A 57671-nucleotide genomic window follows, 5' to 3' on the forward strand; every position below is an offset into this window, starting at 1 on the left:
CTGGTCACCGCCGACGAGCCGATGCGCCCGGGTACGACCCTGGAGAACCTCTCCGGTCTGAAGACGCCGTTCCGCGTGCACGGCCGGGTCACCGCCGGTAACGCGGCCGGTCTGAACGACGGTGCGACCGCCTCGATCATCGCCTCCGAGGACTTCGCCCGCGAGAACAACCTGCCGGTCAAGATGCGTCTCGTCTCGTACGCCTTCGTGGGCGTCGAGCCGGAGGTCATGGGCTACGGCCCGATCCCGGCCACCGAGAAGGCCCTCGCCAAGGCCGGTCTGTCGATCGAGGACATCAACCTCTTCGAGATCAACGAGGCCTTCGCCGTCCAGGTCCTGGCCTTCCTCGACCACTACGGCATCGCCGACGACGACGAGCGCGTCAACCAGTACGGTGGCGCGATCGCCTTCGGTCACCCGCTGGCCTCCTCCGGCGTCCGTCTGATGACGCAGCTGGCCCGCCAGTTCGAGGAGCAGCCGAACGTCCGCTACGGCCTGACCACCATGTGTGTCGGCTTCGGCATGGGCGCGACGGTCATCTGGGAGAACCCGCACTTCGACGGAGGCAACAAGTGAGCACCACCGAACTCCTGAAGGGCGCGGCCGAGCTGTTCCCCGACGAGGTCGTGACGTCCGCGCACGTACGCCACCTCGACCTGCCGTTCGGCGCCGGGCGCTTCGCGCTGATCACGCTGGACAACGGCTTCGACCACACCAAGCCGACCACCTTCGGCCCGGCCTCGCTGGCGAACCTGAACACCGCCATCGACCAGGTCGAGAAGGAGGCCACGGCCGGCGAGATCGTCGGTGTCGGCATCACCGGCAAGCCGTTCATCTTCGCCGTCGGCGCCGACCTCAAGGGCGTCGAGCTGCTGAAGGAGCACAAGGACGCGCTCGCCATCGGCAAGGGCGGCCACGAGGTCTTCAAGCGGCTGTCCGGCATCGCGGTGCCGACCTTCGCGTACTACAACGGTGCCGCGATGGGCGGTGGCGTCGAGGTCGGTCTGCACTGCAAGTACCGGACCGTGTCGAAGGCGCTGCCCGCCTTCTCGCTGCCCGAGGTCTTCCTCGGTCTCGTCCCCGGCTGGGGCGGCTGCACGATCCTGCCGAACCTGATCGGTGCCGACAAGGCCGTCTCGGTGATCATCGAGAACAGCCTCAACCAGAACAAGCAGCTCAAGGGTCAGCAGGTCTTCGACCTCGGTATCGCGGACGCGATCTTCGAGGGCGCCGACTTCCTGGAGCAGTCGCTGATCTGGACCGCCCAGGTGCTGAAGGGCGACGTCGAGGTCGAGCGTCCGGTGATCGACCGCGGTGAGGCCTGGGACCAGGCCGTCGCCAAGGGCCGTTTCATCGCGGACTCCAAGGTGCACGGGGCCGCTCCGGCCGCCTACCGCGCCCTCGACATCATCGCCGCCGCCAAGAACGGCGACCTGCAGCAGGGCTACGACGCCGAGGACAAGGCGCTCGCCGACCTGATCATGGGTGGCGAACTGCGCTCCGGCATCTACGCGTTCAACCTGGTGCAGAAGCGCGGCAAGCGTCCCGCCGGTGCGCCGGACAAGAACCTGGCCCGCCCGGTCACCAAGGTCGGCGTCGTGGGCGCGGGCCTCATGGCCTCGCAGCTCGCCCTGCTGTTCCTGCGCCGCCTCGAGGTGCCGGTCGTGCTGACCGACATCGACCAGGAGCGCGTCGACAAGGGTGTGGGCTACGTCCACGCCGAGATCGAGAAGCTGCTCGGCAAGGGCCGTATCAACCAGGACAAGGCCAACCGCCTCAAGGCCCTGGTCACCGGTGTGCTGGACAAGGCCGAGGGCTTCTCCGACGCCGACTTCATCATCGAGGCCGTCTTCGAGGAGATCGGCGTCAAGCAGCAGGTGTTCGCGGAGGTCGAGGCGGTCGCCCCGGCACACGCGATCCTCGCCACCAACACCTCCTCGCTGTCCGTCTCCGAGATGGCGTCGAAGCTGAAGAACCCCGAGCGGGTCGTGGGCTTCCACTTCTTCAACCCGGTCGCGATCCTCCCGCTCCTCGAGATCGTCCGCGGCGAGCAGACCGACGACGCCTCGCTGGCCACGGCCTTCGCCGTCGCCAAGAAGCTGAAGAAGACCGCGGTCCTCACCAAGGACGCCCCGGCGTTCGTCGTGAACCGCATCCTCACCCGCTTCATGGGCGAGATCCAGAACGTCATCGACGAGGGCACCCCGGTCGAGGTCGCCGAGAAGGCCGTCGAGCCGCTCGGTCTGCCGATGTCCCCGCTGGTGCTCCTGGAGCTGGTCGGTCCCGCGATCGGCCTGCACGTCTCGGAGACCCTCAACCGGGCCTTCCCGGACCGCTTCACGGTCTCCCCGAACCTCGCGGCCGTCGTCAAGGCGGGCAAGCGCGGCTTCTACGTCTACGACTCCGGCAAGCCGGAGCTGGACCCCGAGGTCGCCGCGCTGCTGAAGCAGGGCGATGTCGTCCTGACCGAGGAGCAGGTCCGCGAGCGCGTCCTCGACGCCGTCGCCCAGGAGATCGGGCTCATGCTCGACGAGGGCGTCGTCGCCGAGGCCCAGGACATCGACCTCTGCCTGATCACGGGCGCCGGCTGGCCCTTCCACCTGGGCGGCATCACGCCGTACCTGGACCGCGAGGGTGTCTCCGAGCGCGTGAACGGCAAGAAGTTCCTGGCTCCGGGTCTCGCGAGCGTCCCGGCGTAACGGCATTGCTCTGAAGGGGGCGGGCCGCTCGGTATCGATCCGGGCGACCCGCCCCTTTTGCTGTGCGTTTACAGTTAGGATCTCCACACAGCCAGATCAAATTCTTCACATTCACTTGACGTTCCCGATCGGAGCCGGATCGGGAACGTATCGATTTCCTGCGGAGGAATTCCGTGGCGTCCACCCGCCGCCGCCAACAGCCCCGACGTCGGGTGTGGCCAAAGATCAAATTGTTGCTCCTTGTTGCGGTTGTGGCCGCGGGCGCCACCGCGTTGTATCCGATCTGGCGCAAGGCACACCCGGATCCGCCGGAGCTGACTGTGCGGTACCGGACGGACACCCCCGCGACGGCGACGGCGGCCGAGCCGTCACTGGAGGTCTTCAACGACTCCAAGAAGCCGCTGCCGCTCAGCGATGTGGCCCTGCGGTACTACTTCACCGCGGACGGCGGCTCGTACGCCTTCAACTGCGTCCAGGCCGCCTTCGACTGCTCCGACGTCGCCGGGACCGTCGTGGAGCTGGACAAGCCCACCGACACCGCCGACCACTACCTGGAGCTCAGGTTCACGGACGCGGCGGGCACCCTGAAGCCGGGCGCCAACAGCAAGGGCGTCGACGTGCAGTTGTACCGCGTCGACCACAAGAAACTGGACCAGTCGAACGACCGCTCCTTCGACGCCGAGAAGACCACGTACAAGGAGTCGAAGACGATCACCGCGTACAAGCGCGGTGTGCTCGTCTGGGGTGAGGAGCCGGACGGCAAGAAGCCGGACAGCGACTCCAAGAACGCGTCGAAGGCCGCCGCCGACCCGGCGCCGGATCTGCCCTCCGACGTCCTGTTCGACAACTTCCACTACACCGGTGCCAAGGACCCCGCACTCTTCAAACACGGCTGGCTGGTCCGCACCAGCGACGGCGGCCCCGGCATCGAGGACACCTGGTCCGCGGACGGCGTCACCTTCCCCTCCGAGAAGGACGCCCTGGGCGACGGGCAGGTGCTCAACCTGCGTGCCAGCACGGACGGTACGAAGGCGGGCACCAAGCAGGCCAGCGTCGGCACCTCCGGCCGGGAGTTCAAGTCCGGGACCTACGCCGCCCGGATCCACTTCAGCGACGATCCGACGACGGGCAAGAACGGCGACCACGTCAACCAGACCTTCTACACCATCGGCGGCAAGGGCACGACGTACAGCGAACTCGACAACGAGTACATGCCGAACGGCGGTTGGGGGCGGCTCGGCCCCAAGCTGGACAACGTGACCTGGCACACCGTCGACGACCGTGTGTACAACACGACCGTCAAGAGCCTGGCGGGCTGGCACACCGTCGTGATGACCGTCAAGGACGGCGTCGTGACCTACCGCGTCGACGGCAAGAAGATCTACACCACCAGCGGCAAGTACGCCCCGCGCGCGGGCATGTCCGTGAACTTCAACACCTGGTTCATCGACCTGCCGTTCAAGGGCGGCGAACGCTCCTGGGACATGAAGGTCGACTGGCTCTACTACAACGCCAAGGACGCACTGTCCCTCGAGGACGTGGACTCGGCGGTCAAGAACTACAGCGAGAACGGAATGAACTACTTCAACACCACATCCTGACGACCTTGGGGGGCGCAGATGAGCCAGGAAAGGTCCCTGAACAAACGGGGGTTGAGCCGTAGGTCCGCACTACGGCTCGCGGGAACCGGGGGGCTGGTGACCACAGGCGGTGCCCTGCTCGGCACCGCGCCCGCCACACCGGCGGCCGCCGCCGGCATCGGAAACCTGGGCACGCCACCGACGTACGCGCCCACCGGTCTGCGACCCAGACGCCGGCGCGCGACCTGGTCCCAGCAGTTCCAGACCGGGCACGGCTGGAGTGCCGCGGGCACCGGCACCTCCTCCGCCGACGTGAACGACACGTCGGTCTTCGTGCACGGCACCCAGTCGGTGCGCGTGACCACCACGGGCGCAGGCAAGCAGTCGTACGTCAGGAAACTCGGCGGATCCGCGCTGAGCCTGACCGGCAAGGCGATCCGGCTGGTCTTCCGGATCGACGACACCACGAACCTCTCGAAGCTGTCCTTCTACCTCGGCACCGGCTCGCTGGCCAACTACTTCCTCTGGCAGTTCCACACCCACTCCACGACGGCGACGAACTACGTCCAGTCCGGCGAGTGGGTCACGGTGCATCTGCAGTGGGCCGACGTCGCGAGCGCGGCCGGGACGTACTCGATCTCGTCCGGCGGTGTTCCGTCCACGACGACCGGGTTCACCGACATGTCCTTCGCGGTGTACGACAACGCGGGCGGCCCGGTGACGTACCACCTGCAGTCCGTCGAGCTCATCCCCGACACCGCGTCCGTCTTCCCCAAGGGCGTCGTCTCCATCACCTTCGACGACTCCCACACGTCGGTGTACGGCCTGGCCCGGCCCGTGCTGGACTCGTACGGCTTCCCCGGCACGGTGTACAACATCGCCGACGCGATCGGCACCAGCGGCTATCTGACGCTTGATCAGATGCATTCCCTGCAGGACTTCTCGGGCTGGGAGATGGCGGGGCACTCGTACGCGACGAGCGCGCACACCGCGAGCTACAGCAAGCTCACCGCCGGGCAGGTGGACGACGACCTGCGCACCCTGCGGGAGTGGCTGGTCGGGAACGGCTTCACCAGCGAGCACTTCGCCTATCCGCACGGCGCGTTCGAGAAGACGACGGACGGTGTGCCGGTGGACCAGATCGCGAGCCGGCACTTCACCACCGCCCGGTCGATCATCTCGGAGACGATCGAGTCCTTCGCCCCGGCGATGCCCTATCGCCTCAAGGCGCTCACCGGCGTCAGCGACGGCTCCGGCGTGGGCGGTACGGCGCTGGCGAGCCTCACCGCGGCGGGCGGTCGGCTCGACCGGTGCGCGAACGACGGGGACTGGCTGATCCTCTGTCTGCACCGGGTGGTGGACGGGGCTCCCGCTGCCAGCACGGAAATCGGCAAGGCAGGGCTCGGCACGCTGTTGAAGGCGATCGCCGACCGGGGGATTCCGGTGGTGACGGTCGCGGAGGCGATGGCGTACTACACATAGGCGATACGACGGACGGGGGCGGCTCCTCGCTTCGAAGGAGCCGCCCCCGTCCGTGCTGTACTACCAGCCCTGTCCGTGCCCGTTGTTGCCCTGCTGCCAGGATGGATCGACGTACTGCCCTTGGTGGTCGGGGTAGTTGGGGTGCTGCCCGTTGTAGTACGGGTCGTGCTGGCCGCCCTGCCACTGTTGTTCTTCCGGCGTCCCCCAGGAAACGCGCTGCTGGGGCGCGTACGCGTGCTGCTCGTCGTAGCCGGGCAGCGGCTGCGGCTGGGTGGGGATGGCGGGGGCCACGCGCTGGGCCGTGCGGCGCAGGGCGACGCCCTCGAGGCGCATCAGCTGGAGCGTCTCGGTGACCTTCTTGTCGGAGTACGGGTCCTCTTCCTCGAAGATCTCCGTCACGTCGGCCTCGTGGTCACCGGCCACCGACACCTCGACGCCGCCCTGGCGGGTGCCCCAGCTGCCCTTGTGCAGGGTGACGAGGGCGTAGAACCGCAGCGGGGTGAGCAGGGTCAGCTGGATCACGCCGTAGATGGGTGCCAGCAGGAACATGCCGAAGCGCTTGATGAAGCCCATGCCGCGGCGCGGGAAGTCGAGGTAGCGGACGTTGCGCAGGTAGCCCATCAGCACCATGAAGACCAGGTAGTCGCCGATGTGGGCGACGAAGCGGTCCGGGTGCAGGATCGGCGTGATGACCATCGAGTAGAACATCGCGGTGCCGAAGACCAGCCACAGCGCAAGTTCCATGCAGGTCAGCCAGAAGGCCGGGCGGTACTTCTTCTGGTGTGTGAAGGCCCAGAGGGACTCACGGAAGAAGGACTTGTTCCAGCGGACCTGCTGGCGCAGGAAGTGCGGGAGCTTCTCGGGGACGGCCGTGTAGCCGACGGCGGTCTCCTGGAAGACGACCTGGCCTTCCATGAGGCAGTAGTTGGTCATACGGCGGTCGTCGCCGAAGACGGCCGGCTTGCCCAGGAACTGCTGGTTGAGGAAGTCCGGCAGGTACTTGCGCACCAGCGTGCCGCGGTACGCGGAGAGCGCGCCGCAGCAGCACAGGACCGACTTCAGACGGGAGTAGGCGGCCCGCTCGAACAGGAAGGAGTTGCCGTAGCGCAGGTCCTGCAGGCGCGTGAAGATGTTGCTGTCGTGGTTGAGCGCCAGCACCATGCCGGTGGAGGCCATGATCTTCTCGTCGGCCAGCGGCAGCAGCAGCTCACGGACGGTGTCCCGGGACAGGACGGTGTCCGAGTCGACGCACAGGAAGATGTCCGAGTACGGCGCCGCCTCGAAGCCCAGCGCGAGGGCCTCGCGCTTGCCCTTGTTCTCGGGCTGCACGCTGACCGTGTACTTGACGCCCTTGGCCTCGAACTCGCGGCGCATCTTCTTCGCGGCCCTGATGCCGGAGTCGTTGGCGCTGCAGTCGTCGATGATGTGGATCTCGTTCGGCAGCCGGCTCTGCGCGAGAAGGCTGCGCATGCCCTGCTCGAACATCACCGGGTCCTCGTTGTAGATCGGGATGACCGCGGTGACCCAGGAGTTCTCCAGGTACTCCAGCTCCTCCCGCCCGGCCTTGGCCGGACGGTAGAAGAGGGCGCCGAACATCTTCAGGGCCAGCAGGCCCATGGCGCCCAGCGAGTACAGGTGCAGGGAGCCCGCGTCGAGCCGGGTGGCGATCAGTGCGGCGAGGGCGAGGAAGACGAAGTACGACACCTTCAGGTGCCGGCGCTTACGGTGCGCACGGCGGCCGCCGGACTCGACGGCCGCGGGTATGTACGTATCGTCGGCAGTCACAGCTTGACCACCCGGGGGTGATCGGCCGACTTGCCCCGGGTGTCGAACAGGGCCCGTGCGCGGTCGGCCAGCAGACCGAGGTCGATCTCGCGGTGGGGCTGGAGCAGGATGGTGAGGTCGGCGGTCTCGGCCTCGGCGAGGTAGTCGCCGGTCCGGTCGACCGACGCGCCGGCGACCTTCCAGTCCTCGACCCTGGGGTCGAAGTAGACGAGTTCGGCGCCCCGCGCGAGGAGGTTCTCGGCGACGGCGAGGGCCGGGCTCTCGCGCTGGTCGGAGATGTCGGGCTTGTAGGTGACGCCGAGCAGCAGCACGCGGGAGCCGCGGACGGCCTTGCCCTGGTCGTTCAGCAGGTCGGCGGCCCGGTTGACGACGTGGACGGGCATGCGCTGGTTGATCTCCTGCGCGAGCTCCACGAAGCGGAACGGGATGCCGAGCGAACGGACCTTGTACGAAAGGTAGTTGGGGTCGATCGGGATGCAGTGCCCGCCGACGCCGGGGCCCGGGTAGAAGGGCGCGAAGCCGAACGGCTTGGTGGAGGCGCAGCGGATCGCGTCCCACAGGTCGACGCCGATCTCACGGCAGAACATCGACATCTCGTTGACGAGGGCGATGTTCACGTGCCGGTAGGTGTTCTCCAGCAGCTTGGCCATCTCGGCCTCGCGGGTGCCCTTCGCCTCGACGACGCGGGTCACGAACCGCTCGTAGAGGGCGCGGGCGGCCTTGGTGCAGTCGGCGGTGACGCCGCCGACGACCTTGGGCGTGTTCTCCAGGCCGAAGGAGGGGTTGCCCGGGTCGATGCGCTCGGGCGAGAAGGCCAGGTGGAAGTCCTCGCCGACCTTCAGGCCGCCGGCCTCCAGGCGCGGGCGGACGACCTCGTCGGTGGTGCCGGGGTACGTCGTGGACTCGAGGACGACGAGGGTGCCGGGCACCAGGTGGGCGGCGATGTCCTCGACGGCGGCGTTCACCGCGGTCAGGTCCGGGGCGTACTCGGTGAGCGGGGTCGGGACACAGATGACGACGGCGGCGGCTCCGGCGATCACCTCGGGCCGGTCGACCGCCTCGAAGCCCTGCTCGAGCATCGCGGCGACCTCGGCGTCCGTGATGTCGTCCACGTGCGAGCGGCCGGAGTTCAGGCCCTCGACGACGTGCCGGCTGCGGTCGAGACCGACGACTTTCAGCCCTGCCGCGGTGGCCGAACGGGCCAGCGGGAGTCCTACGTAACCGAGCCCGACAACGACAAGATCCACCGCGGAGGATCTGTTCACGACATCATTCCCAACCCCGTTGGCACGGCAAGACGTGCGACGACAAGACAAGGCGCGGGCGGCTTTCGGCCACCCGCGCGGAATTCGAACAAGCTGTGGAAGGCTAACAAGACCTTCACGTTCTCACCACAGTCGCTCAAAGTGCCCCTTGTCACGCACACATCCGTACAACCCTTTCCACCCCTTGTATGTCTCCTGTCACCGACTGCTCACGTGTGAGCCCGTTCGAACGGGAAGCGGAACGAACCGAGCGAAGGTACCGGGCAACGACAGGAACCGGCCAGAGCGGAAAGCGGAAGCGGAAGGGCGGCTGTCAGACCTCCCGCCACGCCTCCAGCGCCAGCCCCGGTTCGTCCTTCCGGCGGGTCAGCAGGAGCTGTCCGGTCGACGGGGACAACGTTGCCGCCACCACCCGGTCGTCCTCGTCGACCGCGAGCGACACCCCTGCGTCCGCGGGGAGTTGGGGTCCCGACTCGGTCCACCAGGCGCCCGCCGACTCCTGTTCGGTCGGGTACGCGGCGAAGGCGACGCGGCCGCTCGACGAGCGCTGGGCGAGCAACGTGCAGTCGTGGCCGTCGAGTTCGCAGCGGACGGCGGAGACCGGGCCGGGCCCCGCGGAGGCGAGCAACGCGACGGGCTTGCCGCCTTGGCGCCAGGCGCACAGGTCGCCCGAGTCGTCGGTGTAGAAGAGGGTGGTGCTGTCCGCGGAGGTGGCGAGGGCGCGCAGGGTGCCCGGCCGGACCGGGGCCTCGATCGCCTCCTCCAGGGCGGGCTGCGCACCGGGCTCCTCCTGCCGCCAGTGCAGGATGCCGCCGGGCACGGCCGCGTACAGCTCGACCCGCCCCGACTCCCCCGACACGGCCGCCAACTCCCCTTGTACGTCACGCCCCTTGAGGTCGCGCCAGGGGTCCCAGCCGCCCTTCTCCTTCTGGGCGACCATGCTCACTCCGCCGCCCTTGTTGCGTACGAAGACATGGGCCCGGCCCTCGGCGTCGACGGCGACGGCGGGCGTGCCGGTGTCGGGGCCCTTCTTGTCGGGGTGCCCGATCGGGACCCAGTCGAGGGCGGCCAGCCGGGGCCGGTAGTGGGTGGAGTGCACCAGGCCGGACTCGCCGGAGGTGGTGGGCCGCCAGGAGACCAGATGGGTGTAGGAGTCGGCGCCCCGGCCGACGGCGGGCGAGAGGCGCAGCTTCTGGTCGCCGCCGATCCTGTGCGGGGCCGACCAGGGGCCGCCGGGGCCGCGTTCCGCGCGGCACAGGACGGCGTCGCCCGTCGGGAGGTAGACACTGAGCCGGCCGTCGCGGCCGCGTATGAGCCAGTCGCCGTTCACTGGTTCACTCTAAGCGGGCGGGTACACGTAACGCGTCCCGGGCCCTCGCACCGGGCAACCACCGTACGAGAAGGAAGCCGACCACATGACCGACAAGCTCACCGTGACAGTCCTCGGCACCGGCATCATGGGCGCCGCCATGGCCCGCAACCTGGCCCGCGCCGGGCACACCGTCCGCGCCTGGAACCGCACCCGCGCCAAGGCCGAGCCGCTCACCGCGGACGGCGCCCATGTCGCCGACACGCCCGCCGAGGCGGTCCGGGGTGCCGATGTCGTCCTGACCATGCTGTACGACGGTCCGGCCGCCCTGGGCGTCATGCGCGAGGCCGCCTCCGCGCTGCGCCCCGGCGCCGCCTGGGTGCAGTCGACGACCGCCGGCATCGAGGCGATCGGCCGCCTGGCCGCGTTCGCCGAGGAGCACGGCCTGGTCTTCTACGACGCTCCTGTGCTCGGCACCCGCCAGCCCGCGGAAGCCGGTCAGTTGACCGTCCTGGCCGCCGGGCCGGTCGCGGGCCGGGCGGTGGTGGAGCCGGTGTTCGACGCGGTGGGCGCCCGCACGGTGTGGACCGGCGAGGACGGCGCGGCCGGCAGCGCGACCCGGCTGAAGCTGGTGGCCAACAGCTGGGTGCTGGCCGCCACCGCCGCGACCGGCGAGGTGCTGGCCCTGTCCAAGGCCCTGGGCGTCGACCCGCAGAACTTCTTCGACCTCATCGCGGGCGGCCCGCTGGACATGGGTTATCTGAAGGCCAAGGCGGCCCTGGTCCTCAACGACCAGCTTTCTCCGGCCCAGTTCGCGGTGGACACGGCCGCCAAGGACGCCCGTCTGATCGTCGAGGCCGGGCAGAAGCACGGTGTCCGCCTGGATGTGGCCGCCGCGAGCGCCGAACGCCTGGAGCGGGCCGCCGCGCAGGGCCACGCCGACGAGGACATGGCCGCGGCGTACTTCGCGAGCTTCGACGAGAAGCGGGCCGACTAGTGGACGAGAGCACTCCGCTGCTCGTGATCGTCGACGCCGCGAACGTCGTCGGGTCGGTTCCCGACGGCTGGTGGCGCGATCGGCGGGGGGCCGCGGAGCGGCTGCGCGACCGGCTGGCGGCGGACGGTCTGCCGGGCCACTCCGGCCCCGTGGAGATCGTCCTCGTGGTGGAGGGCGCGGCGCGCGGAGTGGCGACGGTGCCGGGAGTACGGGTCGAGTCGGCGCCCGGCAGCGGGGACGACCACATGGTCGACCTGGTCGCCGGCGCGGGTGGACGGCCGGTACTGGTGGTGACGGCCGACCGCGAACTGCGGCGCAGGGTCACGGAGTTGGGGGCGGAGGTGACGGGACCGCGTTCGGTCAGGCCGGCGTGATCCCGTCACCGCGGTTTCAGGAGGCCTCGGCCCGGGTCTGCTCCTGGCGGCCGAGGCGGCTGTGCGAGCGGCCGTAGAGGAAGTACACGAAGAAGCCGACGACCATCCAGATCCCGAAGCGCAGCCAGGTCTCGGCGGGCAGGTTGAGCATCAGCCACAGCGAGGCGCACACCGACAGGATCGGGATCACCGGCACCCAGGGGGTGCGGAAGGCGCGGGGCAGGTCGGGGCGGGTGCGGCGGAGGATGATCACGCCGATCGCGACGACCACGAACGCGAAGAGCGTGCCGATGTTCACCAGTTCGGCGAGTTCGCTGAGGCTGGTGAAGCCGGCCAGGATCGCGATGAGCACGCCGAGCAGGATGGTCGGACGGTGCGGGGTCTTGAACCGCGGGTGGACGTGGGAGAAGAAGCGCGGCAGCAGTCCGTCGCGGCTCATCGCGAAGAAGACCCGGGTCTGGCCGAGCAGCAGGATCATGCAGACCGTCGTCAGGCCGACGGCGGCACCGAAGCTGATGAAACCCGCGTACCAGGGGTGTCCGGTGTGCTTGAAGGCGTCGGCGAGCGGGGCGCTCACGGAGAGCTTGGTGTAGTGCTCCATCCCCGTGACGACGATCGACACGGCGACGTACAGCACGGTGCAGATGACGAGGGAGCCGAGGATGCCGCGGGGCATGTCGCGCTGCGGGTTCCTGGTCTCCTCGGCGGCCGTGGCGACGACGTCGAAACCGATGAAGGCGAAGAAGACGACGGACGCGGCGGTGAAGATGCCCATCACACCGAAGTTGGAGGGCGCCCAGCCGAACATCAGCTGGATGAGCGGCGACTGGAGGCTGTTGCCCGCCTCGACGGTCTGGGCCTTGGGGACGAACGGGTCGTAGTTCTCGCCGTGGATGAAGAAGGCGCCCGCGATGATCACGGTAAGGACGACGGTCACCTTGATCGCGACCACCACCGTCGTGACGCGCGCGGAGAGCTTCGTACCGACCACGAGGATGGCGGTCAGCACCAGGACGAGCGCGGCGGCGAGGATGTCGAAGCCGAAGCCGTCCGCCCCCTCCCTGCCGCTCAGTGCGGCGGGCAGGTGCCAGCCGGCGTTGTCGAGGAGCGAGGCGATGTACCCGGACCAGCCGACGGCCACCACCGCCGTGCCGAGCGCGAACTCCAGGACCAGGTCCCAGCCGATGATCCAGGCGGGCAGCTCGCCCAGGGAGGCGTACGAGAAGGTGTAGGCCGATCCCGCCACCGGGACGGTGGAGGCGAACTCGGCGTAGCAGAGCGCGGCGAGCGCGCAGGCGACCCCGGCTGCGACGAAGGCCAGGGCGACGGCGGGGCCGGCGTTGTTCTTGGCCACCGTGCCGGTCAGGACGAAGATGCCGGTACCGATGATGACGCCGACGCCGAAGACGGTCAGATCCAGCGCGGAGAGGGATTTCTTCAGCGCGTGTTCTGGCTCCTCGGTATCGAGGATGGACTGCTCGACGTTCTTCGTCCGGAAGAGGGTGCTGCTCATGCGCGTACCTCCCACGCTGTGTCGTCCTCGACATGATCGAGAGGGGGCGTAAGGCGTATGCCCCGGCGCGGGCGGATTCACGCAGATGGGCCGCTTTCACCACCCTTGGCGGTGGCGAAAGCGGCCCGTCCGGCCGTACGGAGGTGTCAGTCGCGCGCGGGCTCCACCGAGTCGACCTGGGCGGCGGCCTGGTTGAAGCGGCCGTCCAGCTTGGAGACGAGCCCGGTGACCTGGCGGGCGATGTCGGGGGCGGTGAGCCCGATCTCCGCCATGACCTCGGCGCGGGAGGCGTGGTCGAGGAAGCGCGGCGGGATGCCGAAGTCGCGCAGCGGGACGTCGACGCCCGCGTCGCGCAGGGCCTGCGCGACCGCCGAACCGACACCGCCGACACGGGAGTTGTCCTCGACGGTGACGACCACGCGGTGCCGCTCGGCGAGCGGGGCCATGGCCTCGTCCACCGGCTTGACCCAGCGCGGGTCGACGACGGTGGTGGAGATGCCCTGCTTGTCGAGCAGCGAGGCGATCTCCAGGCACATGGGGGCGAGCGCGCCGACGGAGACGAGCAGCACGTCCGGGGTGTCGGTGCCGGGCTCGCGCAGTACGTCCATGCCGCCCACCCGTCCCACGGCGGGTACGGCGGGGCCGACGGCGCCCTTCGAGAAGCGGACCACGGTCGGCGCGTCCTTGACCTCGACGGCCTCGCGCAGCTGCGCCCGCACCTGGTCGGCGTCGCGCGGGGCGGCCAGCCGCAGCCCGGGGACGACCTGGAGGATCGACATGTCCCACATGCCGTTGTGGGAGGCGCCGTCGGTGCCGGTGACGCCGGCCCGGTCCAGGACGAAGGTGACCCCGCACTTGTGCAGGGCGACGTCCATCAGGACCTGGTCGAAGGCGCGGTTGAGGAAGGTGGCGTAGACGGCGAAGACGGGGTGCAGGCCACCGGTGGCGAGGCCCGCGGCCGACACGGCGCCGTGCTGCTCGGCGATGCCGACGTCGTAGATCCGGTCCGGGAAGGTGTCCGCGAACTTCTTCAGGCCGACCGGCTGCAGCATCGCCGCCGTGATGGCCACGATGTCCTTGCGCTCCTTGCCGAGCTTGACCATCTCGTCGCCGAACACGGAGGTCCAGTCGGCGCCCGAGGCCTTGATCGGCAGACCGGTGTCGGGGTGGATGGGGCCGATGCCGTGGAAGCGGTCGGCCTCGTCCTGGAGGGCGGGCTGGTAGCCGCGGCCCTTCTCGGTGAGGCAGTGCACGATGACCGGGCCGCCGAACCGCTTGGCCCGCGCGAGCGCCGACTCCAGGGCCTCGATGTCGTGACCGTCGATCGGACCGACGTACTTCAGGCCGAGGTCCTCGAACATCCCCTGCGGGGCGATGAAGTCCTTCAGGCCCTTCTTGGCGCCGTGCAGGGTCTCGTAGAGCGGCCTGCCGACGACCGGAGTGCGCTCCAGGAGGTCCTTGCCGCGGGCCAGGAAGCGCTCGTACCCGTCGGTCGTACGGAGAGTGGCGAGGTGGTTCGCGAGGCCGCCGATGGTCGGGGCGTACGACCGCTCGTTGTCGTTGACGACGATGACGAGGGGGCGGTCCTTGGCGTCGGCGATGTTGTTCAGCGCCTCCCAGGCCATGCCGCCGGTGAGGGCGCCGTCGCCGATCACGGCGACCACGTGGTCGTCACGCTCGAGGACCTGGTTGGCCTTGGCGAGGCCGTCGGCCCAGCCGAGCACCGTGGAGGCGTGGCTGTTCTCGATGACGTCGTGCTCGGACTCGGCCTGCGAGGGGTAGCCGGACAGGCCGCCCTTCTGTTTGAGCTTCGAGAAGTCCTGGCGGCCGGTGAGCAGCTTGTGCACGTAGGACTGGTGACCGGTGTCCCAGAGCACCCTGTCCTTCGGGGAGTCGAACACCCGATGCAGCGCGATGGTCAGCTCGACCACACCGAGATTGGGGCCGAGGTGGCCGCCGGTCTTGGAGACGGCGTCGACGAGGAAGGTCCGGATCTCCTCCGCCAGCTGGTCCAGCTGCTCCAGGCTGAGCCGGTCCAGATCACGCGGTCCCCTGATGCGGGTCAGCAGCGGCACCCGTGCCTCCTTGCAGTAGAGCTGATCGAGCTGTTGCCGGGCTTGTCGAGTCTAATGTTCCGCCTTTGCGGACGACGCCCGGGCGGTGCGTGATACGTCACGCGATCGGCTGTACCCAAGATGTGGCGGTCCTACGACATGACTGTGCCCGGTACCGCCATTGGTACCGGGCACAGGATCTTCGGGGGTGTTACGCCCGTCCGGCCGTCTTCTGCGTCTTGCGGGTGACCGCGTCGATGACGACGGTCGCCAGCAGCACGCCACCGGTGATCATGTACTGGACCGGCGAGGCGATGCCCTGCAGTGCAAGGCCGTACTGGATCGAGACGATGACCAGCACGCCGAGGAGCGCGTTCCAGGTGCGGCCACGGCCACCGAACAGGGACGTACCGCCGATGACGGCCGCGGCGATCGCGTTCATCAGCAGGTCACCGCCACCGGCTCCCTGGTTGGCGGAGGCGATCTTCGAGGCGATGAACAGACCGCCGATCGCGGCGAAGGTACCGGAGATCGCGAAGACCGAGATCCGGACCATCTCCACGTTGATACCGGCACGCCGGGAGGCCTCGACGCTGCCGCCGAGCGCGAAGATCTTGCGGCCGTACGGGGTGCGGCGCAGCACGAAGTCGGTGAACAGCAGCACGCCGATGAAGATCACCACGGCAAGGGGCAGGCCCTTGTACTGGTTGTAGACGGCCGCGGCGGCGAAGGCCACGATCGCCAGCAGCACCGTGCGCAGGATGGTGTCGCTCAGCAGCCGGGACGGCACACCGGCGGCCTCGCGGCGGCGGTTGCCGAAGAACGAGCTGAGGAAGAACAGCGCGGTCACGGCGATCGCGAGCCCGTAGGCGGCGGCCACGTCCGAGAAGTAGTACGTCGTCAGCTTGGCGACCATGCCGTCGCTGTTCAGGTTGATCGTGCCGTTGTCGCCCAGGATCTGGAGCATGAAGCCGTTCCAGAAGAGCAGACCGGCCAGGGTGACCGCGAACGCGGGCACACCGATCTTCGCGAACACGAAGCCGTGGATCGCTCCGGCGACCGTACCCGTGAGGATGGCCAGCACGAAGGCCAGCCCTTCGCTCATGCCGTGGGTGACGTTCAGCACGGCGAACGAGGCGCCCGCGACACCGGAGACCGAACCGACCGACAGGTCGATCTCACCGAGCAGCAGCACGAAGACGATGCCGACGGCGATCATGCCCGTGCCCACCATGGTGATGGAGATGTCGGACAGGTTGTTCGCGCTCAGGAAGTTGGAGTTCAGGCTCTGGAAGATGATCCAGATGATGGCCAGACCGATGACCACCGGGATGGCACCCAGGTCGCCGGCCTTCATCTTCCGCTTGAACTCGCCGAGATAGCCCGCGAAACCCTGTTCGCGCACCAGCAGCCGGGGGTCGACGACGGTCGCGGCGCCGGCCGCGGCCTCGGGGTTCTCCACGACGTGGTCCTCGGGGGTGCCCGGGGCCGCAGAGGTCTTGTCGATGCTCACTTCTTGATCTCCCCATTGGTGCGCGCCGCACGACGGGTCACGGCGTTTTCCGTGGCGCCGGTGATGGCGGAGATGATCTCTTCCTGCGAGGTCGACTTGACCTCGAAGACGCCGTTGTTACGACCCAGACGCAGGACTGCCACCTTGTCGGCGACGGCCTTGACGTCGGCCATGTTGTGGCTGATGAGGATCACGGCGTGACCGCGCTCCCGCAGCCGCTCCACGAGGTCGAGGACCTGGGCGGTCTGCTCGACACCGAGGGCGGCGGTGGGCTCGTCGAGGATGACCAGCTTGGGGTCGCCGAGCATGGAACGGGCGATGGCCACGGTCTGGCGCTGACCGCCGGACAGCGAGGCGATCGGGATGCGGACGCTGGGGATGCGGATCGACAGCTGGTCCAGCAGCTCGCGGGAGCGGCGCTCCATCTCGACCTCGTCGAGGACGCCGTACTTGCGGACCTCCCGGCCGAGGTACAGGTTGCCGACGACGTCGATGTTGTCGCACAGCGCGAGGTCCTGGTACACCGTCGCGATGCCCAGGTTCTGGGCGTCGTGCGGCCGGTTGATGTGGACCGTATTGCCGTCCCATTCGATGACGCCCTCATCGATGGGGTGCACGCCGGCGATCGTCTTGACCAGCGTGGACTTTCCGGCGCCGTTGTCGCCCACCAGGGCGACCACTTCACCGGCGTGGACCTCAAGCTCGACGTCGGTGAGCGCCTGGACGGCACCGAATCGCTTGGAGACCCCGCGCAACGCCAGCACGGGCGTAGCGGACACGTGAACCATCTCCTTCGCCGCCTGACCCGGCGGGAGGTTGTGCAGAAAAGAAATGTGGGGGCTGTTCCGTCCGGCGCCCCGCAACGAGCTTGCGGGGCTGTCTGATGCGCGGGGCGCCGGAGGAGCCTTTGGAGCGGGCGTCCCCGTAGGGGAATTCAAGAGCGAATTCCCCTACCTGGGAAGGGACGTGCCGCTGTTTACTTCAGGCCGATCTTGTCGCAGGCGGCCTTGTACTGGGCCGTGCAGATGTCGGCGACCGTGTAGACGCCGTCCTTGATGACGGTGTCGTTGATGTTGTCCTTGGTCAGCGACTGGACCGGGACCAGGACCGAGGGGATCTGCTTGGTGGTCGGGCTGTCGACCTTGTCCTTGGCGACGGAGTCGAGCGACTTGCCCTGGGCGAGGTCCACGGCCATCTCGGCGGCGGCGTCGGCCTCCGGAGCGTACGGCTTGTAGACGCTCATGTACTGGGTGCCGGCGACGATCCGCTGCACACCCGCGAGCTCCGCGTCCTGGCCGGTGACCGGGATGTTGGAGATACCGGCGGCCTTGAGGGCGGTGATGATACCGCCGGCCATGCCGTCGTTGGCGGAGTAGACGCCGATGAGGTTCTTCTTGCCGATCGCCGAGATCGCCGCCTCCATGTTGGCGTTGGCGTTCTCCGGCTTCCAGTCCTTGGTGTCGTAGGACTTGCCGATGTTCACCTTGCCCTGGAGCACGTCGAGGGCGCCCTGCTTGAACTGGGCGGCGTTCGGGTCGGTGGACGACCCGTTCATCATGACGATCTTGCCGGACTTGGCCTTGGAGCCGAGGGCCTTGAGGAGGGCCTCGCCCTGGGTCTTGCCGACGGTCACGTTGTCGAACGAGGTGTAGGCGTCAATCGGGCCCTGCGCCAGACGGTCGTAGGCGACGACCGGGATGCCGGCGTCCTTGGCCTTCTGGACCGAGTTCTTGATGGCGGCGGAGTCGACCGCGTCCACGATCAGGACGTCGACCTTCTGGGTGACCATCGTGTCGACCTGCTGAGCCTGCAGGCTCGCGTCCTGCTTGGCGTTGGCGTAGACGAGGGTCGCCTTGTCGTTCGTGAGCTCCTTGATCTTCTTCTCGATCAGGGGCTTGTCGAACTTCTCGTAACGAGCGGTCTGGTTCTCCGGAAGCAGGAGACCGACCTTGATGTTGTCGCCCTTCTTGGCGGACGACTCGGAGGAACCGCCGCCGGACTCCTTCGCACTGCCACAGGCGGCGAGGGAAACGGCCATCGCACTCGCGGCAACAGCAAACGCGGCACGACGCATACGCGTGTTCACTTCAGAAACCTCCCTGACGAGGCCGCGACGTTGCGGCCGAGGTGGCTGGAAGTCAACTCGGCCACACGTGCGACGTCAAGAAGTAAATCCTTAACGAGATGGCAACGGTGCCATCCGTTCTCTAAGTGAAGGCAGGCGTCGCGGTAGCGAGCGTGCCGTCCAAAAGGGTCGAATCGCCCATCTCGCTCAGCGCGAGAGCGAGCGCTCCGAGCACCTCCGCACGGCCCCCAAGTGCCCCCGGGAGAACGGACAGTTGGCGCGCCGCGCTGGGAATGGCGTAGCGGCCGACGGACTCCCTGATCGGCCCGAGCACCAGCTCACCGGCCTCGGCGAGATCACCGCCCAGGACCACTCGGCTCGGGTTCAGCAAATTGCAGAGATTGGCGACTCCACTGCCGATGTGGCGGCCGACGTCGGCGATCACCCGACGACAGCCCGGGTCTCCGTCCCTGGCCAGCCGCACGACGCCTTCCATCGTGAGGTCGGTGCCGTGGCTCGACTGGAGCAACGGGAGCACATAGCGCGCTGCCGCAAAGGTTTCCAGGCATCCGCGATTCCCGCAGCGGCAGACGGGACCGGATTCATCGAGTGTAATATGTCCGATTTCGCCTGCGGTGCCGCCGGGACCCCGGTAGATCTTGCCGTTGATCACCAGACCGGCGCCGACACCGCTCGCGACCTTGATGTACGCCAGGTCCCTGACCCCCCGGCCGCTGCCCCAGACCAGCTCGCCCAGGGCACCGAGGTTGGCGTCGTTGTCCACGTGCACGGGCACGCCGAGCCGCCCCCGCAGCTCCTCGGCGGGCTTGGTGCCGGTCCAGCCCGGCAGGATCGCGGTCGAGCCCAGGGTGCCCGACTCCACGTCGATCGGGCCGGGCACGCCGAGGCCCACCCCGGCGATCTTGGAACGATCGACGCCCGTTGCCGCAATCAGGCGATTGACCAGCTCTTCCGCCCGGTCGAAGCCCTGTGTCGAGGAGGCGTCCACGTCCAGTGGCTCGGACTCCTCGGCCAGCACCTGGTGGGCGAGGTTGCCGACGGCGACGCGCAGGTGCGTGTGCCCGAAGTCGACGCCGATGACGATGCCGGCGTCGCCGCTGAGGCTGACGCTGCGGGCCCGGCGGCCGCCCGCCGAAGTGGGCGTGACCTCGACCGTTCCGCCGTCCTTGAGCTCGCGGACGATGTTGGAGACCGTCGCCGCGGACAGGCCCGTGGTCCTCGCGATCTCCGCCTGCGTGAGGGACCCGGCCAGTCGCACGGCACGTACGACCCGCTCCAGGTTGGCTCGGTGCAGTGACGACTGCGACCCCGGAGTCTCCACGACGACCTCCTGCGCGCGGGACCGCTTCAATGAGGCCCCGTCTATGTCCAACTAGTGAACTCTAAGCTGAGCCGTTCGGGTTGCCTCCCGTCAAGAGGTTGAACCGTTTCCGGGTCCTTGGACACATAAGCGAACACGCGTGCGCGCCGCTCCCCGGGCTCGGGAGCGGCGCGCGTACGGGCGGCTGCGGAGGGCTACCTACGGCCGGGGGTCACTTCAGGGTCGCCGACGTCAGGCCCGCCTGCACCTGGCGCTGGAAGGACAGATAGACCACCAGCATGGGGATCATCGCGATGGTCACGCCCGCGAAGAGCACGGGCAGGTCGGAGGCGTAGCCCTGCTGCTGTTGCAGCTGGATGAGCCCCTGGGTGAGGACGTACCGCTCGGGGTCGCTGCCGCTCTGCGGCTGCATCAGCACGGTCGGCAGGATGAACTGGTTCCACTGGCCCAGGGTGTTGAAGATCCCGACGCTGATCAGGCCCGGCTTCGCCATCGGCAGCATCACCTGGAAGAAGGTCCGGGTGTGCGAGGCGCCGTCGAGGATCGCCGCCTCGAAGACCGCCGTCGGCAGGGTCCGGAAGAAGGCGTGCATGAAGAACACCGTGAACGGCATCGAGTAGGCGACGTACACCAGGATCAGGCCCTGGTAGGTGTTCAGCATGTCCAGCCGCTTGACCATGAAGAACAGCGGGACCAGGGCCAGGAACACGGGGAACATCGCGCCGGCGACGAAGAAGTAGTACAGCAGCCGGTTGCCCCAGAACTGGTACCGGGCCAGCACGTACGCGGCCATCGAGCCGAACAGCATGGTCAGCGGCACGGAGAAGACCAGCACGATGACCGTGTTCAGGAAGTAGTCCCCGATGCCCTTGTTCCAGGCGCGGTGGAAGACGTCGAAGGTCCAGTTCTCCGGCCAGCCGAAGGCCGAACCGCCGATCTGGGCGTCCGTCTTGAAGGAGCTCAGCACCAGCCACAGCAGTGGCAGCACGATCAGCAGGGCCCACAGGGCGAGGAAGCCGTGCGAGAAGACGTTCAGTACGACGCCCTCGCTGCGCTGGTCGCCGGGGCGGGCCGGTGTCCTGGCGACGCGCGGCTGGGGCGGAACGGTGCCGCCCTGGGCGGCGGTCTCCTTGAGAGGTGCGCTCATCGTCGTATCTCCCGCTCAGAACTCGACGCGGTCGCGGCGGGTGGCGCGCAGCATGACCACGGACAGGACCAGGGTGAGCAGCAGCATGACGACGCCCATGGCGCAGGCGTATCCGCTCTTGCCGAAGTATTGGAAGTTGCGCATCATCACCGTCGACATCACGTCGCTGTGGTGGTCCGGGCCGCCGCCGTAGGCGCCCATGTTCTGGGTCATCGAGGAGACCAGGACGAACATGTCCATCGCGACGATGCCCAGGTACACCCAGGCGGTCTGCACGGTGTCCCACAGCAGCGGCAGGGTGATGCGGAAGAAGGACTGGTTGCGGCTCGCGCCGTCGATGAGGGCGGCCTCGTAGATGTCCCTCGGGATGGACTGCATGGCGGCCGAGAACAGCACCAGGTAGAAGCCGACGCCGTGCCAGACCACGGCGATGATCAGCGCCCACAGCACCATGTCGGGCTCGTTCAGCCATTCCACGGGGTTGTCGGCACTGACCAGGCCGAGTTTGATCAGGAAACCGTTGAGCAGGCCGCCGCCGTCACTGCGGTACACCGCGTTGAACAGCACCGCGACGATCGCCAGCGACAACACCTGCGGGAAGAAGTAGATGATTTTGTAGAACTTGGATCCGGCGACGCCCTGAACTCCGCCGGCCTTGCTGCGTCCGCCCGCGTTCACCATGAAGGCGAAAAACATCGCCAGCAGGATCGTGATCACCGGAATGAAGATCAGGAACAGGATGTTGTGCCAGATGGCCTGCATGAAGACGTCGTCCTGGAACAACGCCCGATAGTTGTCGAGGCCGACGAACTTGAAGGTCTGCGACTGGCCCTTCCAGTCGGTCAGCGAATAGCCGAACGTCTGGATGTACGGCCAGATCACGAAGATCAGATAGAGCGCCACGGGAACAAACAGAAATCCCGCGACAAACCTGTACTGCCCTTTGCGCATTGGCGTTTCCTGCCCCTGGTGTCCTCCCCCGGGCCGGATTTCTCCGGCCCGGGAAACGGCGTTGCGGTCAGTCCCGGTGGTTCTTCTTGGAGGCCGGGTCCTTCGCCTGCTTGTCGACCGCGGCCTGAGCCCGCTTCAGCCACTCCTTCGGCTGGATGCGCTTGGCCATCAGCTCGTTGGACGCGGCCTCGAGGGCGGCACCCATCTCGCTGTACCACTCGGTGTACAGGAAACGGAAGGTGTTGTCGCCGGCCGCCTTGGAGGCCTCGACGGTGGACTGGGTGCCCGGGCGCAGCTTCACGCTCGGGTCGACGCCGTCCTTGAGGATGGTGAGGGAGTTGGCTTCCTTGGCGAAGAGCGTCGACCACTCCTTGGAGAGCATGCGCCGCATGAACTCCTTTGCGCCAGGCAGGTTCTTGGCCTTCGCCGGGATGATGAAGGGCTCTCCGGAACCGGCCCGGATCGCCTCGAAGGGCAGCTTGCTGTCCGGCAGCAGGGGCATCGGCATGAACTTCATGTCGAAGTCCGACGGGGTCTGCTTGAGCTGCTCGTTCTCCAGCCAGGAGCCGCAGGTGATGAAGGCGGCCTTGTACTGGTTCCAGCGGGTCTGCGACTCGGTGTGGGTGAGGCCGTTGGTGCCGGGCATCAACAGGCCCTTCTCCACGACCTCGTAGATGGCCTCGACACCGGCCTGCGCCGCGTCGGAGCCGACGAACGCCTTGGGGTCGAGGTTGTCGATCGCCTTCATCGCGTCCAGACCGCCCGTCTTGGCGATGAGGTCCATGATGGCGACGTTGATGTAGTACGGGTACTTGCCCTGGTGGGCGAGACCGCCGATGCCGTCCTTCTTGGCCGCCTGACAGACCTTGATGAAGTCGGCCCAGGTCTTGGGCTCCTCCCAGCCCTTCTCCTTGAAGAGCTTGCCGGAGTACCACAGACCCCACACGGTGTAGATGTAGTTGAGGGCGACGATCTTGCCCTCCTGCATACCCGCGTCGAGGGTGCCGGGGATGATCATGTCCCGGACCTTCTTGCTCGGGTCGTCCACGGAGGGCGCGTCGAGCACGGGTGCAAGGTCCAGCAACTGGCCGTTCTTGTACAGGACGTCGACCTTGATCTGCTGGGCGCCGGAGTCGTCCACGATGTCCGGCGGGTTGCCCGCGTTGAAGCGGGGCTGGAGCTTTCCGGTGATCTCCTGGGTGCCGGTGTGGGTGGAGGTGATGCCGAGCTTCGTCTTGAAGTTCGCCTCCCACGCCTTGGCGTAGTCGTCGCCGTAGCCGCCCTTGAAGATGACGACGTCGAGCTTGCCGTTCTTCTCGACACCGAAGGGGTTCGACTTGGACGTCTTGCCCTGGTTGTTGTCGCTCGAGTTGTCGTCGCCGCCGCCACTGGCACACGCCGACAGGAAGCTCATCGCAGGTACGGAGATCAAGCCGAGTGCGGCCGAACGCTTGATCAGATCGCGGCGGCCGACGCCCGCGCTGCCGTTGTTCTCGGCGGAAGTGGATCCCATGCTCAAGTCCTCGCCTTCTCCAGGACTCAGGCGGTGAACCGGATCCTCCCGGCACCGCGGTCAGGTCAAGCAGGGTCGTGCAGGAAGTGCGGACAGCAAAGTACGGATCGGGTGATTCGCCGACAGGTATAGTCCACTTCCCGCCAACGGAGCAAGATCGAATGCAAAGTGGGTCACGGGTCTTTTCCGAGTTGAGACCTCGCGGAAATATGAGTCGCCTGTGGCCACCTTGCCGGAAAAATCCGCGACATAGGCCCCGAATGCCACAGTCAACACCCTTGACACCACTGGCCACTTGACCCACTACTGGTCCTTGCGCGTCGAAGTTGACAACGTTGTCCAGTGAGCGCAGGGAGGGTGCTGGCGTATGCGGCACAGAGCTCGGCACAGATGGGGTCCGGCGGTCGTGATCACGGCCGCCTTTGTCATGGCGGTGGGCTCGCAGGGGGCGGCGGTCGCCCTGCCCGACGCACCGTCCAAGGCCGACCGGGGGTTCGCCTCCTCCTTCGAGGCGGGTGACCCGGCGCCCGACTGGCTCAACACCGTCGACACCGCAGCTGACGGCTCCAAGCGGGCCTCGGGCGTCGACGGCGGCTACAGCACGGGCATCCCGGGCAACGTCACCGACCACGTCACGGACGTGCGGGCGAGCGCCGAGAACACGGACGGCGGCGAGGTGAAGGAGAACCTCGTCGACGGCGAGTCCGTCACCAAGTGGCTGACCTTCGAGCCCACCGGCTGGGTCGAGTTCGACCTGGACAAGCCCGTCAAGCTGGTGACGTACGCACTCACCTCGGCCAACGACTTCGCCGAGCGCGACCCCGCGGACTGGACCCTGCAGGGCTCCACGGACGGCAAGGACTGGAAGACCGTCGACTCCCGCTCCGGCGAGTCCTTCTCCGAGCGGTTCCAGACGAAGTCGTACGACCTCGCCGAGCCGGCCGAGTACCAGCACTTCCGGCTCGACATCACCAAGAACCACGGCGCCGACATCCTGCAGCTGGCCGACGTGCAGTTCTCCACGGGCGGCAGCGGCGGTCCGGTCCCGCAGGACATGCTGTCGCTGGTCGACCGCGGCCCGGCCGGATCGCCCACCGCGAAGGCGGGCGCCGGGTTCACCGGAAAGAGGGCCCTGCGTTACGCCGGACGGCACACCGTCGACGGACGGGCGTACTCGTACAACAAGGTCTTCGACGTGAACGTGTCGGTCGGCCGGGACACCGAGCTGTCGTACCGGATCTTCCCGTCGATGGCCGACGGGGACCGCGACTACGACGCCACGAACGTGTCGGTGGATCTGGCCTTCACGGACGGCAGCCATCTGAGCAACCTGGGCGCGACGGACCAGCACGGCTTCGCGCTGTCGCCGCAGGGGCAGGGCGCCTCGAAGGTCCTCTACGTCAACCAGTGGAACAGCGTGGTCTCGCGGATCGGGTCGGTCGCGGCCGGGAAGACGGTCGACCGGATCCTGGTGGCGTACGACTCGCCGAAGGGCCCGGCGAAGTTCCGCGGCTGGCTGGACGACATCGATCTCAGGCGGGTGGCGCCCGAGAAGCCGAAGGCCCATCTCTCCGACTACGCGCTCACGACCCGCGGCACCAACTCCAGCGGCAGCTTCTCGCGCGGCAACAACTTCCCCGCGACCGCCGTGCCGCACGGCTTCAACTTCTGGACGCCGGTGACCAACGCGTCCTCGCTGAGCTGGCTGTACGACTACGCGCGTGCGAACAACGACGACAACCTGCCGACGATCCAGGCGTTCAGCGCGAGCCACGAGCCGAGCCCGTGGATGGGTGACCGGCAGACCTTCCAGGTGATGCCGTCCGCCGCGTCCGGTACGCCGGCCACCGGGCGGGAGGCGCGTGAGCTGGCGTTCCGGCACGAGAACGAGACCGCGCGGCCGTACTACTACGGGGTGCGGTTCGAGAACGGCCTGAAGGCCGAGATGACGCCGACCGACCATGCGGCGGCGCTCCGGTTCACGTATCCCGGCGACGACGCGAGCGTCGTGTTCGACAACGTGACGGAGCAGGCGGGGCTCACGCTCGACAAGGAGAACGGCATCGTCACCGGCTACTCGGACGTGAAGTCCGGGCTGTCGACGGGCGCGACCCGGCTCTTCGTCTACGGCGTCTTCGACAAGCCCGTGACGGACGGGTCGTCGAGCGGGGTCAAGGGGTTCCTGCGCTTCGACGCGGGTGACGACCACACGGTCACCCTCCGGCTCGCCACCTCGCTGATCAGCGTCGACCAGGCCAAGGACAACCTCCGCCAGGAGATCCCGGACGGCACGTCCTTCGACACGGTCAAGAACCGCGCCCAGCGCACCTGGGACAAGCTGCTCGGCAAGGTCGAGGTCGAGGGCGCGACGCCGGACCAGCTGACGACGCTGTACTCCAGCATGTACCGGCTGTACCTGTACCCCAACTCCGGTTTCGAGAAGGTGGGTTCGAAGTACCAGTACGCCTCCCCGTTCTCGCCGATGCCGGGCCCGGACACCCCGACGCACACCGGTGCGAAGATCGTGGACGGCAAGGTGTACGTCAACAACGGCTTCTGGGACACCTATCGGACGACCTGGCCGGCGTACTCCTTCCTGACGCCCTCTCAGGCGGGCGAGATGGTCGACGGGTTCGTGCAGCAGTACAAGGACGGCGGCTGGACCTCGCGCTGGTCCTCCCCCGGTTACGCGGACCTGATGACCGGCACCTCGTCGGACGTGGCATTCGCGGACGCGTACGTCAAGGGCGTGGACTTCGACGCGAAGGCGGCGTACGACGCGGCCCTGAAGAACGCGACGGTCGTGCCCCCGGCGTCCGGTGTGGGCCGCAAGGGGATGTCGACGTCCCCGTTCCTCGGCTACACCAGCACCGACACGCACGAGGGCCTGTCGTGGGCGATGGAGGGCTACAACAACGACTACGGCATCGCGAAGATGGGCCAGGCGCTCTACAAGAAGACGGGCAAGAAGCACTACAAGGAGGAGTCGGAGTACTTCCTCAACCGGGCCCAGGACTATGTGAATCTCTTCGATTCCAAGGCCGGTTTCTTCCAGGGGAAGGACGACAAGGGCGACTGGCGCGTGGACTCCGCCAAGTACGACCCGCGGGTGTGGGGTTACGACTACACGGAGACCAACGGCTGGGGCTACGCCTTCACCGCCCCGCAGGACAGCCGGGGCCTCGGCAACCTGTACGGCGGCCGAGGCAAGCTCGCGGACAAGCTGGACGAGTACTTCGCCACCCCCGAGACGGCCTCGCCCGACTTCGTCGGCTCGTACGGCGGTGTCATCCACGAGATGACGGAGGCGCGGGACGTCCGGCTGGGCATGTACGGGCACTCCAACCAGGTCGCGCACCATGTGATCTACATGTACGACGCGGCCGGGCAGCCGTACAAGGCGCAGAAGAACGTCCGCGAGGTGCTCTCGCGGCTCTACACCGGCAGCGAGATCGGGCAGGGCTACCACGGCGACGAGGACAACGGCGAGCAGTCGGCCTGGTATCTCTTCTCCGCGCTCGGCTTCTACCCGCTGGTGATGGGCAGCGGCGAATACGCCATCGGATCGCCGCTGTTCAAGAAGGCGACGGTCCATCTGGAGAACGGCGAGGACCTGGTCGTCAGGGCGCCGAACAACAGCACCAAGAACGTGTACGTGCAGGGGCTGAGGGTCAACGGCCGTACGTGGACGTCGACTTCCCTCCCCCACTCGCTGCTCGAGAAGGGTGGGGTCCTGGACTTCGACATGGGGTCGAAGCCCTCGTCGTGGGGCACCGGCAAGAACGCGGCGCCCGTGTCGATCACCCAGGACGACAAGGTGCCGACGCCGCGGTCGGACGTGCTGAAGGGTGAAGGCCCGCTGTTCGACAACACGTCGGCGACGGACGCGACGGTGACCTCCGTGGACCTGCCGGTCTCCGGTCCGGTCAAGGGGCTCCAGTACACGGTGACTTCGTCGGGCGACCACACGAAGGCACCGACCGGCTGGACGCTCCAGGGCTCGGACGACGGGACCACCTGGAAGACCCTCGACAAGCGCTCCGGCGAGTCCTTCGCGTGGGACAAGCAGACACGGGCGTTCACCGTGGGGTCCCCGGGTACGTACGGGAAGTACCGTCTGGTGCTGGATGGCGAGGCGGTCGTCTCGGAGGTCGAACTGCTCGCCTGAACAGCCGAGTTGGGGGTCCCATGCCGCTTCCCGTGCCCGTCCTGCCGGAGGGTCCCGAGGGTGTCGATCCGGCCTGGCTGCCGGACGAGGCCTTCCGGCCGATCGGCAGCCGGCGGACGCTGATCCGCGGATGGGGCCCCCTGGCGCGCACAGCGCACCAGAACGTGGCGGAGGCCTGCGCACGGTTCGGGGGACGCGTCGAGCGTGACGCGTCCCCCGGGCCGTTCGACCTGGTGCTGGAGCTGACGCCGGGCGAGGACTCGTCCGAGGCGTTCACGTACGAGCGCGGTCACGGCCGTACCACGGTCACCTCCTCGGGCCAACGCGGCCTGCTGTACGGGCTGTTCCACGTCGTGCGGCTCGGCGAGGCCGCGTTCCGCGAGGAGCGGCCTCGCGAGACACACCGCCCGGCGCTGGCACTGCGGATGCTGGACCACTGGGACAACGTGGCCGTGCACCCGGTCATGGGCCAGGTCGAGCGGGGCTACGCCGGCGGGTCGCTGTTCTGGGAGGAAGGGCGCGCACGCTGGGACCTGGACCGTGTGCTGGCCTACGGCAGGTTGCTGGCGGCGTGCGGGATCAACGCCGTGGCGGTGAACAACGTCAACGTGCACGAGACCGAGGCCCGTCTGCTGACCGACCGCATCGACGAAGTCGCGGACGTCGCCCAGGTGTTGAGGCAGTACGGGATCCGCACCCACCTGTCGGTGACCTTCGCCGCGCCGATGGTTCTCGGCGGACTGGCGGGTGCCGATCCACTCGACGATCGCGTGCGGGAGTGGTGGGCGGAGACGACCGCGCAGGTGTACCAGGCCGTCCCCGACTTCGGCGGATACGTCGTGAAGGCCGACTCGGAGGGTCAACCGGGACCTTTCACGTACGGCCGCAGTCACGCGGACGGTGCGAACATGCTCGCCGCCGCGCTCGCCCCGCACGTCGGCACCGTGCACTGGCGGGCCTTCGTCTACGACCACCGCCAGGACTGGCGGGACCGGACGACCGACCGGGCGCGGGCCGCGTACGACCATTTCCTGCCGCTGGACGGGGAGTTCGCACCGAACGCGGTGCTCCAGGTGAAGCACGGGCCGATGGACTTCCAGGTGCGGGAGCCGGTCTCGCCGCTGATCAGTGCCATGTCACATACCAGGCTCGCGGTGGAGCTTCAGGCCACCCAGGAGTACACCGGGCAGCAACAGCACGTGTGCTGGCTGGGGCCGATGTGGAGCGAGGTGCTGCGGTTCGGTTCCGAAGAGGGCCTGCCCCTCGAGGAGTTGGTGGCCGTCTCCAACGTGGGCGACGACCCGTTCTGGACCGGGCATCCGCTCGCCCAGGCCAACCTCTACACCTTCGGGCGGCTCGCCTGGCAGCCGCAGGCGGATCCGGCCGGGATCCTCGACGAGTGGATCGGGCTCACCTTCCCGTCCGCTCCGCAGCGGCTGATCGACGGACTGCACTCCGTGCTCGACGGCTCGTGGCGGACGTACGAGAAGTACACCGCACCGCTCGGGGTGGGTTTCATGGTGCAGCCGGGGCATCACTACGGGCCGAGCGTCGACGGCTACGAGTACAGCCCTTGGGGGACCTACCACTTCGCCGACCGGGACGGCATCGGCGTCGACCGGAGCGTGGCGAGCGGGACCGGGTACGCGGGGCAGTACGCCAAGCCGTGGGCCGAGGTGTACGAGTCGCCGGAGACGTGCCCGGACGAACTGCTGCTGTTCTTCCACCATGTGCCGTACGGGCACGTGCTGAAGAGCGGGAAGACCGTGATCCAGCACATCTACGACACGCACTTCGAGGGCGTGGCGGAGGTGGAGGAGGCCGTGGAGGTGTGGGCCTCGCTGGCCGGTCTGGTGGAGCCGGGGCGCCACGCGCGGGTGGCGGAGCGGTACGAGGAGCAGCTCCGGAGTGCCCGCGAGTGGCGCGATCAGATCAACAGTTACTTCTTCCGGAAGTCCGGGGTGCCGGATGCGCAGGGGCGGTTGATCTACTGAAGGTCGTCCATTGAAGGTCGTCTACTGAACGCGCAGGACCGCGACGCCCAGCGGGTCGAGGGCGAGCTGGTCCCGCGCCTCGATCTGCTTGCCGGTCAGGAGGTCGGTCGCCGTCGCGTGCGCCGTCAACTGGGCCGGTTCCTGGGCGTGGTTGAGGAGGAAGAGGAGACGGGTGCCGTCCGGGGCGACGCGGTGCGCGGTCTCCACGGTGGGGTGGTCCGCGTACGGGCCGAGCAGTCCGTGCCGGGTGAGGATGCGGCGTACGACATGGTCGACGCCCGGCTGGTCCAGCGCCGTGGCGACGTACCAGGCCTCGCCCTCCCCGTACTCGTGTCTGGTCACCGCCGGGGTGCCCGCGTAGAAGTCGGTGCCGTATGTGGCGATGGTTTCCGCGCCGCGCGGCAGCACGATCTCGAAGACGAGCCGGGCCGCTGCCTCCAGTTCGGGGACGGACTGCACGAACTCCGGTGGGCGGGCGTCCCATTCGTCGACCCGGATGCCCATCAGGTCGGCGAGCGGGCCCGGGACGTCGGTGAGGAACGCGCGGTCGTGTTCGTCGACCCGGCCGGAGAGGAAGGTGGTCAGGACCGTGCCGCCCCGTGCGGCCACCGCCTCGAGGCGGCCGGCGAGGCCGCCCTTGACCATGTGCAGGACGGGGGCGAGGACCACGTCGTAGGGGGTGAGGTCGGCGGTCTGCGGTACGACGTCCACGTCGGCGCCGGCCTCGCGGGCGGCTCGGTAGTAGCTGTGGACCACGTCCGGGTACTTGACCAGCCGGGACGGGCCGTCGGAGATCTCCAGGGCCCACCAGCTGTCCCAGTCGAAGAGCAGGGCGGTGCGGGCGGGGGTGCGGGCGCCGAGGGTCGCGGGGCCGAGGAGCTCCAACTCCCCTCCCAGGTCGGCCACTTCGCGGAACACGCGGGTGTCGTCCCGGCCCGCGTGGCCGATGACCGCCCCGTGGTACTTCTCGCAGGCTCCGCGCGAGGCGCGCAGCTGGAAGTACAGGGCCGCGTCGGCGCCGTGGGCGATCGCCTGGAAGGTGGTGAGGCGGAGTTCGCCGGGGCGTCTGAGCGGGTTGACGTCACGGCAGGCCGTCGTCGACGGGGTCTGTTCCATCAGCCAGAAAGGGGCGCCGTCCTTGAGCCCCCTCATCAGGTCGTGGGCGAGGGCGGGGCGGGTCGGCGGGGCGTCCAGGGGCGGGTAGTTGTCCCAGGAGGCGAAGTCCAGGTGGGGCGCCCAGCGGTGGTGGTCGAGGGGGCGGAACAGGCCCATGAAGTTGGTGGTGACCGGCGTCTCGGGGTCGTGCCGGCGGATCGCCTCCTTCTCGGCGAGGAAGCAGCCGAGCAGGGCGTCGGTGGTGAAGCGGAAGTAGTCGAGGGTGGTGCCCTGGAAGGCGGTGTGGTCGGGGCCGCGCCAGTGCTCGGTTAGGGCGTTCGGGGGTTCGATCTCGGCGAAGTCGGTGTAGCGGTGCGACCAGAAGGTGGTGCACCAGGCGTCGTTGAGGGCGTCGAGGGTGACGTACTTGTGCCGCAGCCAGTCCCGGAAGGCCTCGGCGCACTGGTCGCAGTAACAGGCGCCGCCGTACTCGTTGTTGATGTGCCAGGCGAGCAACGCAGGGTGGTCCGCATACCGTTCGGCGAGGCGGGCCGCCATCGCGGTCGACAGGCGGCGGTACGCGGGTGAGCTCGGGCAGAAGTTGTGGCGCTGGCCGTAGCGGTGGCGGCGGCCCTCGAAGTCGGTGCGGTTGACCTCGGGGTACTTCTTGGCGAGCCAGGGCGGGAGGGCCGCGGTTCCGGTGGCCAGGCAGACGTTTCTGTTCTCCGCCGCCGCCCGGTCGAGGATGCGGTCGAGGACCGTGAAGTCGTAGGTGTCCTCGGCGGGTTGGGTGAGGGACCAGGAGAAGACGCCGACGGTGAGGGTGTCGATGCCGGCCTGGGTGAACAGACGGTGGTCCTCGTCCCAGACGTCCTCGGGCCACTGCTCGGGGTTGTGGTCGCCGCCGTACGGGATCTTCGGGGTGCGGGGCGCGGTCATGCGGTGAAGTCCTCCTGGGTCTCGGCGATCACCGGGCGGCTGCCGTGCAGCAGGGAGAGCAGCAGCGGGGCGGCCAGCAGCGCGGGCAGGGCCTCGGTCAGCAGGGCGGTTCCGGCGGCGGACAGGACGAGCAGGGAGGCCGCGGCGAGGGTGGCCCGGCCGTGCCGGAACAGGAAGTACCCGGCCAGGCGCACGGTGTCGCGGGCGCGGAAGGTGAAGAGGGAGGTCAGGACGAGGGCGTGGGCGCCCCAGAGGAGGGAGGCGAGGCCGATCGCTGCGAGCAGCAGCGCCCACCAGCCGGGCAGGCCCGTCGCCGAGAAGTGGGTGAGCGTGAACGCGATCACGGTGAGCCAGGCGAGCAGGGGCGTCCAGAGTTTCAGGACCGGGAGCGCGTTGAGCCGCCAGCCACGCGCGAAGGTACGGGCCGGGTGCAGGTCGGTGAGGTCGCGGGCGCGGTGGTGGAGGGCGTACAGCGCGGCGGACAGGGCCGGACCGAGCGGGAGCAGGGATACGGCGGCCAGGGGGAGGTTGGAGGGCTCGGGCCCCAGGAGGAACAGCACCGCCAGGCCCGGTGAGGCCGCCGCGAGCAGCAGAACCTCGACGGTGACCAGCGTGTGGACCAGGGCTGCGGCGCGGGAGAGGGGGCCGTCGCCGAAGGAGGCGGCGGCCGCGGGGGCGCTGCTCACCCGTTCTCCTTCCTGAAGCGCTCGTACGCCTTGTTGTGGAGGTCCACGAGCTGCTGCATGTTCTTGGCCTTCAACTCGGTGATGTAGGAACCCCATTCGGACATCGGGCGCTTGCCGAGGACGAACTTGAGGGTGTTCTGGATGGCGTGGTCCTTGAGCGGGGTGTCCCAGAGCGTCGCCTGCTCCTGCTCCGCGGACTGCAGCGGGTGTGCCGGGTCGACGGGCAGCTGCTCGCGCTGGGACATAACCTCCTGGAACTTCTTCTCGTCCGGGCCGAAGGAGGAGGAGACCAGCTTCCAGCTGCCGCCGTAGGTGAAGACGCCGTTGAAGAACCCGAAGTCCTTCTGGAGGTCCTTGGGGGCGTCCGGGTCGGAACCCATGAGGGAGATGCCGGGCTCCAGCTCGTAGGTGTCGCCGGACTTGGTGTAAGTGACGCCCTTGACGCCCCACTTGCAGAACTCCTGGCCCTCGTCCGCGTACCAGAGCCAGTCCACGAACTGCATGAGCGCGACGAAGGTGTCGCTCCCCAGGGCCTTGCTGGAGACCATGATGCCGTTCTCCAGCCGGATGCCGCTGAGCACGACGGGGCCGGCCGGTCCGAGGGGCACCGGCACCATCTCGATCTTCGCGCCCTTGACCTGCTTTTGCAGGTTGTAGCGGTAGTTCTGCACCAGCTCCTGCGGATTGGCGCTGATCACGTACGACTTCTCGGCCAGCAGCTTCTGCACGGCCTGGTCGTCCTGCTGGGTGAAGCTCTCCGGGTCGAGCAGCTTCTCGGCGACGAGCCTTCTCAGGTACTCGACCATCGCGCGGTAGTCGTCCTGCGCGGCGGTGAAGACGAACTTCTTCGCCTTGGTGTCGAAGCTGATGTTGTCGTACGACCAGCCGGCCCTGACCCCGTACGCCTGGCCGAGGTAGCTGAACAACGCGCCGCACGGGAACGGGGTGTTGGTGCTCCAGCGGTCGGTCCAGGGGTACTTGTCGGGGTACTCCGCCTTGAGCGCCTTCAGGACGTCGTACACCTCGTCCCAGGTGGTCGGCAGGCTCAGGCCGTGCTTGTCGAGGACGTCCGTGCGGAAGGACAGCGAGTAGCCGGCCTTGGGCTTCTCGTGCAGTCCGGGCAGCAGGTAGTACTTGCCGTCGGACTGGCGGATGGAGTCGAGCTCGGGCTCGAGCTTCCACTTCTTCACCTTGGCCCCGTAGTTGGGCATCAGGTGCGCGTAGTCGCTGACCGGGAGGATCGCGCCGGACGAGACGAAGGCGACCTCGGAGGGGTGGTACGTCTTGGGGATCAGGAAGGGGGCGTCGCCCGCGCCGATGAGGACGCTGCGCTTCTTCTCGTAGTCCGCGAGCGGGACGTCGAGGGGCTTGACGGTGATCCCGGTGCGCTTGGTGACCTCCTTCCAGAACAGCCAGCTGCCCTTGAGGGGGTAGACCGGGTTGTCGTTGTGCAGCATCGAGAAGGACATCGGCTTCGCCGCCTTGAACTGCCGGCCGGCGCGGTACTCCTTCATCGCGCCGTTCTGCTTCTTGGAGAGATCCTTGGAATCACCTCCGTCGTCGCCGCTGCCGCAGCCGGTGAGGGTGGCGAGGCCGATGAAGCCGGCGGCCGCCAGGATCTGACGCCGCGACAGCTGTCCTTGGTTCTGCACGGGAACTCCTTTGTTCCGTAGGTCAGTTGAGGGGACGTCAGCCCTTGACCGCGCCGAGCATCACGCCCGAGACGAAGTAGCGCTGGACGAACGGATACACGCAGATGACCGGCAGGGCGGTGAGCACGATGGTGACCGCCTGGATGCTCGCGCCGACCTGGCTCAGCTGCTCGGTGGTGGCTCCGGCGTTGCCGCCGCCGGTGGCGCCCGCGATGAGGTTGCGCAGATAGACCGTGACCGGCATCAGGTCGGTGCGGTCCATGTAGAGGAAGGCGCTGAACCAGGAGTTCCAGAAGGACACCGAGTAGAAGAGCACCATCGTCGCGACGACCGCCTTGGACAGCGGCAGCACGATCCTGAGGAGGATGCCGTAGGTGCTCAGTCCGTCGATCTGCGCGGCCTCCTCCAGTTCGGTCGGCAGGCTCTCGAAGAAGGCCTTCATCACCAGGAGGTTGAAGACGCTGATCGCGTTGGGCAGCGCGATCGCCCACACGCTGTTCTTCAGGCCGAAGGTGGTGATCAGCACGTAGTTGGGGATCAGGCCGCCGGTGAAGAACATGGTGAAGACCGCGACGCCGATGAGCGTGGTGCGACCCTTGAGGTGCTTCTTCGACAGGACGTAGGCGTAACAGGTCGTCAGGACCATGGCCACGGCCGTGGACACGACCGTGTAGAGCACGGTGTTGCCGTAGTTCCGCCAGAACATCGAGTCCTGGAAGACGATTCTGTACGTCGTGAGGTTGAACCCCTTGGGCCACAGGGTCACTTCACCGGCCCGGATCTGGCGCTCCCCGCTGAAGGACCGGGCGACGATGTTGGCGAACGGGTACAGGGTCACGACCACGACGAAGGTGAGGATCACCCCGTTGACGCCCTGGAAGACACGGTGGGAACGGCTCGGCTTCACCACAGGCTGGTCCCCACTGTGCGGCGCGAGAGCTGGTTGGCGGACGTGATCAGGACCAGGCCGATGATCGCCTCGAACAGGCCGATGGCGGCCGCGTAACTGAAGCTGTTGGACTCGACACCGGCCCGGTAGACGTACGTCGAGATCACGTCGGCGGTCGGGTAGGTCAGCGGGTTGTACAGCAGCAGGACCTTCTCGAAGCCGACCGCCATGAACGTGCCGACGTTCAGGATCAGCAGCGTGATCATGGTGGGCCGGATGCCGGGCAGGGTGACGTGCCAGATCTGCTGCCAGCGGTTCGCGCCGTCGATGCGTGCGGCCTCGTACAGCTCCTCGTCGATCGTGGTGAGCGCGGCGAGGTAGAGGATCGTGCCCCAGCCCGCCGTCTGCCAGATCTCCGAGCCGACGTAGATCGTGCGGAACCACTCGGGTTCCTGGATGAAGCGGATCGGGTCGTGCCCGAACCAGCCGAGGACGTGGTTGACCGGCCCGTCGGTGGCGAGCATCTGCATCGTGATCCCCGCGACGATCACCATCGACAGGAAGTGCGGAAGGTACGACACCGACTGCACGAACCGCTTCAGGGAGCGCCGGCGCACCTCGTTCAGCAGCAGAGCCAGGACGATCGGGATCGGGAAGCAGAAGACGAGCGTGAGCCCGCCGAGCCACAGCGTGTTCCGGAACACCTGCCAGAACGTCGGATCGCTCAGGAACATGCGCACATAGCGCAGCCCCACCCACTCCTCGCCGAACATCGAGCCGCCCGGCTCGAAGCGGCGGAAGGCGATCACATTGCCGATCATCGGCAGATAGCGGAAGACCAGGAAGAACAGCAACGGCAGCAGGGCAAGCGAGTACAGCTGCCAGTCGCGGCGCAGCGCCCGCCGCAGGCCGCTGCGCGGAGCCGAGTGGGTGACAGCTCTCGGCGGCTCCTGGAGGTCGGACGGGGGAGAGGCCGACTTGACGGAGGTGCTCATTGCTCGGTCCTCTCATGACGGAGGCATGGAACCGAAACTTTCGAGCTCTTACCGGTAACTTCGCGGCAACCTAGAGGCACTTAGAAAGCGCTGTCAATGGGTCACGCAGGAGATGCCCGAGGCGGATGTGCGGTGTTGGAACCCTCTGAGGACGGGGTAGAACACGGAAGTTCGCTTCTGCGGTTCCGCAAGTTTCCATCACCGGACCGACTCCTGCGAGGTGCCGCCGTGCCCGCGTTCGACCTGCCACTGCCCGAGCTGGAGCGCCATCGTCCGGAGCCCGAAGAGCCCGCCGACTTCGACGAGTTCTGGCAGGACACCCTCAAGGACGCGGCCCAGTGGGACCCGTTGGTGTCGGTGCGGGTGGTGGAGACCGGGCTACGGCTGACGGAGACCTTGGACGTCACGTTCCGGGGCTTCGCCGGGGGTCCCGTGCGCGCCTGGTTCAGCCGTCCGGCGAGGTCCCGCGAACCCCTCCCCGCCGTCGTCGAGTTCGCGGGTTACGGGCGCGGCCGCGGCCTGCCACACGAGCGGCTGACCTGGGTGAACGCCGGATACGCGCATCTACTCATGGACAACCGCGGTCAGGGCGACCAGTACGGCTGCGGCGGCGACACACCCGACCCGCAGGCGTCCGCCGCGCCGGGCGGACCGGGCCCGGTGGTACGGGGCCTGCTCGCCCGGCAGGACTACCACTACCGCCGGCTGATCACGGACGCCGCCCGTGCGGTGGCGGCGGTGCGCGCACTGCCGGGCGTGGACGCGCGACGGACGGCGGTCGTCGGCAACAGCCAGGGCGGCGGACTCGCCCTGGCCGTCGCGGGGTTGCTGCCGGACCTGAGGGCGGCCCTGGTCACCGCGCCTTTCCTGTGCGGCATCCGGCGGGCCCTCGACCTCACCGACGCGAGCCCGTACGGCGAGATCGCGGCCTACCTCGCCGTCCACCGGGGCGCCGAGTCGGCCGCGTACCGCACCCTGTCCTACGTGGAGGGCATCTCCTTCGCCCGCCGCGCCCACGCCCCGGCCCATTTCGGGGTCGGCCTGCGCGACACCGTGTGCCCGCCGAGCGGGGCGTACGCCGCGTTCAACCGGTACGGGGAGCTGACCGGCGCGGACCCCCGCAAGGAGATCCACGCCTATCCGTACAACGGCCACGAGGGCGGCGACGCGGTACACGTGCGCCGCCAACTCGACTGGCTGTCCGGCGTGTTGGAGATCAGCTCGTCGCGAGGGTGAACACGTGCAGGTCCGTGTTCTGCGGCAGCTTCACGCCCGCGATCGTCTTGCCCGCCGGTGCCTCGAAGGGCTTGGTGGCGAAGACGTACGTCGCCACCGGGTCCTTGTCCGCGCCCGCGACATTCCGGTACGCGGTCTTGGCGACGACCTCGTTGCCGTACTGGACGGTGCCGCCGCCTCCGCCGACGGTCCAGTCGGTGAAGGACAGGTCGACCGTGTCGGTGCTGCCGTCGGTGTAGGTGACGGTGGCCTTGGTCTGCTGGTTGCCGTTGACCGCGCTGCCGATGAAGGACAACTTGGCTGCCGGGTCGGCGAGTTCGACGGTCTGGCCGTCCGCGGAGACGTTGTCCGGTCGGGCGTCCGGCGAGTTGGGCCAGGTGAAGGCGAGCCCGTCGACGGTGCCTTGGCCGCCCGGCGTGAGACCGGCCGCCGAGAGCGCCTGACGGGAGTAGCTCCAGCCACCGCCGTCGTAGTCGGCCTCGTCGTGGTCGCCCTCGTCGTCCGAGACGCCGGTGTTGTTGTAGGCGGCGAGGAGGGTGCCGGGAGCGGCGACGGTGAGGGCGACGGGCTGCTCGTAGGAGGTGTCGCCGGAGGTCACCGTGACCTTGGCGTCGTAGAAGCCCTGTTTCATGTCCTTGGCGGAGCCGAGGGTGATCTCCTGGGAGCCGTCGACCACCGTCCCTTCGGCGGGAGTTGCAGTGATCCCTTCCGGTACGTCGACCTTGAACCGCACCTCGGGCCCGGCGCCCCCGCTCATCGACAGCGCACGGATGCCGACCTTGGCGCTCCCGCCCGGCTCGATGGTCGCCGTGGTCGGGCCGACACCGATCTGGTACGGCTGCTCGCCCTCGCGGAAGGAAGGCGGCGCGTCGGAGGGGTCGCTGCCCCAGGTCCTGTCGGGCGTACCGGAGAGCGTGTAGTCGAGCCTGCCGCCGTCCCGCACAAGGGAGGCGGGCAGCCAAGGCCGTTCGCTGGTACGGCCGTTGACCTTGAGGGAGTTGATGTACGGAGCGTCGGCGGCGGCGCCCTCCGCGCGGATGGAGATGTCGTTGCCGTGGGGCCGGTCGATCTCGATGCGCGGGAACAGCGGTGAGGCGAGGGCGAGTTCGGCGCGGGACGGGACCTGCGGGTACATGCCGAGGGAGGAGAAGACGTACCAGGAGGACATCGCGCCGAGGTCGTCGTTGCCGGGGATACCGCCGGGCTGCGTCGACCAGAGCTGCTTCATCGCTGCGCGGACGGTCTCCTGCGCCTTGTAGGGAGCGCCCGCGTAGTCGTACAGGTAAGGCACGTTGATCGACGGCTCGTTGTCCAGCTCGGACTTGTCGCCGCCACTGCCGGTGAAGGCCCAGCCGCCGTCGGCGTCGTGGAAGAAGGTGTCGAGGCGCTTCACGGAGGCGTCACGGCCACCCATCGCGGCGAACAGGCCGGCCGGGTTGTGCTGGACCATCCAGGTGTACTGGGCGGCCGTACCCTCGACGAACCCGTTGCCGGTGGCCGGGGTGAAGCCGGTGACCCAGCTGCCGTCGGCCTTTCGGTTGGCGATGTAGCCGCCGGTGGGGTCGGCCGCGATGTTGAAGTTGTTCTGCCACCACTGGGAGCGCTTGGCGAAGGCGGCCGCGGTGTCCTTCTCCCCTGCCGCGGTGGCGAGTTGGGAGAGGGAGAAGTCGGCACCGGACATCTCGAGGGTCTCGGCGGCGCCGCCCCAGGCGTTGGAGACGGATGGCATGTAGTGCAGCTTCAAGTACTTGTCGAGCGAGGGGCGTTGGCCGACGGACAGTACCGGCTTCCCGGCCGACGACAGGTCCTGTTCCGTCGGCACGGTCGCCGCCTGGACCAGTGACTTGAGGGCGCCGCGCAGGTCGAAGTCCGTGCCGCCGAAGGCGCGGATGCCGGCCAGGGCGGTGGGCGAGGGGTCGCCGTTCATGATGTGGGTGCCGCCCGCGCCGTGCAGCCAGCGGTCCCACACGCCGCCGTTCTGCTGGGCGAGTTCGTACAGGGACTGCGCGATGTCGGAACCGGTGCGCGGGTTGAGGAGGGTCAGCAGCTGCACCTGGTCCCGGTACACGTCCCAGCCGGAGAAGGTGCCGTACTGCGCCTGATGGCCCTTGCCGACGGTGTGGACCTTGCCGTCACTCCCCCGATATCTGCGGTCGGCGTCACTGATGACGTTCGGGTGGAGGAGCGCGTGGTAGAGCGCGGTGTAGAAGGTGGTGCGCTCGTCGTCGGTACCGCCGCCGACCCGGATGGCGTCCAGCTGATCGCGCCAGGCGCGGTGGGCGGCGTCCTGCACCGAGCCGAAGGAGCGGTACGGCGGGTTCTCGGCGGCGAGATTGGCCTCGGCGCCCGCCTGACTGACGTACGAGATACCGACCTTGGCGCCCACGGGGCCGTCGCCGGGCTCGAACTCGACGTAGCCGCCGGCGCCCTTGCCGGCGACGGGACGTCCGCCGCTCGAGAAGCCGCCGGTGCCGCCGCTCGCGGAGGTCGAACCCGGGCTGAGCCTGTCGTCCTGCCAGGTGCCGGTGGCCTTGAAGGCGCGGTCGAAGCGGGCGGTGAAGTACAGGGTGTAGTAGGCGCGTTGGCCTTCGGGGTCGAGGTAACCGCAGAAGTTCCCGGAGGTGACGGAGCCCGAGACCGTACGCGTCGCCGGGTCGATGGTGACCGACGAATCGGTCGAGCCCACCTCGGAGTTGGCGGTGCGGATGAGGAGGGAGGCGGGCTTGTCGGCCGGATACGTGAACCGGGCCGACCCGGTGCGATCGGTCGCGGTGAGATCGGCCGTGACCCCCGACGCCAGTGCGACCTTGTAGTGGCCGGGCTCGGCGGTCTCGTCGGCGTGGCTGAAGTCGGAGGCGTAGACGGCGTCCTTGGTGTCGCTCGCGGGCGACGACGTGACGTCACCGGCGTACGGGAAGAACGGGATGTCGCCGCTGCCGCCCGCGCAGCCCGTGCCCGACATGTGGGTCAGGCTGAAGCCGCGGATGCGGGTGGCGTCGTACTGGTAACCGCCGGGCGCGGCGGTGCGGGTGGCGTCGCCTCTGGTGTTCTCCGGGCTCCAGGAGAGCATGCCGAACGGGGTGACGGCGCCCGGGAAGACGTTGCCGCCGTTCCTGGTGCCGATGAGCGGGTCGACGTACGAGGTCGGGTCCCGGACGAGATCCGGTGGGGCGGCGGTCGCCGCCAGGGCGGGGGTGGCACCGCCGACCGCGAGCACCGCGGCCAGCAGCAATGACGTAGGACGGAAACGCATGACGCGGCCCCTCCTCCTTCGGACGGGTCGCGCACCACAGGTCGCACAAGCCGCAGGGACAGTAGCGTGCGCCACGCGTACCACGGAAGAGTGCGTACGGAGGCGGGGGCGCGCGGGAGGGACACCCGCACGGTTCAGCGAAGTGGGTCAACTGGTTGGACAGCGTTGTCGGTTGAGGCGATAGAGTCATGTGCAGACCATTAGACAACGTTGTCGCCGCATCGCGACGTCGCCACAAGCCAGCACCACCCGGACAGGTACTCCCCCGGCCTGGCCCGGCTCGCGGACCCGGTGGAAATCGACACACGGCCACCGGGTCCGCCCCGAGCAGTGGTTCATCCGGCCCGGGAACCGCAGAGTCAGGTCGCGCCTTCCGTACCGCCGACGAGATCTGTTCCGTCGGTAGCCCCTGGCGTGGGGTTCAGCGTTCCGCCGCCGCCGTCATCGGAAAAGGACGGTGAGATGTCCGGGGAAGAGTCCGAGGTAGAGCTCGGCGCGCCGGTAGGTGTTGTGGTTTCTGGTCCGGCGATCTTCAAAGTGACCGTCGAGCCGGGAGCGACTGTGCTGCTTGCGCCGGGCTCCGTCGAGGTGACCGTTCCCTGCTCCTGATCGGACTCCGGGTCAAATTCACTGACGGCCTCCAGACCGAGCTCCTGGAGCAGTGCACGCGCTTCGTCCTCCGGCTTTCCGACGAGGTCGGGCACGGTGACCACCTCGTCAGAGGGCGGGACAACCTCGTCCTCTTGCGCTCCGTTCGCGCCGACCGGGCGTTTGATGTCCTGGCCCTGGTCGTCGACGTTCGCGAGGACGAGGGCCTCGCTGGGCCTCTCGCTCTTCTTGACCTTGACCATCCGCTTCTTGTCGAAGCCCCACTTCTTGCCCTTGAACTTGATTTTGATCTTGACGTCGATACCGGTCTCCGTCGTGGTCAGCGGATTGCCGCAGTTGCACTTCACGGCCGGCACGCCGTGGATGTCGACTAGCACAGCCATGCCGGCCTCCAGGACGGAGTCGTACGACGTGGCTTTGCGCTTGCCCTTCTCGTACCCATGGTTGCGGACGAGGGTGTCGTTGCCCAGGAGTACCGGTGTCACCTTGTGGAGCAGGAAGTCCTCGATGCCGCTGGGGTCCAGAACCTGGGCCCAGGCCGCGGCCTTCTTGCGGTGGGCGGGGTCCTTCAGGAAGGAGATGAGCTTCTTGACCTTGCAGCTCGACGCCTTCAGGCTGCCGCCGTACAAGCCGGCCTTACCGCCCGCGACCTCGCCGCCCTCAGCGAGGGTCTCGCGGGCGAGAACCCTCTCACCGTAGGTGAGTGCCCCTCGCATGAAAGCCGCCTCGGCGGCGTAGCCCACGGACTCCCCGACCACCGCGGCTGCGGCCGGGGCACAGGCCGTCGCGGTCAGCCCCAGGCCGAGTGCGAGGACGAGAGCGAGACAGAGTGATGTGATGCGCCGGACGGACGCAGAAGAGGCCATACGCGCCATGAGAATCCCCCGATTCGCGCCATGGAGCGTCAACCGTCCCGCACCGGCCGTTCGGCCGCCATACGCCACGGAGCGTATTCACAACATCGAGCCGCAGGGGACTTTCATCAGAGTAAGTCCCAGTTGTCCCAGGCGTGTTGTGTCAGAGTGTCGTGAACACGGCCTGCTCGCGGACCCGGTGGAAATCGACACACGGCCACCGGGTCCGCCCCGAGCGGAGGTTCAGCCGTTCTGCCGCGGTGGTTCAGCCGACCCGACAGGGAAGGGTCGTCGCCGGATCGCCGCCGTCGCCCGAGACGACATAGCCGAAGGTCGCGCTCTGGCCCGGACTCAGCGAACCGTTCCAGTCGGCGTTGTGGACCATCACGTCCTGGCCGTTGTAGGTCGCGTTGCCGCTCCAGAGGCTCTCGACCTTCTGGCCGCCGGGCAGTGTCCAGTTGACCATCCAGCCGAGCATCGGGACGTCGCCGGAGTTGGTGACGGTGACCTCGGACTGGTAGCCGCCGCTCCAGCTGTTCGTGGTCCTGCGGGTGGCGGTGCAGGTGCCGGGGACGGGGTCGGTGGGGTTGCCGGGATCGTGAATGCCCGTCACTTCACCGTTTCCGCCGTCGAACACGACGTCGGAGCAGGAGTAGAAGGTCTCCGCGCTGTCCGAGCGCTGCCAGACCATGTAGATGATGTGGCGGCCCGACTTGTTTGCGGGAAGCTTGCCGGTCCAGGAGTAGTTGGCCTCGACCGTGCCCGGGGAGCCGTTGAGCGGCGGGTGGTCGACCATGAGGAACGGGGTGTCCTCCATGTCGGCCCAGGTGAGTGTCCTGGTCGGGTCGAAGCCGTCCTTGGTGACGTAGACGTAGAACCAACCCGGGTGCGCGGCCCAGGCGTTGTAGGAGAAGTCGACGGTCGCGCCCGAGGTCAGATGGGTCAATGGCCAGTCGCTGCGCGGGAGGTTGAAGCCTGTGAAGTTCGGGTTGCCGCCGCTGCATAGCTCGCCGTCGGGCACGAAGCCGCGGGTGCGGCCGGCTCCGTCGGAGCGCAGCACGGAGAACCAGTTGTAGAACGGCGTTGTACCGCTGACCTGTTGGGCCGCCTTGCAGGCCGGGTTGACGGGCTTGATCTCGCCGGTGTCTGTGAGGCCGTCCTCCCAGCACAGGAAGGTGCGGCTGCCGGGTTTCATGGGCGTGCCGTGGGCCTCCGCCTTGCCGCCGGCCGTGACGACGAGGGCGAGGGCCGGGAGGGTGGCGAGGAGGGAGACCAGGACGAGGAAGAGGGCTCGGGTGCGGGTGCGGGTGCGGGTGCGGGTGCGGGTTGAGGACGCTAATCGACCCGTTCTTGTCAGGATCATGACAGCGGCATTCCTTCGGGTACGACCGTATGGATGCGGGTGTGCGGAGGTGAGGCGGGGTGGGGGCGTCCCCGGGGGCGGCGGGTTCCGGTCCGTCGCCAAATGGGAGCGCTCCCACCCCGCGTGTGGGGGAAGGTAGCGCTGGATGGGTCGGTTGTAAACGGGGGGCGCAGTGGACTACTCGGTGCGGTGGTCTCCACACTGATCTCCATGGGGACAGGGGTGACCGCACCGCAGCAGGGACAGGCCACCGAGGTGGACTTCCTCAAGGCCGAGCACGTTCCGGTGGAGAAGCTCGCCCTCGTCGTGGAGGTCGTCCCGTCCGGGTCCCGGCAGCAGGACCGGGTGCGCAAGCCGGCTCTCTTCGCCGCCGCCGAGGTCCAAATGCCGTTCCCGGTCGAGATCGACCTCGACGCACTCCTCGGCTTCTGATCCCGCCGTCTCAGCGCACCCGCCCCACCGGATACGCCGCCTGGAAGGCCAGTCGTCCGTCGGCGTCCTGGCCGATGGCGGTGAGCAGGTCGTCGAAGGGCAGGAACTCCTCCCAGGCCGTCCGTCCGGTCGCCTCCGCGAGACGTGCGACGAACAGGTCCTCCAACTCCTGGACCCGCTTGCCCTTCCAGATCTTGTCGGCGACGCTCACCAGTAGATCCTCGAGGCCGGTGCCCGGTCGGGTCCAGGTGGCGTGCGTCGACGCGAACCGGGCCAGCTCCGGGACGATGCCACGAGCCAGCAGCAGCTCGCGCCCGGCGGCTTCGTGCGCGGAACCGGGGCCGGACAGTTCGGCCGGGTGTGCCGTCTTGCCGATGTCGTGCGTGGCTGCCCCGAACAGCACTGCATCGCGGTCGAGTTGGACCGACGGATGCTCCCGCGCCATCCAGTCCACGAGCTGGTGCGCGACGTCGTGGACGGCCCTGAGGTGGGCCGCCAGGCGGGGCGGGGCGTCCAAGTCGCCAAGGAGCCAGGCCACTTGGTCGGGCAGCGGGCGCAGGGGCGGGTGGCCGGGGTCGTGGAGGGCGCGCTGGAGCGGGTCGACGGTCGTCACCGCGTCAGGGTAGGGGGCGGGGTGCGGCGCGCATGACGAATCGCGTCAGACTGTGTCACCTGCTGCGGCCGCCGGTGCTCACGGAGCCGATCCGAGTCGTGCAGCCCTGTCGCTCCGCTGCACCGGCGCCGGCTTCGTGTGGCCGATCGGTTCCCCGGCGGGTTCGAACCCTGGGGTAGGCACGGCCGACGGCAGTTCGATGGTGAACTCCGTGCGGCCCGGGACGCTTTCCACCTCGATACGTCCCCCGTGCGCCCCCACGATCGCCGCCGCGATCGCCAGCCCCAGCCCTGATCCGCCTTCCCTGCCCGCCGCCCGGGACCGAGACGTGTCCGCCCGCGTGAAGCGCTCGAAGACCCTCGGCAGCAGTTCCGGCGGAATGCCGGGTCCGTCGTCCCGCACCCGGATCACGCACCGCTCCCCCGTCGCCTCCACCTCCGCCACCACCGTCGTGCCCGCCGGTGTGTGCATGCGGGCGTTGGCCAGCAGGTTGGCCACGACCTGGTGGAGGCGGGACTCGTCGCCGAGGACCAACGAGGGGGCGTCGAGGGAGAGTTGGAGTTGCCATTCGTGGCCGCCTCCCGCCGCTCGCGCGTCCCAGACCGCCTCCGCGACCACCGCCGCGAGGTCCACCTCGCCCGACTCCAGCGGGCGGCCCTCGTCCAGGCGGGCCAACAGGAGCAGGTCCTCGACCAGGCCCGTCATGCGGGCCGACTCCGCCGAGACGCGGCGCCAGGCGAGGACCGGCTCGATGCGGTCCGTGCCGCGGTTCATCAGTTCCGCGTAGCCCGCGATGGAGGCGAGCGGGGTGCGGAGTTCGTGGCTGGCGTCGGCCAGGAAGCGGCGCATGCGCTCCTCGCTGCGGCGCACCTGCTCCTCGCCGCGCTGGCGTTCGACGAGGGAGGACTCGATGTGGTCGATCATCCGGTTGAGGGCGGCGCCGACCTGGCCGGCCTCGGTGCCGGGGTCGGTGTCACGGGCCGGGACACGGGTGAGGCCGGTGACCTCGCCGCGGTCCAGTGGGGCCCGGGAGACCTCGACCGCGGTGGCGGCGACCCGGCCCAGAGGGCGCAGTTGACGTCGTATGACCACCGCGCAGACCACACCCGCGGCCGTCAGTCCGGCCGCTGCCACGCCCGCCTCGACCATGACCAGTCCGCCGATCATGTTCTGTACGTTGTCCATCGGGAGTCCGGTCAGGACGCGGATGCCGTTCGAGTCGAGCGCGGTGATCCGGTAGGTGCCCAGAGCGGGGACGGTGACCGTGTGCTTGGAGCCGTCGGTCGCGATGCGCCGCAGCGCGGCGCGCTGGGCGGTGGTCAGGTTCTGCGGCGGGGCGTCCTGGCTGACGACGGCCGCCGAGACGATCGAGCCGTCGTCGTCGAACCGGCCGGCGAGCAGTCCGGCGGGGTGGCCGTTCTCGGTGAGGAAGGACAGGTTGGCCTCGTCGTCCGGATGGAGCCCGGCTCCGCCCAGACTGCGCTGGGCGGCATTGGTGACGCGGTCGTCCAGGTCGCCCATGAGATAGGCGCGTTGGACGGCCGCGGTGGTGAGCGCCATCGCCCCGCATACGACGACGAGGGTGGCGATGACGAACAGAAGCAGACGGGTGCGCAGGGAGCGGCCGCGCGGGCGGGCGGTCATCTGCCGTCCTCCGTCGGCCTGATGGCGTAGCCCAGGCCACGGACGGTGTGGATCATCGGCGCCCGGCCCTTGTCGATCTTCCGGCGCAGATTCGAGATGTAGACCTCGACCAGGTTGCCACCGCCGTCGAAGGAACTGCTCCACACGTGATCGAGGATCTGGGACTTGCTCAGCACCTGGCGCGGGTGGTTCACGAGGAGGCTGAGCAAGTCGAATTCCTTGGCGGTGAGTTGGATGTGCCGACCTGCTCGGTGCACCTCGCGGGTCTCCTCCGTGAGGACCAGGTCGCCGAGGACCCGTACGGAGTCGTCGGTGAGGTTCCGGTCGGTGCCGGCCCGGCGGAGCAGGCCGCGCAGGCGGACCACGACCTCCTCCAGGGAGAAGGGTTTGGTCACGTAGTCGTCGGCGCCGTTCTCGAGGCCGTCGATGCGGTACTCCAGGGCGTCGCGGGCCGTGAGCATCAGTACCGGGAGCTTCGGGTTCTCGTGGCGCAGGCGGCGCAGTACCTGGATGCCGTCCAGGTCCGGCAGCATCCCGTCGAGCACGACGACGTGCGGGGCGCAGCCGCGGGCGATCCGCAGCGCGCTGTGCCCGTCGGCGGCCGGGTAGGGCCGCCAGCCCGCCTCGGCGACGGCGACGGAGAGCACGTCGGTGAGCGCGGGCTCGTCGTCGACGATGAGCACGCGGACGCGGCCGGTTCGGGACACGGAGGTGCCAGACATGTCTCGATACTGTCCCGGTCCGCTGGGGGAATCCTGTGTTCCACCTGAGGATGGGTGATGACCTGGGATTTTTCCCGAGCGGGCAGCATGGACACGGCGAGGGCCGCGCCCCCGGCGAACCGGGAGCGCGGCCCTCAACTGCCTTGCCGTACCGCTTGCTTGACCGCTTACTTGCGGATCAGCGAGCGCAGCACGTACTGCATGATGCCGCCGTTGCGGTAGTAGTCGGCCTCACCGGGGGTGTCGATGCGGACGACCGCGTCGAACTCGACACCGGTGTCGGTGGTGACCTTGACCGTGCGCGGCGTGGTGCCGTTGTTGAGCTCCTCGACGCCGGTGAAGGAGAAGGTCTCCTCGCCGGTCAGGCCGAGGGACTCGGCGTTCGCGCCCTCCGGGAACTGCAGCGGCAGGACGCCCATGCCGATGAGGTTCGAGCGGTGGATGCGCTCGTACGACTCGGCGATGACGGCCTTGACTCCCAGGAGCGCGGTGCCCTTGGCGGCCCAGTCGCGGGACGAACCGGAGCCGTACTCCTTGCCGGCCAGGATGGCCAGCGGGGTGCCCTGCTCGATGTAGTTGCGCGAGGCGTCGTAGATGAACGACACCGGACCGTCGGCCTGGGTGAAGTCGCGGGTGTAGCCGCCCTCGGTGCCCGGCGCGATCTGGTTACGCAGGCGGATGTTGGCGAACGTACCGCGGATCATGACCTCGTGGTTGCCGCGGCGGGAGCCGTAGGAGTTGAAGTCGCGGCGCTCGACGCCGTGCTCCGTGAGGTACTTGCCGGCCGGGGTGTCGGCCTTGATGGCGCCGGCGGGCGAGATGTGGTCCGTCGTCACCGAGTCGCCCAGCTTGGCGAGGACGCGGGCGCCGGTGATGTCGGAGACGGGGGTGGTCTCCATCGTCATGCCCTCGAAGTACGGGGGCTTGCGGACGTAGGTCGACTGGGCGTCCCACTCGAAGGTGTTGCCGGTCGGGATCGGCAGCGCCTGCCACTGGGCGTCGCCCGCGAAGACGTCCTGGTAGGACTTGTTGAACATGTCCTCGCCGATGGCGTTGGCCACGACGTCGTTGACCTCGGCCTCGGAGGGCCAGATGTCCTTCAGGAAGACCGGGTTGCCGTCCTGGTCGACGCCCAGGGCGTCCTCGGTGATGTCCACCTTCATGGAGCCCGCGAGGGCGTACGCGACGACCAGCGGCGGGGAGGCCAGGTAGTTCATCTTGACGTCGGGGTTGATACGGCCCTCGAAGTTCCGGTTGCCGGAGAGGACCGAGGTGACCGCGAGGTCGTGGTCGTTGACGGCCTTGGAGACCTCCTCCGGCAGCGGGCCGGAGTTGCCGATGCAGGTGGTGCAGCCGTAGCCGACGAGGTTGAAGCCGACCTTGTCGAGGTACGGGGTCAGACCCGCCTTGTCGAAGTAGTCGGTGACGACCTTCGAACCCGGGGCGAGGGTGGTCTTGACCCACGGCTTGCGGGTCAGGCCCTTCTCGACCGCCTTCTTGGCCACCAGGGCGGCGGCGACCATGACGTACGGGTTGGAGGTGTTGGTGCAGGAGGTGATGGCCGCGACCGTCACCGCACCGTGGTCGATCTCGTACGTCGAGCCGTCGGGGGCGGTCACGGTGACCGGGTTCGACGGGGCACCGTTGGGGTGGATGGCCGGGGCGTCGGACGCCGGGAAGGACTCCTGGCCCGCCTCGTCCACGGTGTCGACGTAGTTGCGGACGTCCTGCTTGAACTGCTCGGCGGCGTTCGCGAGGACGATGCGGTCCTGCGGGCGCTTCGGGCCGGCGATGGAGGGGACGACCGTGGAGAGGTCCAGCTCGAGCTTCTCGGAGAAGTCCGGCTCGGCCTTCGGGTCCAGCCAGAGGCCCTGCTCCTTGGCGTACGCCTCGACGAGCGCGAGCTGCTGCTCGGAGCGGCCGGTCAGCTTCAGGTACTTGATGGTCTCGTCGTCGATCGGGAAGATCGCGGCGGTGGAGCCGAACTCCGGCGACATGTTGCCGATGGTGGCGCGGTTGGCGAGGCTCGTGGCCGCCACACCCTCGCCGTAGAACTCGACGAACTTGCCGACGACGCCGTGCTTGCGGAGCATCTCGGTGATGGTCAGCACGAGGTCGGTGGCGGTGGTGCCGGGGGTGAGCTCACCGGTGAGCTTGAACCCGACGACGCGCGGGATGAGCATCGAGACCGGCTGGCCGAGCATCGCGGCCTCGGCCTCGATACCGCCGACGCCCCAGCCGAGGACGCCGAGGCCGTTGACCATGGTGGTGTGCGAGTCGGTGCCGACGAGGGTGTCGGGGTAGGCCTGGCCGTTGCGGACCATGACCGTGCGCGCCAGGTGCTCGATGTTCACCTGGTGGACGATGCCGGTGCCCGGCGGGACGACCTTGAAGTCGTCGAAGGCGGTCTGGCCCCAGCGCAGGAACTGGTAGCGCTCGCGGTTGCGGCCGTACTCCAGCTCGACGTTCTGCGCGAAGGCCTCGTTGGTGCCGAACTTGTCGGCGATGACGGAGTGGTCGATGACCAGCTCGGCCGGGGAGAGCGGGTTGACCTTCGCCGGGTCGCCGCCGAGCTCCTTGACGGCCTCACGCATGGTGGCGAGGTCGACGACACAGGGCACGCCGGTGAAGTCCTGCATGATCACGCGGGCGGGCGTGAACTGGATCTCCTGGGAGGGCTGGGCCTGCGAGTCCCAGCCGCCGAGGGCACGGATGTGGTCGGCGGTGATGTTCGCGCCGTCCTCGGTACGGAGCAGGTTCTCGAGCAGAACCTTGAGGCTGTACGGAAGGCGAGCCGAGCCTTCCACCTTGTCCAGCCGGAAGATCTCGTACGACTCGTCGCCCACCTGCAGCGTGCTGCGGGCGTCGAAGCTGTTCGCCGACACGACAGTCTCCTTCATTGATGTGCGCGTACTCACCACGATCCTGCCGCCACGGCAACTTGGCCGATCCGCTAAGGTAAGGCTAAGTTAGGCAAGCCTTACTGCTGTGGCGGCTGCGGTGCTCCTCGGCAGATATCTCGATGTCGAGATAACTCTAGTACATGGGGGCCGGATGGTCATGCCCGGTCCCACTGTGGCGCACGTCGCTGTTTCCCGCGCGACGCCCATCAGTACGCCAAGTCGGGGTATCCGAGGAAGGAGTCCGAACCCTCGGAAGGAGGCACGATGCCCCTCACGTTCCGCAAGAGTTTCCGGATCCTTCCCGGAGTGCGGCTGAACATCAACCGACGCTCCTGGTCCATCACCACCGGCGGCAGGCACGGTCCCCGGCATACGCACAGCAGTTCAGGACGTCGTACGACATCGATGGATTTGCCCGGTCCTTTCGGATGGCGTCGCACCCGTACCGAAAGGCGACGTTGACGGGGCGTCACCCGAATGGTCCCCCCCGAGGATGTCCCATCTCATATCTGAGATAACCTCAGCCTCATGGCAGACGACTACCTCGTACGCATCGGCAAGCTGATCCGTGACGCCCGGCAACACCGGGGCTGGACACAGGCGCAGCTTGCGGAGGCGCTCGGCACCAGTCAGAGTGCGGTCAACCGCATCGAGCGCGGCAATCAGAACATCAGCCTTGAGATGATCGCTCGAATCGGTGGCGCGCTCGAGAGTGAAATCGTGTCGCTCGGCTATGCGGGGCCGATGCATCTGCGGGTGGTCGGCGGACGTCGGCTGTCCGGCGCCATCGACGTCAAGACGAGCAAGAACGCGTGTGTTGCGCTGCTCTGCGCGTCTCTGCTCAACAAGGGTCGCACCGTGCTGCGCCGCGTGGCGCGGATCGAGGAGGTGTACCGGCTCCTCGAGGTGCTGGGCTCCATCGGTGTGCGCACGCGGTGGATCAACGACGGCGTCGACCTGGAGATCGTGCCGCCCGCCGAGCTGGACATGGAGGCCATCGACGCCGAGGCCGCCGTACGGACGCGGTCCATCATCATGTTCTTCGGTCCGCTGCTGCACCTGATGGACCGCTTCAAACTGCCGTACGCCGGCGGCTGCGACCTCGGCACGCGGACCATCGAGCCGCACATGATCGCGCTGCGCCGGTTCGGGCTCGACATCGCCGCCACCGAGGGGCACTACCACGCGGTGGTGGACCGGTCGGTGCGGCCCGAGCGGCCGATCGTGCTGACCGAGCGCGGGGACACCGTCACCGAGAACGCGCTACTGGCCGCGGCCCGCTCCGACGGCGTCACCGTCATCCGCAACGCGTCCTCCAACTACATGGTCCAGGACCTGTGTTTCTTCCTGGAGGCGCTCGGCGTACGGGTCGAGGGCATCGGCACCACGACGCTGACCGTGCACGGCGTGCCGGACATCGACGTGGACGTGGACTACTCCCCGTCCGAGGACCCGGTGGAGGCGATGAGCCTGCTGGCCGCGGCGGTCGTCACGGAGTCCGAACTCACCGTCCGGCGCGTGCCGATCGAGTTCCTGGAGATCGAGCTCGCGGTGCTGGAGGAGATGGGGCTCGACCACGACCGCACGGCCGAGTACTTCGCGGACAACGGCCGTACGCGGCTGGTGGACCTCACCGTCCGGCCCTCCAAGCTGGAGGCACCGATCGACAAGATCCACCCGATGCCGTTCCCGGGCCTGAACATCGACAACGTCCCGTTCTTCGCGGCCATTGCCGCCGCCGCGCAGGGCAAGACGCTGATCCACGACTGGGTCTACGACAACCGCGCGATCTACCTGACCGACCTGAACCGTCTCGGCGGGCGCCTCCAACTCCTGGACCCGCACCGGGTGTTGGTCGAGGGGCCGACCCGCTGGCGCGCCGCCGAGATGATGTGCCCGCCCGCGCTGCGGCCCGCCGTGGTCGTGCTGCTGGCGATGATGGCCGCCGACGGCACGTCTGTGCTGCGCAACGTGTATGTCATCAACCGCGGTTACGAGGATCTCGCGGAGCGGCTGAACTCCGTGGGGGCGCAGATCGAGATCTTCCGGGACATCTGACCGCGCTTGCCGGAGTGCCACCGCACCCTGTCTGTGCTGCGCCGATGCAGGCTTGGACGGGGTGCGGCGGCCTCCCTGGGACTTCTCTGGGACTTTGGGTCAGGACCGGGCTGCCGGCGGGCGGCCTGCGGCTACGCGAAGACCGCGTCGATGGCGGCGCCGCCGCGAGCAGCGGCCCGGGGCAGGAAGAGTGCGTACTTCCGGAGCGTGTCCCGGGGTCCGAGTGTCCGAGCCACCGGGCCAGGGAGACGACCGGGCCGCCGGCCTCCAACTCAGGCTCGAACAGCGCCACTACACGATGAGCGAGCGGACCGTCCGCCGACGGCACACCGTGCCCCCAATGCGGCACTGGCCTCCGGGCCTTCGCTGCGCTACAGGCGCGCGCCGTGCACGTGGCGCGGCTCGGCCAGCAGACCGTAGATGACCAGCACGGACACCAGCATCGTGAACAGAGACCAGAACGGGTAGACCGGAAGGAAGATCATCTGACCGACGAGACAGAACACTGCCAGACAGACGCCCGTCAGCCGCGCCGCTCTGGAGCCCACGAGTACACCGAGACTTGCCAGGGCCATCACGATGCCGATGGCGACCCAGATCCAGCCCCAAGCCGTGTAGTTGAAGATGAGCAGCCGGTTGCCTCCGGAGTAGACGGTCGAGTAGTAGCCGTGATTGAAGATCGCCACAAATCCGTTGAGCAGGTTGAACAGGGCGCTGACCATCAGCAGGATTCCGGCGAAGGCCACCCAGTGCGATCGCTCCATCGGAGGCACGGCACCGTCTGGTGGAGAGGTTTGTTGCTGCATGGGATCCATGAGATGCAGCACCACCGCAGCCCGCAATCGGTGGTGGCCCAGGAGTGTTGCGCGGCTGCCTGCAGACGGCATCAGTTGATCTTTGCCTGTCCGTTCCTGTTTCCCGGGGTCAGCAGGACGGCCGTGTCCCCCGGCCGGGGAAGGAGCGGGCCGGCTTCCGTGACCGGGTCGAGGCGGCCGTCCCGGCGCACGAGGAACAGCAGATCGCTGCCTGGCCGCAGGGCGTCGTCCGCGGGCTGCCCCAGGACGGCTGCCCCGTCCTCGTATCTGCGGGAGAACGTCGGCCAGGTCAGGTCCGGGCCGAACAGAACCTCACCGCCGATGTAAGGCGCCACTACGCCCTGGCTGTCGGCCGGTGCGTTGAGTCGGTGGACCGTGCCCTCCACGCTGCCTCGCAGAAGCATTGCCGCGAGTGCGTTGAAGTCGTCCTCGGCGGTGAGAAGGTACATCGCCGTGATGCCCTCCAGCTCGGCGGCCCCACCCGTGACGGCGCCCAGCAGTTCACCGGGCGCAAGCTCGATCCCGGCCTGCCGGATGCGTTCACGTTGTTCCTCTTCGCCTGCCCACATCAGCACCTCCAGCCCTGCCGACTTCAGGGCCACGCCCAGGTCGACCACCCAGGGGTCGCCGCCGACCAGCAGGGGCCGCGAGCGGGACGGGCGCACCACGCCCAGGCGTCGGGCGACGGGCGAGGCGGTCAGGCCGTAGAGCGTCACGGTCGCGACGATGACCACGAACGTGGCCGGAAGGATCTTCGAGGCGCCGCCGATCCCCTGGGCCACCAGGTCGGCCGAGAACGTCGAAGCCGTGGCGGCCGCGACGATGCCGCGCGGCGCCATCCAGCCGACGAAGCCCCGCTCACTGCGTGTCAGGTCGGTGCGGAGGGTGGACACGACCGCGACCAGCGGCCTGACGACCAGTACCAGAAAGGCGGCGAGCCCGAGCGCGGGCAGCCACACATGGCGCAGCGAGTGCGGGGTGACGGTGGCCGAGATCGAGATGAAGAGCAGGCCGAGGATCAGGCTCACCAGGGTCTCGAAGAACGGCCGACGCGCGGGTACGTCCATGCCGGGGAGGTTGGCGACGGCCAGGCCCATCACCACGGCGGCGATGAGTCCCGTGTCGTCGCGCAGGACATCGCAGAACGCCGCGACACCGATCACCGCGGCAAGCTGCGCCGTGGTCCCGAGGACCTCGCCGAGCCGCAGCACCCGGAACAGCACCCACAGCAGAGCCGCGCCGACCGCTCCACCGGCCACTCCGATGCCCATGCTGGCGAGGAAATGCCCCACCCCACTGCCGAGGTGGTGGTGCGAGCCGGCCACGACCGCGTGGAAGACCAGCGCTCCCAGGACGCCGCCGACCGGGTCGATGAGGGAGCCTTCCCAGATCAGGATGTGCTGGAGGCGGTCCTTCGGCCGCACGAAGCTGAGCAGCGGTCCGACCACCGTCGGCCCCGAGACCACGAGGATCGCGCCGATCATGACGGCTGCCCGTGAGGACATTCCCAGCAGCGGCGCGGCGAGGAGCGAGCCGAGCAGTCCGGTGACAGGGACACCGATGCAGATCAGCCGGACGACGACGCGACGGGTGTGGCCCGTCAGCCTCGCCAGGTCCAGCCCGAGGCCCGCGTCGTAGAGGATCACGGCCACGGCCAGCGACACCAGCGGTGAGAACGCAGTGCCCAGGAGCTGCTCGGGGGCGACGTCGTCGATCAGCGCGCCGGCGCAGAAGCCGACCGGCAGCAGGACGATGAGGGCGGGGATGTGCAGGCGGCCGGCCAGGATCTGCGATCCGACGGCCAGGACCAGGATCACGCCCACGCCGATGAGCACCTGGTTCGTCGTCACATTCGGCCCTTTCGGTGCGGGGTGGTGGGACGAGCGGGTGCTCCTGCCGACCGGCTGCGTGACCGGCCGGGTCAGACCTCCGCCGAGTGCCGTGTGACTGCCGGGCGCCGTGACGGCATCGTCACTCCCCCCACGGGGCGATCCCCCAGCGGACGGTGTGCTGCTCGCCGGGGCCGAGGCCGACGAGCCCGGTGCCGCTGCGGAAGGCGTCGGGCGGGCAGGTCATCGGCTCGATGGCGACCGCACGACGGCGCTCCCCCGGCGGGAGGGTGTCGCCGGTGTAGAGCTGCACGTAGTCGGCGCCCTCACCGAGCCACACGTCCGTGCCGAACGCACCCGACGGGTGGGCCAGGCGCACCACGGCCCGACCGTCCGCGTCCCGGTCGAGGTCGCCGAAAGGGGTGTCCAGCCGGAGCGCACCGACAGCTCGGGGCGTGCGCAGGTCGTACTCGCTCCCGGCGACCGGCTCGGCGGCCACCGGCAGGCCGCGCTCATCGGTGCGCAGCCATGCGTGTGCGGGGACGGTCAGCACCGCCTGGTCGACGACGGCGGTGCCCGCGGTGACGTAGGGATGCTGGCCGAAGCCGTACGGTGCGGCGCTCGCGTCAAGGTTGCGCGCGGTGACGGCGACTTCGAGCCCGCTCTCGCCCAGGGAGTACTCGGCGCGGACGTGGAGGTGGAACGGGTAGCCCGGCTGCGGCCACAGCGGAACCTCCAGGACGGCGCGGCTGCCGCTCGCCTCCACGACCTGCCAGGCAACCCACCGGAGCAGCCCGTGGATGGCGTTTCCGCCGGTCGGCTCGGTGAGCGGCAGCTGCAGATCCTGCCCGTCCCAGGGGTAGCGGCCGTCGCGGATCCGGTTGGGCCACGGCACCAGGATCTGGCCGCGTCCGCCGGTGATCCGGTCCTGTTCGGCGAATCCGTCGATCACGGTGCGCTCACCGACCGCGTACGACCGAAGGGCCGCGCCGAGCTCGACGACAACGGCACGGTGCGGGCCGTGACGAAGGGTCAGTTGCCGTCCGGTGCGGCTCTCCTGCACGCGTGGCCTCCTCGGTCCGCTCGGCCGTCCTTCGGACACCGGCGTAGTGGTGGCCTGCGGTTCCGGCCTCCCGTCGGGAGCGTGCGGCCCCTGTTGGGCCCGGTCAAGCACGACACGTTCCTGTCGGCGCGATCGCCGGGCAGGTTCGCCCGCTGAGGCCACAGGAGCGGGCGGCGGTCGACGCAAGGGCGCTCGTGGCGGCTCCCGGACGGTGGCGTCACGCGCTGCCCGCGGGCCCGTCGCGACGGCCGATGCGCCGCCAGACGGCCCGTTGGAATCTGATCATGAGCACGCCCACCAGGATCAGCAGCACGATGTTGAGCAGGAGCTGGACCAGGGATCCGCGCGCCTCGCTCCAGCTGGAGAACGCGCAGGAGACGCCGATGTCGGCGGCGGCCGGGATGGTGGTGACCGAGATGAAGACGCCGAGCAGAGCGCTCGTCCTGGCCTGGGTCAGGGACATGATCCCGACGATGCCGGCCAGCACCGCGACGACGACGGAGAAGGCGTTGGGGGCGTCGATCAGTGTGGAGACGGGCCTGAAGCCCAGCTCGAATGCCTCGGGTTGAAAGTCGAGGCCCCGGACCGCCCACGAGAACAGGAAGGTCACGAGGATGGCCAGCAGGAATCCCGCGGTCAGGGCGAACAGGCCCTGGCGGATCCTGGTGCCGTTGGCGCGGTCGATGCCCAGTGCGACGCTGGTGATGGCGCCGTACTCCGGTCCTACGACCATCGCCGCGACGATCAGGATCTGGGAGTTGGTGATGATTCCCACCGCCCCGATGACGCCTGCGATGACCAGGTAGACGTAGAAACTCGGCAGATAGGTGCCCTCGGCGCGAATCCGCGCTTCGACCTCCTCCCAGACCGGCGCGTGCGCGAGCGCCCCGAGCTGCTGCTGCTCGGCTTCGGCCGCTGTGCCGGAGAAGGCCATCTCGACCGGTTCGATGACGATGGATCCGCGGCGGTCGAGTTCCAGCTCGCGCAGACCGCGCAGCACGCCGTTGGCCGCACCGGCCAGGATGTCGCACTCGATCGCGTCGCCGTCGGGGTTGTGCGCCAGTTCGGCAAGGACGACCAGGTTGAAGACATAGCGGTCGTCGGTCAGCAGCCCGACCGCCCGGGGGGTGAGATCAGCGGGGCTCACCAGCCGGACGTGGATCATCTCCATGCACCACCTCCTTCGCTCGCCGACTGCGCCATCGCGGCGCCACGGTGCCCGAGCGCCGGAGCTGCCCGCTTGCGACCGGCTGACTCCAGTAAGTAACGCCCGGTGGGTGGGGGTCGGCAAGCCGGGTGCGCTGCTCGGGCACCGGCATCCCCGGTCACTCCGGTCACTCCGGTCACTTCCGACGCGCAAGGACCACCCGATTGGCCCATAGTGGACTCAGGGGATCTTTCCGACTTTTCGGAGCAACCATGGATCGCTACCCTCCCATCGCCGAACACGGCCTGGTGGGCGACCTGCAGACCGCCGCGCTCGTCTCCTCGCAGGGTGTCGTGGACTGGTTCGCCGCTCCCCGGTTCGACTCGCCCAGCATTTTCGCCGCCCTGCTCGACCACGACGGTGGCGGGTACATGCGGCTGGCCCCCGAACACCCCGACCTGACGTGCAAGCAGCTCTACTACCCCGACACAGCCATTCTGGTGACCCGGTTCATGTCACCGGACGGGGTGGGCGAGGTGGTCGACTTCATGCCTCCGGACCGGACCGGCACCGCCACCGACCGGCACACCCTGATACGCGTCGTGCGTGCCGTGCGGGGGACCGTCGACTTCACACTCGAGTGCCGGCCGCGCTTCGACTACGGCCGGGCCGAGCACCGGCTGGAGCTCGGCGAGGGCGAGAAGAGCGGCCTGTTCCGGTCGCCGGGGATGGACGCGCATCTGCAGACCTCCTTCCCGCTCGAGCGGGACGGCCAGGACGTACGCGGCCGGGTGACGCTGAGCGCCGGCGAGTACGGCGGCGCCGTGTTCACCGTCTGCGCGTCCGGCGGCGAGGCACCCGCGCCCCCCACCGTCGAAGGGCTCACCGCACAGGTCGACGACACCGGCCTCTTCTGGCAGACATGGTTGCGCCAGTCCCGGTACCGGGGCCGCTGGCCCGAACTGGTGCACCGTTCGGTCATCACCCTCAAGCTCCTCACCTACGCCCCGACCGGCGCCCTCGTCGCGGCGGCCACCATGGGCCTGCCCGAACAGGTCGGCGGAGAGCGCAACTGGGACTACCGGTTCACCTGGGTACGCGACGGCGCGCTGTCCGTGCGGGC

Annotated in this window: 41 protein-coding genes (2 of these 41 running past the window's edge); 13 read left to right on the forward strand and 28 right to left on the reverse strand. The window is 68.5% G+C overall.

All coding sequences use genetic code 11. The features are described from left to right. From ACFY1L_RS15680 to ACFY1L_RS15695, 4 genes are all read left to right on the forward strand, one after another. Positions 1–576: the 3' portion of a thiolase family protein gene (locus ACFY1L_RS15680; RefSeq protein WP_388823563.1), read on the forward strand. 645 nt of this gene lie to the left of the window's left edge; the window shows 576 of its 1221 coding nt (coding positions 646–1221); the start codon falls outside the window, past its left edge; its stop codon occupies positions 574–576. Further along, positions 573–2699, forward strand: coding sequence for a 3-hydroxyacyl-CoA dehydrogenase NAD-binding domain-containing protein (locus ACFY1L_RS15685; protein WP_388823565.1), 2127 nt, complete (start codon positions 573–575; stop codon positions 2697–2699). Before ACFY1L_RS15680 ends, ACFY1L_RS15685 begins: the two co-directional genes overlap by 4 nt. A 233-nt stretch (positions 2700–2932) precedes the next feature. Further along, positions 2933–4300, forward strand: coding sequence for a cellulose binding domain-containing protein (locus ACFY1L_RS15690; protein WP_388823567.1), 1368 nt, complete (start codon positions 2933–2935; stop codon positions 4298–4300). A 96-nt stretch (positions 4301–4396) separates the two neighbouring features. After that, complete coding sequence (locus ACFY1L_RS15695) at positions 4397–5761, forward strand: polysaccharide deacetylase family protein (protein WP_388823569.1); 1365 nt, start codon at positions 4397–4399, stop codon at positions 5759–5761. 60 nt (positions 5762–5821) lie between these two features. Here the strand turns inward: ACFY1L_RS15695 and ACFY1L_RS15700 are convergent, their stop codons facing one another. The 3 genes from ACFY1L_RS15700 to ACFY1L_RS15710 all read right to left on the reverse strand — a co-directional run bounded on the left by ACFY1L_RS15700 (position 5822) and on the right by ACFY1L_RS15710 (position 10141). Then, a complete protein-coding gene (locus ACFY1L_RS15700) occupies positions 5822–7546 on the reverse strand; it encodes a glycosyltransferase (RefSeq protein WP_388823571.1) in 1725 nt (574 codons plus the stop codon). Then, the gene (locus ACFY1L_RS15705; protein ID WP_388823573.1) at positions 7543–8811 is read right to left on the reverse strand and encodes a nucleotide sugar dehydrogenase; all 1269 of its coding nucleotides are present in this window, start codon (positions 8809–8811) and stop codon (positions 7543–7545) included. Before ACFY1L_RS15705 ends, ACFY1L_RS15700 begins: the two co-directional genes overlap by 4 nt. A 313-nt stretch (positions 8812–9124) precedes the next feature. Further along, positions 9125–10141: a hypothetical protein gene (locus ACFY1L_RS15710; protein ID WP_388823575.1), complete on the reverse strand. Its 1017-nt coding sequence runs from the start codon at positions 10139–10141 to the stop codon at positions 9125–9127. A gap of 85 nt (positions 10142–10226) precedes the next feature. Here ACFY1L_RS15710 and ACFY1L_RS15715 point away from each other — a divergent pair, with 85 nt between their 5' ends. After that, positions 10227–11117: an NAD(P)-dependent oxidoreductase gene (locus tag ACFY1L_RS15715; RefSeq protein ID WP_388823577.1), complete on the forward strand. Its 891-nt coding sequence runs from the start codon at positions 10227–10229 to the stop codon at positions 11115–11117. After that, positions 11117–11491 (forward strand): NTP pyrophosphohydrolase, encoded by a 375-nt coding sequence (locus ACFY1L_RS15720; protein ID WP_388823579.1) that lies wholly within the window; start codon positions 11117–11119, stop codon positions 11489–11491. The genes ACFY1L_RS15715 and ACFY1L_RS15720 overlap by 1 nt, the downstream gene beginning before the upstream one ends. A gap of 16 nt (positions 11492–11507) precedes the next feature. Here ACFY1L_RS15720 and ACFY1L_RS15725 read toward each other — a convergent pair whose 3' ends face one another. The 9 genes from ACFY1L_RS15725 to ngcE form a co-directional block, all read right to left on the reverse strand. Beyond that, positions 11508–13004 (reverse strand): amino acid permease, encoded by a 1497-nt coding sequence (locus ACFY1L_RS15725; RefSeq protein ID WP_388823581.1) that lies wholly within the window; start codon positions 13002–13004, stop codon positions 11508–11510. A 146-nt stretch (positions 13005–13150) separates the two neighbouring features. Continuing rightward, on the reverse strand, positions 13151–15079 hold the full coding sequence (gene dxs / locus ACFY1L_RS15730) for a 1-deoxy-D-xylulose-5-phosphate synthase (protein ID WP_388823583.1): 1929 nt from the start codon (positions 15077–15079) through the stop codon (positions 13151–13153). Between the two features lie 190 nt (positions 15080–15269). Next, complete coding sequence (locus ACFY1L_RS15735; protein ID WP_388823585.1) at positions 15270–16571, reverse strand: sugar ABC transporter permease; 1302 nt, start codon at positions 16569–16571, stop codon at positions 15270–15272. Further along, on the reverse strand, positions 16568–17359 hold the full coding sequence (locus tag ACFY1L_RS15740) for an ATP-binding cassette domain-containing protein (RefSeq protein ID WP_388823587.1): 792 nt from the start codon (positions 17357–17359) through the stop codon (positions 16568–16570). The genes ACFY1L_RS15735 and ACFY1L_RS15740 overlap by 4 nt, the downstream gene beginning before the upstream one ends. A 188-nt stretch (positions 17360–17547) precedes the next feature. Continuing rightward, positions 17548–18645 (reverse strand): sugar ABC transporter substrate-binding protein, encoded by a 1098-nt coding sequence (locus ACFY1L_RS15745; protein ID WP_388824021.1) that lies wholly within the window; start codon positions 18643–18645, stop codon positions 17548–17550. 133 nt (positions 18646–18778) lie between these two features. Further along, the gene (locus tag ACFY1L_RS15750) at positions 18779–19978 is read right to left on the reverse strand and encodes an ROK family transcriptional regulator (RefSeq protein WP_388823589.1); all 1200 of its coding nucleotides are present in this window, start codon (positions 19976–19978) and stop codon (positions 18779–18781) included. A 211-nt stretch (positions 19979–20189) separates the two neighbouring features. Beyond that, positions 20190–21125: a carbohydrate ABC transporter permease gene (locus ACFY1L_RS15755; protein WP_388823591.1), complete on the reverse strand. Its 936-nt coding sequence runs from the start codon at positions 21123–21125 to the stop codon at positions 20190–20192. Positions 21126–21140: 15 nt separating this feature from the next. Beyond that, a complete protein-coding gene (locus ACFY1L_RS15760) occupies positions 21141–22076 on the reverse strand; it encodes a carbohydrate ABC transporter permease (RefSeq protein ID WP_388823593.1) in 936 nt (311 codons plus the stop codon). A gap of 67 nt (positions 22077–22143) precedes the next feature. Then, positions 22144–23589 carry an N-acetylglucosamine/diacetylchitobiose ABC transporter substrate-binding protein gene (gene ngcE / locus ACFY1L_RS15765; RefSeq protein ID WP_388823595.1) on the reverse strand — a complete coding sequence of 482 codons (1446 nt, stop codon included), beginning with the start codon at positions 23587–23589 and terminating at the stop codon, positions 22144–22146. Between the two features lie 367 nt (positions 23590–23956). Between ngcE and ACFY1L_RS15770 the strand changes: the two genes are divergently transcribed. Continuing rightward, entirely contained in the window at positions 23957–27757 is a 3801-nt protein-coding gene (locus ACFY1L_RS15770; protein ID WP_388823597.1) for a GH92 family glycosyl hydrolase, read from the forward strand. A gap of 20 nt (positions 27758–27777) precedes the next feature. After that, complete coding sequence (locus ACFY1L_RS15775; protein WP_388823599.1) at positions 27778–29751, forward strand: alpha-glucuronidase; 1974 nt, start codon at positions 27778–27780, stop codon at positions 29749–29751. A gap of 21 nt (positions 29752–29772) precedes the next feature. Here the strand turns inward: ACFY1L_RS15775 and ACFY1L_RS15780 are convergent, their stop codons facing one another. The 5 genes from ACFY1L_RS15780 to ACFY1L_RS15800 are packed head-to-tail and all read right to left on the reverse strand — an operon-like array spanning position 29773 to position 36007. Next, the gene (locus tag ACFY1L_RS15780; protein ID WP_388823601.1) at positions 29773–31785 is read right to left on the reverse strand and encodes a beta-galactosidase; all 2013 of its coding nucleotides are present in this window, start codon (positions 31783–31785) and stop codon (positions 29773–29775) included. Further along, positions 31782–32471, reverse strand: coding sequence for a hypothetical protein (locus tag ACFY1L_RS15785; protein ID WP_388823603.1), 690 nt, complete (start codon positions 32469–32471; stop codon positions 31782–31784). Before ACFY1L_RS15785 ends, ACFY1L_RS15780 begins: the two co-directional genes overlap by 4 nt. Beyond that, positions 32468–34123, reverse strand: a complete 1656-nt coding sequence (locus tag ACFY1L_RS15790; protein ID WP_388823605.1) for an extracellular solute-binding protein — start codon at positions 34121–34123, stop codon at positions 32468–32470. The genes ACFY1L_RS15785 and ACFY1L_RS15790 overlap by 4 nt, the downstream gene beginning before the upstream one ends. 37 nt (positions 34124–34160) lie before the next feature. Further along, complete coding sequence (locus ACFY1L_RS15795) at positions 34161–35033, reverse strand: carbohydrate ABC transporter permease (protein WP_388823607.1); 873 nt, start codon at positions 35031–35033, stop codon at positions 34161–34163. Next, entirely contained in the window at positions 35027–36007 is a 981-nt protein-coding gene (locus tag ACFY1L_RS15800; RefSeq protein WP_388823609.1) for an ABC transporter permease, read from the reverse strand. The genes ACFY1L_RS15795 and ACFY1L_RS15800 overlap by 7 nt, the downstream gene beginning before the upstream one ends. Before the next feature lie 228 nt (positions 36008–36235). Here ACFY1L_RS15800 and ACFY1L_RS15805 point away from each other — a divergent pair, with 228 nt between their 5' ends. Then, complete coding sequence (locus tag ACFY1L_RS15805; protein WP_388823611.1) at positions 36236–37243, forward strand: acetylxylan esterase; 1008 nt, start codon at positions 36236–36238, stop codon at positions 37241–37243. Here ACFY1L_RS15805 and ACFY1L_RS15810 read toward each other — a convergent pair. From ACFY1L_RS15810 to ACFY1L_RS15820, 3 genes are all read right to left on the reverse strand, one after another. After that, positions 37224–40496, reverse strand: a complete 3273-nt coding sequence (locus ACFY1L_RS15810) for a GH92 family glycosyl hydrolase (protein ID WP_388823613.1) — start codon at positions 40494–40496, stop codon at positions 37224–37226. The genes ACFY1L_RS15805 and ACFY1L_RS15810 overlap by 20 nt on opposite strands. 359 nt (positions 40497–40855) lie before the next feature. Beyond that, on the reverse strand, positions 40856–41848 hold the full coding sequence (locus tag ACFY1L_RS15815; RefSeq protein ID WP_388823615.1) for a DUF6777 domain-containing protein: 993 nt from the start codon (positions 41846–41848) through the stop codon (positions 40856–40858). Between the two features lie 376 nt (positions 41849–42224). Then, positions 42225–43322 carry a lytic polysaccharide monooxygenase gene (locus ACFY1L_RS15820; RefSeq protein WP_388823617.1) on the reverse strand — a complete coding sequence of 366 codons (1098 nt, stop codon included), beginning with the start codon at positions 43320–43322 and terminating at the stop codon, positions 42225–42227. Positions 43323–43532: 210 nt separating this feature from the next. Between ACFY1L_RS15820 and ACFY1L_RS15825 the strand changes: the two genes are divergently transcribed. Continuing rightward, positions 43533–43754 (forward strand): hypothetical protein, encoded by a 222-nt coding sequence (locus ACFY1L_RS15825; RefSeq protein ID WP_388823619.1) that lies wholly within the window; start codon positions 43533–43535, stop codon positions 43752–43754. Between the two features lie 10 nt (positions 43755–43764). Here ACFY1L_RS15825 and ACFY1L_RS15830 read toward each other — a convergent pair whose 3' ends face one another. The 4 genes from ACFY1L_RS15830 to acnA form a co-directional block, all read right to left on the reverse strand. Next, positions 43765–44367 carry an HD domain-containing protein gene (locus ACFY1L_RS15830; protein ID WP_388823621.1) on the reverse strand — a complete coding sequence of 201 codons (603 nt, stop codon included), beginning with the start codon at positions 44365–44367 and terminating at the stop codon, positions 43765–43767. 78 nt (positions 44368–44445) lie between these two features. Beyond that, complete coding sequence (locus ACFY1L_RS15835) at positions 44446–46011, reverse strand: sensor histidine kinase (protein ID WP_388823623.1); 1566 nt, start codon at positions 46009–46011, stop codon at positions 44446–44448. Beyond that, positions 46008–46733 carry a response regulator transcription factor gene (locus tag ACFY1L_RS15840; protein ID WP_388823625.1) on the reverse strand — a complete coding sequence of 242 codons (726 nt, stop codon included), beginning with the start codon at positions 46731–46733 and terminating at the stop codon, positions 46008–46010. The genes ACFY1L_RS15835 and ACFY1L_RS15840 overlap by 4 nt, the downstream gene beginning before the upstream one ends. A gap of 167 nt (positions 46734–46900) precedes the next feature. Further along, complete coding sequence (gene acnA, locus ACFY1L_RS15845) at positions 46901–49618, reverse strand: aconitate hydratase AcnA (RefSeq protein ID WP_388823627.1); 2718 nt, start codon at positions 49616–49618, stop codon at positions 46901–46903. A gap of 282 nt (positions 49619–49900) precedes the next feature. Here acnA and ACFY1L_RS15850 point away from each other — a divergent pair, with 282 nt between their 5' ends. Both ACFY1L_RS15850 and ACFY1L_RS15855 read left to right on the forward strand, forming a co-directional pair. Continuing rightward, a complete protein-coding gene (locus ACFY1L_RS15850) occupies positions 49901–50098 on the forward strand; it encodes a DUF4236 domain-containing protein (protein ID WP_356357696.1) in 198 nt (65 codons plus the stop codon). Positions 50099–50164: 66 nt separating this feature from the next. Next, entirely contained in the window at positions 50165–51694 is a 1530-nt protein-coding gene (locus ACFY1L_RS15855; protein ID WP_388823630.1) for a UDP-N-acetylglucosamine 1-carboxyvinyltransferase, read from the forward strand. Between the two features lie 371 nt (positions 51695–52065). On the opposite strand, the gene ACFY1L_RS15860 is transcribed toward ACFY1L_RS15855, so the two are convergent. The 4 genes from ACFY1L_RS15860 to ACFY1L_RS15875 form a co-directional block, all read right to left on the reverse strand. Next, complete coding sequence (locus ACFY1L_RS15860) at positions 52066–52458, reverse strand: hypothetical protein (RefSeq protein WP_388823632.1); 393 nt, start codon at positions 52456–52458, stop codon at positions 52066–52068. A gap of 122 nt (positions 52459–52580) precedes the next feature. Beyond that, positions 52581–54359 carry a cation:proton antiporter gene (locus ACFY1L_RS15865; protein ID WP_388823634.1) on the reverse strand — a complete coding sequence of 593 codons (1779 nt, stop codon included), beginning with the start codon at positions 54357–54359 and terminating at the stop codon, positions 52581–52583. Positions 54360–54480: 121 nt separating this feature from the next. After that, complete coding sequence (locus ACFY1L_RS15870; protein ID WP_388823636.1) at positions 54481–55401, reverse strand: aldose 1-epimerase family protein; 921 nt, start codon at positions 55399–55401, stop codon at positions 54481–54483. Between the two features lie 217 nt (positions 55402–55618). Continuing rightward, positions 55619–56572, reverse strand: coding sequence for a DUF389 domain-containing protein (locus tag ACFY1L_RS15875; protein ID WP_388823638.1), 954 nt, complete (start codon positions 56570–56572; stop codon positions 55619–55621). 248 nt (positions 56573–56820) lie between these two features. On the opposite strand from ACFY1L_RS15875, the gene ACFY1L_RS15880 reads away from it, so the two are divergent. Beyond that, positions 56821–57671, forward strand: the start of a protein-coding gene (locus ACFY1L_RS15880; protein WP_388823640.1) for a glycoside hydrolase family 15 protein. 976 nt of this gene lie beyond the right edge of the window; the window shows 851 of its 1827 coding nt (coding positions 1–851); the start codon lies at positions 56821–56823; its stop codon lies beyond the right edge, outside the window.

Source organism: Streptomyces sp. NPDC001663 (assembly GCF_042893105.1).
Taxonomy (GTDB): domain Bacteria; phylum Actinomycetota; class Actinomycetes; order Streptomycetales; family Streptomycetaceae; genus Streptomyces.

Excerpts from the sequence above, each read along its gene's own strand:
- ACFY1L_RS15800 (WP_388823609.1), bottom strand. The coding sequence starts at position 36,007 with ATGAGCACCTCCGTCAAGTCGGCCTCTCCCCCGTCCGACCTCCAGGAG.
- ACFY1L_RS15725 (WP_388823581.1), bottom strand. The coding sequence starts at position 13,004 with ATGAGCAGCACCCTCTTCCGGACGAAGAACGTCGAGCAGTCCATCCTC.
- ACFY1L_RS15825 (WP_388823619.1), top strand. The coding sequence starts at position 43,533 with ATGGGGACAGGGGTGACCGCACCGCAGCAGGGACAGGCCACCGAGGTG.
- ACFY1L_RS15810 (WP_388823613.1), bottom strand. The coding sequence starts at position 40,496 with ATGCGTTTCCGTCCTACGTCATTGCTGCTGGCCGCGGTGCTCGCGGTC.
- ACFY1L_RS15760 (WP_388823593.1), bottom strand. The coding sequence starts at position 22,076 with ATGCGCAAAGGGCAGTACAGGTTTGTCGCGGGATTTCTGTTTGTTCCC.
- ACFY1L_RS15780 (WP_388823601.1), bottom strand. The coding sequence starts at position 31,785 with ATGACCGCGCCCCGCACCCCGAAGATCCCGTACGGCGGCGACCACAAC.
- ACFY1L_RS15850 (WP_356357696.1), top strand. The coding sequence starts at position 49,901 with ATGCCCCTCACGTTCCGCAAGAGTTTCCGGATCCTTCCCGGAGTGCGG.
- ACFY1L_RS15860 (WP_388823632.1), bottom strand. The coding sequence starts at position 52,458 with ATGGAGCGATCGCACTGGGTGGCCTTCGCCGGAATCCTGCTGATGGTC.
- ACFY1L_RS15820 (WP_388823617.1), bottom strand. The coding sequence starts at position 43,322 with ATGATCCTGACAAGAACGGGTCGATTAGCGTCCTCAACCCGCACCCGC.
- ACFY1L_RS15715 (WP_388823577.1), top strand. The coding sequence starts at position 10,227 with ATGACCGACAAGCTCACCGTGACAGTCCTCGGCACCGGCATCATGGGC.
- ACFY1L_RS15745 (WP_388824021.1), bottom strand. The coding sequence starts at position 18,645 with ATGCGTCGTGCCGCGTTTGCTGTTGCCGCGAGTGCGATGGCCGTTTCC.
- ACFY1L_RS15875 (WP_388823638.1), bottom strand. The coding sequence starts at position 56,572 with ATGGAGATGATCCACGTCCGGCTGGTGAGCCCCGCTGATCTCACCCCC.
- ACFY1L_RS15775 (WP_388823599.1), top strand. The coding sequence starts at position 27,778 with ATGCCGCTTCCCGTGCCCGTCCTGCCGGAGGGTCCCGAGGGTGTCGAT.
- ACFY1L_RS15840 (WP_388823625.1), bottom strand. The coding sequence starts at position 46,733 with ATGTCTGGCACCTCCGTGTCCCGAACCGGCCGCGTCCGCGTGCTCATC.
- ACFY1L_RS15835 (WP_388823623.1), bottom strand. The coding sequence starts at position 46,011 with ATGACCGCCCGCCCGCGCGGCCGCTCCCTGCGCACCCGTCTGCTTCTG.
- ACFY1L_RS15855 (WP_388823630.1), top strand. The coding sequence starts at position 50,165 with ATGGCAGACGACTACCTCGTACGCATCGGCAAGCTGATCCGTGACGCC.
- ACFY1L_RS15755 (WP_388823591.1), bottom strand. The coding sequence starts at position 21,125 with ATGAGCGCACCTCTCAAGGAGACCGCCGCCCAGGGCGGCACCGTTCCG.
- ACFY1L_RS15770 (WP_388823597.1), top strand. The coding sequence starts at position 23,957 with ATGCGGCACAGAGCTCGGCACAGATGGGGTCCGGCGGTCGTGATCACG.
- ngcE (WP_388823595.1), bottom strand. The coding sequence starts at position 23,589 with ATGGGATCCACTTCCGCCGAGAACAACGGCAGCGCGGGCGTCGGCCGC.
- ACFY1L_RS15740 (WP_388823587.1), bottom strand. The coding sequence starts at position 17,359 with ATGGTTCACGTGTCCGCTACGCCCGTGCTGGCGTTGCGCGGGGTCTCC.